The 55,841-nt window shown below is 73.2% G+C and carries 54 protein-coding genes and 5 tRNA genes (2 of these 59 running past the window's edge); 33 read left to right on the top strand and 26 right to left on the bottom strand.

What is annotated here, in order from left to right:
- From ACIP64_RS13620 to ACIP64_RS13635, 4 genes are all read right to left on the bottom strand, one after another.
- Positions 1-4: the start of an ABC transporter ATP-binding protein gene (locus ACIP64_RS13620; protein ID WP_401585219.1), read on the bottom strand. 830 nt of this gene lie to the left of the window's left edge; only the first 4 of its 834 coding nucleotides appear in the window; the start codon lies at positions 2-4; its stop codon lies beyond the left edge, outside the window.
- Positions 5-463: 459 nt separating this feature from the next.
- A complete protein-coding gene (locus ACIP64_RS13625; protein ID WP_401585221.1) occupies positions 464-2,965 on the bottom strand; it encodes a SpoIIE family protein phosphatase in 2,502 nt (833 codons plus the stop codon).
- 53 nt (positions 2,966-3,018) lie between these two features.
- Positions 3,019-3,834, bottom strand: coding sequence for a tyrosine-protein phosphatase (locus tag ACIP64_RS13630; RefSeq protein ID WP_401585223.1), 816 nt, complete (start codon positions 3,832-3,834; stop codon positions 3,019-3,021).
- A 36-nt stretch (positions 3,835-3,870) separates the two neighbouring features.
- Positions 3,871-4,881: a polysaccharide deacetylase family protein gene (locus ACIP64_RS13635; protein WP_401585226.1), complete on the bottom strand. Its 1,011-nt coding sequence runs from the start codon at positions 4,879-4,881 to the stop codon at positions 3,871-3,873.
- 416 nt (positions 4,882-5,297) lie between these two features.
- Here ACIP64_RS13635 and lpdA point away from each other — a divergent pair, with 416 nt between their 5' ends.
- Positions 5,298-6,701, top strand: coding sequence for a dihydrolipoyl dehydrogenase (gene lpdA, locus ACIP64_RS13640; RefSeq protein ID WP_401585231.1), 1,404 nt, complete (start codon positions 5,298-5,300; stop codon positions 6,699-6,701).
- 18 nt (positions 6,702-6,719) lie between these two features.
- Here lpdA and ACIP64_RS13645 read toward each other — a convergent pair whose 3' ends face one another.
- Positions 6,720-7,844, bottom strand: a complete 1,125-nt coding sequence (locus tag ACIP64_RS13645) for an XdhC family protein (protein ID WP_401585234.1) — start codon at positions 7,842-7,844, stop codon at positions 6,720-6,722.
- Between the two features lie 692 nt (positions 7,845-8,536).
- Between ACIP64_RS13645 and ACIP64_RS13650 the strand changes: the two genes are divergently transcribed.
- Positions 8,537-9,265: a hypothetical protein gene (locus ACIP64_RS13650; RefSeq protein ID WP_401585236.1), complete on the top strand. Its 729-nt coding sequence runs from the start codon at positions 8,537-8,539 to the stop codon at positions 9,263-9,265.
- The gene (locus tag ACIP64_RS13655; RefSeq protein ID WP_401585239.1) at positions 9,262-9,768 is read left to right on the top strand and encodes a SixA phosphatase family protein; all 507 of its coding nucleotides are present in this window, start codon (positions 9,262-9,264) and stop codon (positions 9,766-9,768) included. The genes ACIP64_RS13650 and ACIP64_RS13655 overlap by 4 nt, the downstream gene beginning before the upstream one ends.
- Positions 9,769-9,783: 15 nt before the next feature.
- On the opposite strand, the gene ACIP64_RS13660 is transcribed toward ACIP64_RS13655, so the two are convergent.
- The gene (locus tag ACIP64_RS13660) at positions 9,784-10,401 is read right to left on the bottom strand and encodes a TetR/AcrR family transcriptional regulator (RefSeq protein ID WP_401585241.1); all 618 of its coding nucleotides are present in this window, start codon (positions 10,399-10,401) and stop codon (positions 9,784-9,786) included.
- Between the two features lie 161 nt (positions 10,402-10,562).
- Here ACIP64_RS13660 and ACIP64_RS13665 point away from each other — a divergent pair, with 161 nt between their 5' ends.
- The 4 genes from ACIP64_RS13665 (at position 10,563) to ACIP64_RS13680 (ending at position 14,030) form a co-directional block, all read left to right on the top strand.
- Entirely contained in the window at positions 10,563-11,468 is a 906-nt protein-coding gene (locus ACIP64_RS13665; RefSeq protein WP_401585634.1) for an ABC transporter permease, read from the top strand.
- Positions 11,461-12,234, top strand: coding sequence for an ABC transporter ATP-binding protein (locus ACIP64_RS13670; RefSeq protein WP_401585244.1), 774 nt, complete (start codon positions 11,461-11,463; stop codon positions 12,232-12,234). Before ACIP64_RS13665 ends, ACIP64_RS13670 begins: the two co-directional genes overlap by 8 nt.
- A gap of 92 nt (positions 12,235-12,326) precedes the next feature.
- Positions 12,327-13,112, top strand: coding sequence for a VOC family protein (locus ACIP64_RS13675; RefSeq protein WP_401585246.1), 786 nt, complete (start codon positions 12,327-12,329; stop codon positions 13,110-13,112).
- Positions 13,113-13,235: 123 nt separating this feature from the next.
- Positions 13,236-14,030, top strand: coding sequence for a VOC family protein (locus ACIP64_RS13680; RefSeq protein WP_401585249.1), 795 nt, complete (start codon positions 13,236-13,238; stop codon positions 14,028-14,030).
- A 13-nt stretch (positions 14,031-14,043) separates the two neighbouring features.
- Here ACIP64_RS13680 and ACIP64_RS13685 read toward each other — a convergent pair whose 3' ends face one another.
- Both ACIP64_RS13685 and ACIP64_RS13690 read right to left on the bottom strand, forming a co-directional pair.
- Positions 14,044-14,958, bottom strand: a complete 915-nt coding sequence (locus ACIP64_RS13685; RefSeq protein ID WP_401585251.1) for a YceI family protein — start codon at positions 14,956-14,958, stop codon at positions 14,044-14,046.
- Positions 14,959-15,023: 65 nt separating this feature from the next.
- Entirely contained in the window at positions 15,024-15,680 is a 657-nt protein-coding gene (locus tag ACIP64_RS13690) for a TetR family transcriptional regulator (protein ID WP_401585254.1), read from the bottom strand.
- Between the two features lie 163 nt (positions 15,681-15,843).
- Here ACIP64_RS13690 and ACIP64_RS13695 point away from each other — a divergent pair, with 163 nt between their 5' ends.
- Positions 15,844-15,999, top strand: a complete 156-nt coding sequence (locus ACIP64_RS13695; protein WP_401585256.1) for a hypothetical protein — start codon at positions 15,844-15,846, stop codon at positions 15,997-15,999.
- Positions 16,000-16,028: 29 nt separating this feature from the next.
- Positions 16,029-16,313: a DUF4190 domain-containing protein gene (locus ACIP64_RS13700; RefSeq protein ID WP_401585259.1), complete on the top strand. Its 285-nt coding sequence runs from the start codon at positions 16,029-16,031 to the stop codon at positions 16,311-16,313.
- 587 nt (positions 16,314-16,900) lie between these two features.
- Here the strand turns inward: ACIP64_RS13700 and ACIP64_RS13705 are convergent.
- Entirely contained in the window at positions 16,901-18,247 is a 1,347-nt protein-coding gene (locus ACIP64_RS13705; RefSeq protein ID WP_401585262.1) for a helix-turn-helix domain-containing protein, read from the bottom strand.
- Between the two features lie 219 nt (positions 18,248-18,466).
- Between ACIP64_RS13705 and ACIP64_RS13710 the strand changes: the two genes are divergently transcribed.
- The 4 genes from ACIP64_RS13710 (at position 18,467) to ACIP64_RS13725 (ending at position 21,347) form a co-directional block, all read left to right on the top strand.
- Entirely contained in the window at positions 18,467-19,081 is a 615-nt protein-coding gene (locus ACIP64_RS13710; RefSeq protein ID WP_401585265.1) for a hypothetical protein, read from the top strand.
- Positions 19,082-19,381: 300 nt separating this feature from the next.
- The gene (locus ACIP64_RS13715) at positions 19,382-20,767 is read left to right on the top strand and encodes an FtsK/SpoIIIE domain-containing protein (RefSeq protein WP_401585268.1); all 1,386 of its coding nucleotides are present in this window, start codon (positions 19,382-19,384) and stop codon (positions 20,765-20,767) included.
- Between the two features lie 72 nt (positions 20,768-20,839).
- Positions 20,840-21,193, top strand: a complete 354-nt coding sequence (locus ACIP64_RS13720) for a VOC family protein (RefSeq protein WP_401585270.1) — start codon at positions 20,840-20,842, stop codon at positions 21,191-21,193.
- Between the two features lie 80 nt (positions 21,194-21,273).
- Positions 21,274-21,347, top strand: a tRNA-Met gene (locus tag ACIP64_RS13725).
- A 73-nt stretch (positions 21,348-21,420) separates the two neighbouring features.
- On the opposite strand, the gene ACIP64_RS13730 is transcribed toward ACIP64_RS13725, so the two are convergent.
- Entirely contained in the window at positions 21,421-21,690 is a 270-nt protein-coding gene (locus ACIP64_RS13730) for a DUF6343 family protein (protein WP_401585273.1), read from the bottom strand.
- Positions 21,691-21,836: 146 nt separating this feature from the next.
- Between ACIP64_RS13730 and ACIP64_RS13735 the strand changes: the two genes are divergently transcribed.
- From ACIP64_RS13735 to ACIP64_RS13760, 6 genes are all read left to right on the top strand, one after another.
- On the top strand, positions 21,837-22,928 hold the full coding sequence (locus ACIP64_RS13735) for an MFS transporter (RefSeq protein ID WP_401585276.1): 1,092 nt from the start codon (positions 21,837-21,839) through the stop codon (positions 22,926-22,928).
- 43 nt (positions 22,929-22,971) lie between these two features.
- Positions 22,972-23,493: a SigE family RNA polymerase sigma factor gene (locus ACIP64_RS13740; RefSeq protein ID WP_401585279.1), complete on the top strand. Its 522-nt coding sequence runs from the start codon at positions 22,972-22,974 to the stop codon at positions 23,491-23,493.
- Between the two features lie 50 nt (positions 23,494-23,543).
- Positions 23,544-24,347, top strand: coding sequence for a hypothetical protein (locus ACIP64_RS13745; RefSeq protein WP_401585282.1), 804 nt, complete (start codon positions 23,544-23,546; stop codon positions 24,345-24,347).
- 241 nt (positions 24,348-24,588) lie between these two features.
- Positions 24,589-25,065 carry an SRPBCC family protein gene (locus tag ACIP64_RS13750; RefSeq protein ID WP_401585284.1) on the top strand — a complete coding sequence of 159 codons (477 nt, stop codon included), beginning with the start codon at positions 24,589-24,591 and terminating at the stop codon, positions 25,063-25,065.
- Complete coding sequence (locus tag ACIP64_RS13755; protein ID WP_401585287.1) at positions 25,062-25,409, top strand: ArsR/SmtB family transcription factor; 348 nt, start codon at positions 25,062-25,064, stop codon at positions 25,407-25,409. The genes ACIP64_RS13750 and ACIP64_RS13755 overlap by 4 nt, the downstream gene beginning before the upstream one ends.
- Before the next feature lie 10 nt (positions 25,410-25,419).
- Positions 25,420-25,974, top strand: coding sequence for a hypothetical protein (locus ACIP64_RS13760; RefSeq protein WP_401585290.1), 555 nt, complete (start codon positions 25,420-25,422; stop codon positions 25,972-25,974).
- A gap of 3 nt (positions 25,975-25,977) precedes the next feature.
- Here the strand turns inward: ACIP64_RS13760 and ACIP64_RS13765 are convergent, their stop codons facing one another.
- Both ACIP64_RS13765 and ACIP64_RS13770 read right to left on the bottom strand, forming a co-directional pair.
- Positions 25,978-26,226, bottom strand: coding sequence for a hypothetical protein (locus tag ACIP64_RS13765; protein WP_401585293.1), 249 nt, complete (start codon positions 26,224-26,226; stop codon positions 25,978-25,980).
- A 17-nt stretch (positions 26,227-26,243) separates the two neighbouring features.
- Positions 26,244-27,383 carry an anion permease gene (locus tag ACIP64_RS13770; protein WP_401585295.1) on the bottom strand — a complete coding sequence of 380 codons (1,140 nt, stop codon included), beginning with the start codon at positions 27,381-27,383 and terminating at the stop codon, positions 26,244-26,246.
- Positions 27,384-27,573: 190 nt separating this feature from the next.
- Here ACIP64_RS13770 and ACIP64_RS13775 point away from each other — a divergent pair, with 190 nt between their 5' ends.
- Both ACIP64_RS13775 and ACIP64_RS13780 read left to right on the top strand, forming a co-directional pair.
- Positions 27,574-28,713: a hypothetical protein gene (locus ACIP64_RS13775; protein ID WP_401585298.1), complete on the top strand. Its 1,140-nt coding sequence runs from the start codon at positions 27,574-27,576 to the stop codon at positions 28,711-28,713.
- Between the two features lie 230 nt (positions 28,714-28,943).
- Positions 28,944-29,561, top strand: a complete 618-nt coding sequence (locus ACIP64_RS13780; RefSeq protein WP_401585301.1) for a DUF4291 domain-containing protein — start codon at positions 28,944-28,946, stop codon at positions 29,559-29,561.
- A gap of 1 nt (position 29,562) precedes the next feature.
- Here the strand turns inward: ACIP64_RS13780 and ACIP64_RS13785 are convergent, their stop codons facing one another.
- Positions 29,563-29,940 carry an MmcQ/YjbR family DNA-binding protein gene (locus ACIP64_RS13785; protein ID WP_401585304.1) on the bottom strand — a complete coding sequence of 126 codons (378 nt, stop codon included), beginning with the start codon at positions 29,938-29,940 and terminating at the stop codon, positions 29,563-29,565.
- Positions 29,941-30,021: 81 nt separating this feature from the next.
- On the opposite strand from ACIP64_RS13785, the gene ACIP64_RS13790 reads away from it, so the two are divergent.
- The 6 genes from ACIP64_RS13790 (at position 30,022) to ACIP64_RS13815 (ending at position 32,931) form a co-directional block, all read left to right on the top strand.
- Positions 30,022-30,093 (top strand) — tRNA-Trp (locus ACIP64_RS13790).
- A gap of 10 nt (positions 30,094-30,103) precedes the next feature.
- Positions 30,104-30,175 (top strand) — tRNA-Ser (locus ACIP64_RS13795).
- A 21-nt stretch (positions 30,176-30,196) separates the two neighbouring features.
- Positions 30,197-30,268, top strand: a tRNA-Asp gene (locus tag ACIP64_RS13800).
- A gap of 10 nt (positions 30,269-30,278) precedes the next feature.
- Positions 30,279-30,351: transfer RNA gene (locus ACIP64_RS13805), tRNA-Glu, on the top strand.
- A gap of 29 nt (positions 30,352-30,380) precedes the next feature.
- Entirely contained in the window at positions 30,381-31,751 is a 1,371-nt protein-coding gene (locus ACIP64_RS13810) for an SDR family NAD(P)-dependent oxidoreductase (protein WP_401585306.1), read from the top strand.
- Position 31,752: 1 nt separating this feature from the next.
- A complete protein-coding gene (locus ACIP64_RS13815) occupies positions 31,753-32,931 on the top strand; it encodes a ribonuclease inhibitor (RefSeq protein WP_401585308.1) in 1,179 nt (392 codons plus the stop codon).
- Between the two features lie 18 nt (positions 32,932-32,949).
- Here the strand turns inward: ACIP64_RS13815 and ACIP64_RS13820 are convergent, their stop codons facing one another.
- The 12 genes from ACIP64_RS13820 to ddaH form a co-directional block, all read right to left on the bottom strand.
- Positions 32,950-34,809 (bottom strand): AAA family ATPase, encoded by a 1,860-nt coding sequence (locus ACIP64_RS13820; protein ID WP_401585311.1) that lies wholly within the window; start codon positions 34,807-34,809, stop codon positions 32,950-32,952.
- A complete protein-coding gene (locus ACIP64_RS13825; RefSeq protein ID WP_401585313.1) occupies positions 34,806-36,215 on the bottom strand; it encodes a hypothetical protein in 1,410 nt (469 codons plus the stop codon). Before ACIP64_RS13825 ends, ACIP64_RS13820 begins: the two co-directional genes overlap by 4 nt.
- A 90-nt stretch (positions 36,216-36,305) precedes the next feature.
- Positions 36,306-37,160, bottom strand: coding sequence for a hypothetical protein (locus ACIP64_RS13830; RefSeq protein WP_401585316.1), 855 nt, complete (start codon positions 37,158-37,160; stop codon positions 36,306-36,308).
- Between the two features lie 37 nt (positions 37,161-37,197).
- The gene (locus tag ACIP64_RS13835; protein ID WP_401585319.1) at positions 37,198-37,791 is read right to left on the bottom strand and encodes a TetR/AcrR family transcriptional regulator; all 594 of its coding nucleotides are present in this window, start codon (positions 37,789-37,791) and stop codon (positions 37,198-37,200) included.
- 8 nt (positions 37,792-37,799) lie between these two features.
- Entirely contained in the window at positions 37,800-38,546 is a 747-nt protein-coding gene (locus ACIP64_RS13840) for an enoyl-CoA hydratase family protein (RefSeq protein WP_401585321.1), read from the bottom strand.
- On the bottom strand, positions 38,546-40,132 hold the full coding sequence (locus tag ACIP64_RS13845) for a 4-coumarate--CoA ligase family protein (RefSeq protein ID WP_401585324.1): 1,587 nt from the start codon (positions 40,130-40,132) through the stop codon (positions 38,546-38,548). Before ACIP64_RS13845 ends, ACIP64_RS13840 begins: the two co-directional genes overlap by 1 nt.
- A 29-nt stretch (positions 40,133-40,161) precedes the next feature.
- Positions 40,162-41,364 carry an acyl-CoA dehydrogenase family protein gene (locus tag ACIP64_RS13850; protein WP_401585327.1) on the bottom strand — a complete coding sequence of 401 codons (1,203 nt, stop codon included), beginning with the start codon at positions 41,362-41,364 and terminating at the stop codon, positions 40,162-40,164.
- Entirely contained in the window at positions 41,361-43,253 is a 1,893-nt protein-coding gene (locus ACIP64_RS13855; RefSeq protein WP_401585330.1) for a biotin carboxylase N-terminal domain-containing protein, read from the bottom strand. Before ACIP64_RS13855 ends, ACIP64_RS13850 begins: the two co-directional genes overlap by 4 nt.
- 23 nt (positions 43,254-43,276) lie before the next feature.
- Positions 43,277-44,839: an acyl-CoA carboxylase subunit beta gene (locus ACIP64_RS13860; protein ID WP_401585332.1), complete on the bottom strand. Its 1,563-nt coding sequence runs from the start codon at positions 44,837-44,839 to the stop codon at positions 43,277-43,279.
- Complete coding sequence (locus ACIP64_RS13865) at positions 44,836-45,642, bottom strand: TIGR03084 family metal-binding protein (protein ID WP_401585335.1); 807 nt, start codon at positions 45,640-45,642, stop codon at positions 44,836-44,838. The genes ACIP64_RS13860 and ACIP64_RS13865 overlap by 4 nt, the downstream gene beginning before the upstream one ends.
- Positions 45,643-45,811: 169 nt before the next feature.
- Complete coding sequence (locus ACIP64_RS13870) at positions 45,812-46,777, bottom strand: acyl-ACP desaturase (RefSeq protein WP_360899312.1); 966 nt, start codon at positions 46,775-46,777, stop codon at positions 45,812-45,814.
- Positions 46,778-46,865: 88 nt separating this feature from the next.
- On the bottom strand, positions 46,866-47,642 hold the full coding sequence (ddaH, locus tag ACIP64_RS13875; RefSeq protein WP_401585338.1) for a dimethylargininase: 777 nt from the start codon (positions 47,640-47,642) through the stop codon (positions 46,866-46,868).
- Between the two features lie 159 nt (positions 47,643-47,801).
- On the opposite strand from ddaH, the gene ACIP64_RS13880 reads away from it, so the two are divergent.
- The 5 genes from ACIP64_RS13880 (at position 47,802) to ACIP64_RS13900 (ending at position 52,704) form a co-directional block, all read left to right on the top strand.
- Positions 47,802-49,439, top strand: a complete 1,638-nt coding sequence (locus tag ACIP64_RS13880) for an ABC-F family ATP-binding cassette domain-containing protein (RefSeq protein ID WP_401585341.1) — start codon at positions 47,802-47,804, stop codon at positions 49,437-49,439.
- 116 nt (positions 49,440-49,555) lie between these two features.
- Positions 49,556-50,044: a glutathione peroxidase gene (locus ACIP64_RS13885; RefSeq protein WP_401585344.1), complete on the top strand. Its 489-nt coding sequence runs from the start codon at positions 49,556-49,558 to the stop codon at positions 50,042-50,044.
- On the top strand, positions 50,044-50,799 hold the full coding sequence (locus ACIP64_RS13890) for a L,D-transpeptidase (RefSeq protein ID WP_401585636.1): 756 nt from the start codon (positions 50,044-50,046) through the stop codon (positions 50,797-50,799). Before ACIP64_RS13885 ends, ACIP64_RS13890 begins: the two co-directional genes overlap by 1 nt.
- A 106-nt stretch (positions 50,800-50,905) precedes the next feature.
- Entirely contained in the window at positions 50,906-51,508 is a 603-nt protein-coding gene (locus tag ACIP64_RS13895; protein ID WP_401585347.1) for a TetR/AcrR family transcriptional regulator, read from the top strand.
- Positions 51,505-52,704 (top strand): GDSL-type esterase/lipase family protein, encoded by a 1,200-nt coding sequence (locus ACIP64_RS13900; RefSeq protein ID WP_401585349.1) that lies wholly within the window; start codon positions 51,505-51,507, stop codon positions 52,702-52,704. Before ACIP64_RS13895 ends, ACIP64_RS13900 begins: the two co-directional genes overlap by 4 nt.
- Before the next feature lie 38 nt (positions 52,705-52,742).
- On the opposite strand, the gene ACIP64_RS13905 is transcribed toward ACIP64_RS13900, so the two are convergent.
- Entirely contained in the window at positions 52,743-53,945 is a 1,203-nt protein-coding gene (locus ACIP64_RS13905; RefSeq protein WP_401585352.1) for an RNA-guided endonuclease InsQ/TnpB family protein, read from the bottom strand.
- A gap of 92 nt (positions 53,946-54,037) precedes the next feature.
- Between ACIP64_RS13905 and ACIP64_RS13910 the strand changes: the two genes are divergently transcribed.
- A protein-coding gene (locus ACIP64_RS13910; protein ID WP_401585355.1) for an FUSC family protein crosses the window boundary here: on the top strand, positions 54,038-55,841 show its 5' portion. 251 nt of this gene lie beyond the right edge of the window; the window shows 1,804 of its 2,055 coding nt (coding positions 1-1,804); it begins with the start codon at positions 54,038-54,040; its stop codon lies beyond the right edge, outside the window.

A 55,841-nucleotide genomic window follows, 5' to 3' on the forward strand; every position in this document is an offset into this window, starting at 1 on the left:
CCACCAGTCACCCTTCCTAGGGGAGTTCGGCGGGGCGGGAGAAACGGGAGAAACAGCAGAAGGGGGGACAGGAGACGGGGCCGCCACCGGAACCAGAACCAGAACCAGAATCGGATTCGGTCGTGTTCAGGCGTCGCCGTGGACCGGCGGGGCCCACGGCACGTGATCCGGTCAGGCGGGCCGGGGCGCCGCGGTCCCCGGCCGCCGGCCGGGCACGGCGCGGCGGGGTGCGGACGGGTGGTGCCGGGTGTCGCCGAAGTACGTCATCACGTGGTCTCCAAGCGGGCAGGGCCGGTACGTCCCGGGGCGCTCCGGGGTGGCCGCACGATACCGACTGGTCGGCATGTCGGGAAGAGGTGCTGCAGGTCACGGTTTTGAAGCGGTTCCGGTTCAACTGCCGTGGCACGGCGCTCAGTCGGTGGTCACCGGTGATCAGGCGGGCTCAACCGTGTCCGGGGGAGGCTCAGACGGACCGCGGCGGCACCGTCAGCTCGCTCCACACCTGCTTGCCGCCGCTGAGCGGCACCGTGCCCCAGGTCGTCGACACCGCCTCGACGAGGAGGATGCCGCGCCCGCCCGTGTCCTGCCAGCTGACGACGGCGGGCTTGACGGGAGTGCGCGGAGAGGAGTCGCCGACCGCGATGCGCAGCCGGTCGCCGATGAGGGTGAGGTCGAGCCGGACCTGCCCGTCGGTGTGGACCAGGGCGTTGGTGACGAGTTCGGAGACGACCAGCAGCGCGGTGTCCACCTCGTCGCGGGGTAGCCCCCACGCACGCAGGGTGCGGCCGGTGAAACGCCGGGCGTGCGAGGCGGCATCGGGCAGCCGCCACACCGTCCAGCTCTCGCGGACGGGCCGGACCGCCATGCCGTCGTAGCGCATGAGCAGCAGGGCGATGTCGTCGCCGCGGGTGGCGCCGTCCAGCAGCGCGTCGGCCATCAGCCCCAGATGGCCCGGGTCGGTGGCGGAGAGCGACGCGGCCAGCCGCCGCATGCCGTCGTCGTAGTGCAGTTCGGCGGACTCCACCAGCCCGTCGGTGGTCATCGCCAGGACGGTGCCCGGGCGCAGGCGCAGCGGGATCAGCGGGAACTCGGCGTGCGCGCTGACACCGAGCGGCGGCCCGCCGTCGCCCTCCACCGTCTGCGTCGTGCCGTCGGGCAGCCGCAGGACCGGGGGCAGGTGCCCGGCGCGGACGCACCATCCGCTGCCCGCCTCCATGTCGACGGACACGTAGCAGCACGTGGCGAACAGGTCGGTCTCCATGCCCATGAGCAGCCGGTTGGCATGCGAGACGACGACGTCGGGAGGGTGCCCCTCCACCGCGTACGCGCGGATCGCCGTGCGCATCTGGCCCATGAGCGTGGCCGCGCCCGCGTTGTGCCCCTGCACGTCGCCGATGACCAGGGCGACGTGGTGGTCCTGAAGGTGGATCACGTCGTACCAGTCGCCGCCGACCTCCAGGCCGCCGGTGGTCGGCAGGTAGCGGGCGACGGCGGTTCCGCCGGGCAGTTCGGGCAGGCGGCGGGGGAGCAGGGTGCGCTGGAGGGTGGCGACGAGTTCGTGCTCGGCGTCGAAGGCCCGCACCCGGACCAGCGCCTGGCCCGCCAGGCCGGCCGCGGCGGTCAGCACGGCCCGTTCGTCGGGGGCGAATTCGTGCGGGGAGTCCCAGCCGATCAGGCAGCAGCCGACCACCCGCCCCGCGGCCGGCAGCGGCAGCACGGCCAGCCCCCCGGTGCCCACCCCGGCCAGCGCGGGTTCCAGGGGCGTCCCCGGCGGGCAGAAGGCGATCCTGCCCTCGCGCAGCGCGGTCGCCAGGGTCGGCGTCGAGCGGGTCGGCGCGTCCGGCCACTCGGTGCGCCACTCGCTGCGCCACACGTCGGGCCAGGCGCTCTGGTCGGCCGGGTCGAGCACGGTCACCACCAGCCGGTCGGTCTCCACCTCGGCCAGCGCGATCCGGTCCGCGTTGAGCGGCCCGCGCAGAGCCGTGGCCACGACCTGGCTGACCTCCTGGACCGTCGAGGCGTTCGACAGGTCGGTCGCCAGTTGCTGGATCCGGCCCACGTCGTTGACGCCGGTGCGCAGCCGGGAGGTGTCGCCGACGGTGCCCACCAGCCGCGCGGGACGCCCGTCCTGCGCGAACACCACGTGCCCGCGCAGCCGCAGCCAGCGCAGTTCGCCCGAGGGCCGGCGGATACGGAACTCCAACTCGCGCTCACCGGTCGCCATGTGACCGGGTTCGACCACGGACATGACCGTCGGCAGGTCCTCCGGCACCGTCAGTGCCAGCAGCGTGTCCACCCGCCCGTCGAAATCCGCCGGCGCCAGGCCGAACAGTGCCAGCACTTCGTCGTTCACCCGGATCCGCCCGGTGTCCATGGCGAGGTCGAAGTCGTGGGCCGGTCCGCCGGGCTGGGCTTCCGACGTTTCCGGCGGTCCGGGCGGGGGCGCTTCCCGCGGGGAGCAGGCGGCGGCCGCGGCGTACAGCTGCAGGCACTGCCGGTCCTCGGCGTCGAAGCCCGCCGGGTCGTCGGTGACGGCGACCAGGCAGCCCGCGCCGCGCTCCTCGGCCCGCACCGGCAGCGCGATCAGCGGCACGTCGAACGGGGCGGCGCCGTCGGGTGGTTCGCCCTCGGCCGCGGTGCCGTACGGGTCGGGGGTGCCCGAGGTGGCGACGACCGGCCGGCCGCGCCGGACCGCGGTCGCCACGGGCGAAGGCCCGTCCGCGGGATAATCGTCCAGCAGGCCGTACAGCGTACGAGGAACGCCGGCCGACGCCACCAGGCGCAGCTCCTCGCCGCCCTCGGCGGGAAAGTAGACGGCGACCAGCGTCGCGCCCGTGAAGACCAGGGCCTGCTCGACGACGGATCTCAGGCGTCCCGCCTGGTCAGGACCGGATCGGAGCGTCTTGAGCGCGAGCTCGGCCGACAGCGTCCGAACTCTGCGTCCCTTCGCGCCGTCCCTGACCACCTCGTCATTACACCGTCTCCGGGGCGCCCGCGCAGCCCGTGTGCGCGGAATCGTCACGCCCGGGAGCCGGGGGCGACCAGTCCGTCCCGCAGCCGCTCCACGGCGGCATCGGGCAGTCTCAGGCCGTGCCGCACATAGCCGGTGACATCCCCCCAGTCCTCGGCCACCGTGCGCAGCGCCGCCTCCAGGTAGCGCGGGCGCACCTCGACGACGGCCTCCGCGATCTCCGGGTCGCCGCCGGCCGCCACGAAACGCCGCAGCCCGGGGCCGAAGGCCTCGCGCACCGCGGGATTGACCGACAGGAACTCCCGCTCCACGACGGCGGGATCCGCGCCGAGCAGGGTCAGCAGGACCGTGCTCGCCCACCCGGTGCGGTCCTTGCCCGCCGTGCAGTGGAAGAGCACCGGACGCGCCTCGGGGTCCGCCGCGGTCTCCAGCAGCGCGCAGTACGCGGAGCACGCCCGCGGCGACCGCACCATACGCTCGTACGCCCGTGCCATCAGCTCCTCGGCCCGGCCCCCGCCGAGCTCCCGGTGCGCCCCCGCGGGGTCGTCGAGCAGAGCCGGCAGCCGCGCGGCGGGCAGGTCGGGGCTGTCGCCGAAAACGTCGGCGACGAACAGCCGGGCGCCCTCGGGAAGGACGTCGGGGGCGCCGGCCCGCTCGTCGTGGGTGCGCAGGTCGACCACCGTACGGATACCGAGACCCGCGACGTCCGGGTCCGCCCCGGCGTCGTAGCGGTCGAGCGGGCCGGAGCGCAGCACCACACCGGGGCGCACGACCCGGCCCGGGCCCGCGCCGGCCAGCGGGATCCCGCCGAGATCCCGCATGTTGACCACGGTCCCGGCGTCGATGGCGCTCCCGGTAGCCATGTGCTCATGGTGCGCCGGGCGCGCCGCCCGCGCGATTCAGCGCCCGGGGAAGGTGTAGGTGTAGCCGGCCGCGTCCAGGCGGTCGAGCAGGGTTTCGAGGGCCTGGACGGTCTGCGACCGGTCGCCGCCGCCGTCGTGCATCAGGATGATCCCGCCGGGCTTGAGCTCGCTGTTCACGTTCTTGAGGATGGAGTCGACACCGGGCCGGCGCCAGTCCTCGGAGTCGACGGTCCAGCCGAGCGGGCGCAGGCCGTGGCCGGCGGCTATCGCGCGGATCGCGGGCGAGAAGTCGCCGCCCGGGGCGCGGTAGTACCAGACCCGGTCGCCGTGGCCCGCGGCGCGCGATATCTCCTGCTGCGCGTCGAGGATCTCGTGGCGGTTGTAGGCGGCGGACTTGCCGCTCTGGGCCTCGTCGTGGTGGACGGAGTGGTCGCACAGGCGGTGGCCGGCCGCGCTGATCCTCTTGACCAGGTCCGGGTGCGCGGCGGCGTTGGGGCCTATCTCGCAGAAGGTGGCCTTGGCGTGGTGCGCGGCGAGGACTTGGAGGACCTTCGGGGTCCACGTGGGGTCCGGGCCGTCGTCGAAGGTCAGCGCGACCGACTTCCCGCCGCCCTCCGCGCCGTGCTGGATGGACTGGTCGACCCGGCCGGCGCCCGGTGCGTGGGCCGGGGTGCCGGCGGTCGTGCGGTGCGCGGCCGGCGGGGTGGCGGGCCGGGCGGGGGCGGGCGCGGTGTGCGGGTGCGACGGGTGTGCCCGATGGGCCGGAGCGGTCGCGCGGTGGTGCGTGGGCTTGGCGGGGGCCGCGGTGCGGGGAGTGCCGGCGGTGGGCGCGGGCGCCTTGGCGGCCGGGGAGTGCGGGACCGACGGGGCGGACGGTGCGGACGGGGTCGCCGGGGAAGGCGTGGCGGTCGCGGTGGGTGCCGCCTTGGCGGGCGCCGCGGCCGCCGTCTGGGACATGTGCTGGGTGCCGCAGGCCATCACCGAGGCTCCGGCGATCGTCACCGCCAGGACGCCGAGCGTCCGGTTCGCGCGAGTCGTCAGTGCCACGGGGATACCTCCTGGTGCCGTTCGGACGCATGCGCCGCATGCGTGGATCAGCACTCCACCGTAGGGGGCGCATCCGTCGCTGACCTCGGACTTTGGTCCGTCCTGAAGTCCTTTGCGGAAAGGACGTAGGTCCCTGCCGCCACGGGCGCCCGCAACCGGTCGCCTCCTGGCGGAAGTGATCAGTCGTGCGCCCGGAGCGCGCATTCCCGGTCACCCGGGCCGCCGTCCCGGGCTCGGCCGGAACCTTTGGCCACGGATGCCGGAGGCGTGCCGGCTCATCCGCCGTGGGACGACGCAGATGTGACGGGCCGGACACCGCGCACATGTTGCGCGGCCGAACCGCGCGGGTGATCGTTGCACACGGGGAAGTCCGGCCTGCACGAGCATCCGTCAGTGGTCCAGACAGGGGTTGCCGCATGACCAGTTCACACTTCGACGTCGTCGTCCTGGGCGCGGGCCCCGGCGGGTACGTCGCGGCCATCAGGGCCGCCCAGCTGGGGCTGCGGACCGCGATCGTCGAGGAGCGCTACTGGGGCGGCGTGTGCCTCAACGTCGGCTGCATCCCGTCGAAGGCGCTGCTGCGCAACGCCGAACTGGCCCAGATCTTCACCCAGGAGGCCAAGACCTTCGGCATCCGGGTGAACGGCGAGGTCACCCTCGACTACGGCGCGGCCTTCGAGCGCAGCCGCAAGGTCGCGGACGGCCGGGTCAGGGGCGTCCACTACCTGATGAAGAAGAACGACATCACCAAGTTCGACGGCCGCGGCACCTTCACCGACGACCACACCCTCCAGGTGGCCCTCAACGAGGGCGGTTCGCAGACCGTCACCTTCGACCACTGCATCATCGCCGCCGGGGCCACCACCCGGCTGCTGCCCGGTACGTCGCTCAGCGAGCGGGTCGTGACGTACGAGGAGCAGATCATGACGGACACGCTCCCGCGCAGTGTCCTGATCGCGGGGGCGGGCGCCATCGGCGTCGAATTCGCCTACGTCCTGCACAACTTCGGGGTCAAGGTGACCCTCGTGGAGTTCCTGGACCGCGTGGTGCCGCTGGAGGACGAGGAGGTCTCGGCGGAACTGGCGCGCCGCTACAAGCGGATGGGCATCGACGTGCTGACCTCCACCCGGGTCGAGGCGATCAACGACTCCGGCGACACGGTCAAGGTCATGGTCACCACGGGCGGCCAGCGGCAGACCCTCCAGGCCGACAAGGTGCTCCAGGCCATCGGCTTCCAGCCGCGCGTCTCGGGCTACGGACTGGAGCAGACCGGGGTCCGGCTGACCGAGCGCGGTGCCATCGACATCGACGAGTACTGCCGTACGAACGTCCCGCACATCTTCGCCATCGGCGACGTCACCGCCAAGCTGATGCTCGCGCACGCCGCCGAGGCCATGGGCATCGTCGCCGCGGAGACCATCGGCGACGCGGAGACCATGCCGCTGGACTACGTGATGATCCCGCGCGTGACCTTCTGCCAGCCGCAGATCGCCAGTTTCGGCTGGACCGAGGCGCAGGCCCGCGAGCGCGGCTTCGACGTCCGCGTCGCCAAGTTCCCGTTCTCCGCCAACGCCAAGGCGCACGGTCTCGGGGACTCGGGCGGCTTCGTCAAGCTCGTCGCCGACGCCACCCACGGCGAACTCCTGGGCGGCCACCTCGTCGGCCCCGAAGTCACCGAGCTCCTGCCGGAGTTGACGCTCGCCCAGAAATGGGACCTGACGGCGGCGGAGCTGGCCCGCAACGTCCACGGGCACCCCACCCTCGGCGAGGCGGTCCAGGAGGCGCTGCACGGCCTCGCGGGCCACATGATCAACCTGTGAGCCCGCGGGCGACCGCCGTCAGCCGGACGCCCCCACCCGGCTGAGCACCGGCGGGTGGATGGCTCCCGCGGTAGCGGAGAGCGGCATCCCGGTACCGCCCCAGCGCAGGGCGACGATCTCGGCCGCGATGGACACCGCGACCTCCTCGGGCGTACGCGCGCCGAGGTCGAGCCCGATGGGGGAGCGCAAGCGGGCCAGCGCCTCGGCGGGGACCGGCGTGTCGCGCAGGCGCTTGAGGCGGTCCTCATGGGTGCGGCGGCTGCCCATCACGCCGATGTACGCGGCGGGACGCGTCAGCGCCTCCTCCAGCAGCGGCACGTCGAACTTGGGGTCGTGGGTCAGGACGCAGATGACCGTGCGATCGTCCGTCTCGGTGCCGCCGAGATAGCGGTGCGGCCAGTCGACCACGACCTCCACGCCCTCCGGGAAGCGCCGGGGCGTCGCGAACACCTTCCGCGCGTCGCACACCGTCACGCGGTAGCCAAGGAACAGCCCCATCCGCGCCACCGCGGCGGCGAAGTCGATCGCGCCGAAGACGAGCATGCGCGGGGGCGGGGCGAAGCTGTGGAGGAAGACGCGGACGGCGTCCTCGCGCCGCTCGCCGCGCGGGCCGTAGTGCCGCAGCCCGGTGACGCCCTGGGCCAGCCCGCCGCGGGCGTCGTCGGTGACCGCCGCGTCCAGGCCCTCGGTGCCGAGGGTGCCGGCGACCGCGTCGGGCCACACGGCGAGCGAGGCCCCGCGCGGGGCGGGTCCGTCGAGCACGGTCGCGGTCACCACCGGCCGGTGCGCCGCGACGGACGCGGCCACCGCACCGAAGGCCGGATCGGTGGCGGGGGACACCGGCCGGACGAGCAGGGTCAGCTCGCCGCCGCAGGTCAGCCCCACCTCGAAGGCGTCCGCGTCGCTGTAGCCGAAGGTCTGCACCTGGGCCTCGCCGGACTCCACGACCTCCTTGGCGAGTTCAAAGACGGCGCCCTCCACGCAACCGCCGGACACGCTGCCTACGACCTCGTCGCCCGGCCCGACGGCCATGGCCGCGCCCGGACCGCGCGGCGCGCTGCGGCTGACGTCGACGACGGTCGCCAGGCCGAAGGGGGTCCCGGAGGCGTACCAGCGGCTCAGCGCCGGGAGGATCTCACGCACTGACGGCTCCTCTCGCTGGGCTGTGCAGGTTGTCCGTCCGTTGTGCCCGATATGCGCAACTGTAGGTCGGGCCCCGAGGGGGTGCACAGCGCCGGGGCGGCGCGCCGCCGAGTGCGTGAGTCCCCCGCCCTCCCTCCCGTGTGCCCCGTGAAGTCACGCGCCCCGACGCAAGTCGTTGGGGGGCCGGGTGCGGGGCCTCCGGGGCTGCCATTCTGGACAGCACATTTAGGTGCCTCAGGTACCCGCCTTGAGCACTCCGGGTCACGCACCCAAATATGCTCCAGTGTCCAGAACGCCACCCCTCCAACCCCGCCCCCTCCGTGAGCTCTCGCGCCTGATCCCCGGTGGGTGGTCTGAAGCGGCACCGTGCTCGGGCACGCGTTGGCGCCGCGCCAACGACCTGCTCCGCCGTCACCGCCCACGGCACCCCCACCGGCCGTAAGTCGCCCCAACGACCCCGGGAGGGGGTGCGCCGGGGTCCGCCCGCAGGGGACGAGCGGCGACCGCGGCACACGATGTACGGGGGTAAACCGCGAGCCCCGAGGACGGACTCCGGAGCGGCGCCGACCCCCCACAGCACACGTGCGGGGCCCGCACTTACCGTGCCGGGCACTCGGGAGGGAGGGTGGGGAAAGAGCCAAGCGGCACCGTGCTCGGGCCGCAAGGCCCGCACGCGGCGTAGATTCGGAGGCGTGTTGCGCATCGAGGACGGCCGGACGGGCGGGACCGTGGAGTTGGAGCCGGGACGCCGGGCTCCACTGAGGGTCGTGGCCTGCGTGCCCCGCGGCAGCGGTGCCCAGGCCGCGCGGGTGATCGTGACCACCGACGTGCTCGTGCGGACGGTCGAGGCCACAGGGGGGCAGGTGCTGCTCGCCGTGGTCGGGGCGGAGGACGCCGGCTTCAGCGGGGCGCTCGGAGCCGCCCCCGCGGCGATCCGGGTGGCGACCGTGTCCGAGGCCCAGGAGGGCCTGGCGGGCCGGGTGGCGGTGCGGGTCGTGGCCGTGGGCGACACGGACGACCCCGGCGACGAGGGTGAGGGCGTGCGCATGGATGTCGGCCCCGTCTCCGGGGGCATGTCCCCGGGGCTGGACCTCCGGCTGGCGCTGATGGGCCGGGACCGCCGGGTGCCCCTGGAACTCGCGCCGCCGGCGCTCGGCACGGCCGCCGCGCGGCTCGCCCGCTGGCGCCGGGATGTCGCCCTGTGGGCCGAGGAGCCCTCCAGGCCGATGTGCGCGCAGCACGTCGAGCGCATGCGGGCGGCGCTCTCCCGCGACCTGGACACCCCGGCCGTGCTGGAAGCCCTCGACTTCGTCGGGGCGCAGACGGAACTGCCGCCCGGTTCGCGGTTCGAGACCTTCGCGCACATGGACCGCTTCCTGGGCCTGGAGCTCACCCGTGAGATCGGCGGGGTGCGGCCGTGACCCGGCATCTCGTCCTGCTGCGGCACGCCAAGTCCGCCTGGCCCCCGGACGTCCCCGACCACGACCGTCCGCTCGGCGCCCGCGGTCGCCGTGACGCGCCTGCCGTGGGGCGCTGGCTGCGTGAGAACAAGCACATCCCGGATCTCGTGGTGTGCTCCACCGCCGTGCGTACCCGGGAGACCTGGGAGCTGGCCGCCGACGCCCTCGGCGGCCGCGCAGAGCCGCGGGTCGCGTACGACGAGCGGCTCTACGCGGCCACCGCCCGAGCCCTGCTCGACGTCCTGCGCGAGACGCCCGACGGCGTCCGTACCGTCCTGCTCGTCGGGCACAACCCCGGCGTCCAGGACCTCGCTCTCCGGCTCGCGGGCGGCGGCGCGTCGGAGGCCCTGCTGCGGGCCGCCGACAAGTTCCCCACGTCGGCTCTCGCGGTCCTCACCGCCGCCGGTCCCTGGCCGGCCCTGGACCAGGCCCACCTCGACGACTTCGCGATCCCTCGCGGCTGACGGATGTGCGTATGATCACATCGCGGCTGTCGCCGCGAGCGCCGCGGTCGTGGCGGCGGAGAGACGGTCGAGGTAGCGCGGCGAGAGGGGTGCGCGGAGGACGGCGAGGCGCCAGTAGAGGGGGCCCGCGATGAGGTCCAGGGCGAGCTCGGCGTCGGTGCCCTGCGGCAGCTCGCCGCGGGCGATCGCGCTGTCGATGATGCCGGAGGCGATGCCTCGCTGGGTGTCCCTGAGCGCTGTCTGGAGGGCTTCGGCGATCTCGGGGTTGCGGGAGGCCTCGGCGAGCAGATCGGGGATGATCTGGGAGGCGACGGGGTGCCGCAGTGCCCGTGCGGTGACCTCCAGCAGCACGCGGATGTCGGTCAGGAGCGAACCCGTCGCGGGGGCGGGGACGCCGAGTGCGGCGACCGCGGACACGACGTCGAGGACGAGCGGTAGCTTGGAACGCCAGCGGCGGTAGACGGCGGCCTTGCCCACACCGGCGCGGCGGGCGATGCCCTCGATCGACATCCGGCCGTAGCCGACCGCCGCCAGCTCCGCGAAGACCGCAGCACGGATCGCCTCCGTGACGTCGTCACGGAGCACGGCGGCCCCGGCGGGGGCGCGGCGGGATGGGGCGGTGTCCGATGCCATGGGCGGCAGCCTACGCGACGTCGCGACGGAACGGTTGCGTTCCAGCGCTCGGGTGGTCTAACGTCTCGATCACGACGGTACGGTGTCGTTCCGGTTTAGCGTTAACCCCCCACCCCGCACCCCCTCCCTCGAAAGAAAGCGCCGCCCCCGTGAGCCTTGACATCGAGTCCTCCTCCGCGGCCACCGCGCCGCCAGGCACGCTGACGCTCCCCCCCGGCGAACTGGCGGCCAAGTACGGCCTCTCGGTGAGCGGAGCCAGGCCAAGCCTGATCCAGTACGTACGGCAGCTTTGGGGGCGCCGTCACTTCATCATTTCGTACGCCACGGCCCGTGTGTCGGCGCAGTACACCCAGGCCCGCCTCGGCCAGCTGTGGCAGGTGCTGACGCCGCTGCTCAACGCGGCCGTCTACTACCTGATCTTCGGCCTGCTGCTCGGCACCGACCGGGGCGTGGACAACTTCATCGCGTTCCTCGTCACCGGCGTCTTCGTCTACACCTTCACCCAGTCCTCGGTGATGGCCGGCGTCCGCGCGATCGCCGGCAACCTGGGCCTGGTGCGCGCCCTGCACTTCCCGCGCGCGAGCCTGCCGATCGCCCAGACGCTCATGCAGCTGCAGCAGCTCATGATGTCGATGCTCGTGCTGTTCGCCATCGTGCTGATGACCGGCGAGGTGCCGCGGCCGTCGTGGCTGCTGGCGGTGCCGGCGCTGCTGCTCCAGTCGGTGTTCAACGCGGGCCTCGCGATGGTCGTGGCGCGCATCGGCAGCAAGATGACGGACCTCGCGCAGCTGATGCCGTTCATCCTGCGCACGTGGATGTACATGTCCGGTGTGATGTACAGCATCAGCCACGTCGCGGCGCACGCCCCTTACGTGGTCAAGGTGCTGCTGGGTATCAACCCGGCCGCCGTCTACATCGACCTGATGCGTTTCGCGCTGATCGACAGCTTCACCGCGGACCAGCTGCCGCCGCACGTCTGGCCGGTCGCGCTGGGCTGGGCCGTCGTGATGGGCGTCGGCGGCTTTGTGTACTTCTGGAAGGCAGAGGAGCGGTACGGCCGTGGCTGACGAGCGCATTCCCACCGTGATCGTGGACGACCTGCACATCGTCTACCGGGTGCACGGCGCCGGCGCGGCGCGGGGCAGCGCCGTGAACGCGCTGTCGCGCATCATCCGGCGCAAGGGCAACCCGAACGTGCGCACGGTGCACGCCGTGCGCGGTGTGAGCTTCACCGCGTACCGCGGCGAGTCGATCGGACTGATCGGCTCCAACGGCTCGGGCAAGTCCACCCTCCTCAAGGCGGTGGCCGGCCTGCTGCCCGCGGAGAGCGGCAAGGTCTACACGCAGGGCCAGCCGTCGCTGCTCGGCGTCAACGCCGCGCTGATGAACGACCTGTCCGGCGAGCGCAATGTCCTGCTCGGCGGCCTGGCCATGGGCATGACCCAGGACGAGGTCAGGCAGCGCTACGACGAGATCGTCGAGTTCTCCGGCATCAACGAGAAGGGGGACTTCATCTCCCTGCCGATGCGGACGTACTCCTCCGGCATGGCGGCCCGGCTCCGGTTCTCCATCGCGGCGGCCAAGACGCACGACGTGCTGATGATCGACGAGGCGCTGGCCACCGGTGACAACAGCTTCCGCAAGCGCTCCGAGGCCCGGATCCGCGAGCTGCGCGAGGAAGCCGGAACGGTTTTCCTCGTCAGCCACAACAACAACACGATCCGGGACACCTGCACGCGCGCCATCTGGCTCGAGCACGGCACCCTCCGCATGGACGGTTCGACCTCGGACGTGCTGAAGGCGTACGACGAGTTCACCAAGGCCAAGAAGTGACGCCGCCCGGCGGGAGCCGGGCGGCGGTGCCAGACTGAGGGCGGAAGCGGGAGGACGGCACAGGGCAGCACGCCGTAGCGAAGGAGCCCGTCATGCTCACGACTCACTACGCCCACGGGGCCCCGAGCTGGCTCGACCTCGGATGCAGCCATCCCGGCGCGTCCGCCGCGTTCTACAGCGGGCTCTTCGACTGGGACATGCGGCCCCTGGGGCCGGAAGCGGGCGGCTACGGGTTCTTCCAATTGGACGGGAGAACCGTGGCCGCCCTCAGTCCGTCCGCCGACGAGAGCTCGCCCCCGGCCTGGATGCTGTTCTTCCAGGCGGACGACGCCGACGCCACCGCCAAGGCCGTCGAGCAGGCGGGCGGCACGGTCCGCTTCGGGCCCTTCGACGTGTTCACCAACGGGCGGACGGCGGGCTTCACCGATCCCGGCGGCGCGGACTTCTCCGTCTGGCAACCGGGCGAGACCCGGGGCCTGGACCTGGTCACCGAACCCGGCAGCCTGTGCTGGGCGGAGCTGTTCGTGCCCGACCCCGCCGCGGCGATCGCCTTCTACGGTTCCGTCCTGGACTGGCAGGCGCAGGAGGTCCCCTTCGGCGACTCCGGCTACACGGTGCTGTCCACCTCGGACGGGAGCACCACCCTCGGCGCCGTCGTGCGGATCACCGACGAGATGGGAGCGGCGGGCGTCGTCCCGCGCTGGCTGCCGTACTTCGAGGTCACCGACTGCGACGCGGTGGTGCGCTCGGCGGACCGGCTCGGCGGCTCGGTGGTCATGGCCCCGCAGCACACCGAGGGCGTCGGCCGCTTCGCGCACCTGGCGGATCCGGGGGGCGCGGTATTCGCCGTCATCGCCAGCCAGCCGCCGCGCTCCTGACGGTCCGTCGGGCGGTGTGACCGGGGCGCCCGCGGAGCTGTTCCCGCTGGTCGGGGGCGTTGTCAGTACCCCCTGCAAGACTGTGCGCGACCAGGGAAACACCCTCCGTCGAAGGAGCACCCCATGCTCAGCACAGACTTCCTCCCCGGCGCGCCCAACTGGCTCGACCTGGGAGCGCCGGACAGCAAGGCCGCCGCCGCGTTCTACGGCGAGGTGTTCGGCTGGGAGTACGTCTCGGCCGGACCGGACGCGGGCGGCTACGGCATGTTCAAGATCGGCGAGCGGACCGTCGCCGGGATCGGCCCGGGCGACCCGGACGCCGGCTCGGCGGCCTGGGAGCCGTTCTTCCGGACCCAGGACGCCGAGGCCACGGCCAAGGCGGTGGAGCAGGCCGGCGGCACGGTCCGCGCCCCGGCCATGGACGTCTTCGACCAGGGCCGCATGGCGGTCTTCGCCGACCCGGCCGGGGCGCACTTCTGCGTCTGGCAGCCCGGGGCGAACCAGGGCATCGACGTCGTCAACGAGCCCGGCAGCCTGTACTGGACCGAGCTGTACACCGCCGACGTGCCCGCGGCGCTCGACTTCTACCGGAGCGTCTTCGGCTGGAAGACCGACGACATGAGCAACCCCGGATTCACGTACGTGGTGGTCTCCCCGGGCGCCGGCGACGACAACGCGGGCCACGGCGGCGTGGGGCTGCTGGAGGAGGCGCAGCTCGCCGCGGGCACGACCGCGCACTGGCTGCCGTACTTCACGGCGGCCGACGTCGACGCGACCGTGGCCAAGGCCGTGGCGGCGGGCGGCACCCTCCGCGTGCCCGCGACGGACATGCCGGGTGTCGGCCGCTTCGCCCAGATCACCGACCCGCAGGGCGCGGTGTTCGCGGTCATCACGCCCGCGGCCGACAGCGCGTTCTGAGGCCCGGGCCCGGCTACTCCGGAGGCGTCGGGGTGTCGTGCGCGGAGAACATGGCCTGGATGTCGAGCTCCAGCTTGATGGTCGGGCCGACCACCGCGATACCCCGCGCCAGCATGTTCTGCCAGTTCAAGGTGTAGTCCTCACGGTGGAGTTCGGCGCTCGCGAGGGCCGCGCAGCGCAGTTCCTCGCCGTAGCCGCCGGTCGCCAGGCCCAGGTAGTTGGTGTCGAGGGAGACCGAGCGGCTGGTGCCGTGCATCGTCAGATGGCCCTGGACGGTCCACTTGTTGCCGGTGCGGTGCAGGAAGCGGTCACTGGCGAAGTGGATGAAGGGGTAGGCGGCGACGTCCAGGAAGTCCGCCGAGCGCAGATGGTTGTCCCGGGTGCGGTTGCCGGTGTTGATGCTCGCGGCGTCGATGCTGATCTCGACCTGCGAGTCCTCCATGCGCTCGGCGACCCGGATGCCGCCCTCGAAGCGGTCGAAGCGGCCGTGCACATGCGCCATGCCCACGTGCTTGGCGATGAAGCGGATCGCGGTGTGCGGGGGGTCGAAGAGCCAGGTGCCGGGGGGCGGCAGCTCCAGCCCGGGGGAGGGGGCCAACTGGATGCTGCCGATGGGCGATTGCAGCCCCTCGGCTATCTCCACCGTCCCGCGGTAGGGCTGCAGGCTGTCCGCGGAGACGACGACGGTGTACTGCCCGGGCGGCAGCGTCGCGAGGAAGGTGCCGTAGGGGTCGCTGGTCGCCTTCACCCGCACGCGTCCGCTGCCCAGTTCGGTCACCACGATCTCGGCGCCGTTCATCGGCTGCCCGAGGGGGTCCAGCACTTGGCAGCTGATCAGTCCCGCGCCTCTGGCGATCGGCGGTGCCAGCACCGCCGCTTCTGTACCATTGCGTGCCGAACGATTGCGCCGAAAGAGTGCGATGGCCATGGCTTCACCTTAGATGGCCGATCTCCGCAAGTGCGAATCGCCATTCCGGATCGTGGCACGCTCCCTCAGCCCCGGGGCGCGCTGCCGTCCTCCTGGGCGGCGAGCCAGTGCCGGCGGCCCAGATGGATGAGGAACAGCTCCTTGCGGGCGGTGCGTTCGATGCGTTCCGCGGCCGCGGGGTCGTCCGCCGGCGCCTCCATGAAGGCGATCGCGGTCATCAGCATGCGGTCGACGTAGAGTTCGGCCAGCATGCGCACGTCCTCGGTGCGCCAGCCCGCCGAAATCGGCTGCGCCGCAAGGGCGGTGGCCACCTCCTCGGCGAACTGCGCCATCTCGGCCGCTATGGCCTCACGGACCGCGGTGACGCCGCCGTGGCGCTCGCGCGCGATGAACCGGAAGTGCGGCCGGTGCTCGTGCACATGCCGTGCCATCAGGCGCACGGAGCGGGCGATGACCTCCCCGGCGTCGTCCTGCTCGGCCAGGATCGCCTGGATCATCGCGTGCAGGCTGCTCAGCGACTCGCCGACCAGCGCCACCCCGAGGTCGCTCATGTCCCGGAAGTGGCGGTAGAACCCCGCGGGTGCGACGCCCACTTCGCGCGTGACGGCGCGCAGTCCCAGGCTGCTCAGGCTCTGGTTCTCCAGCAGGCGCAGGCCCGCGTCGAGAAGGGCCTGCCGGGTCTGCTGCTTCTGGGCCTCGCGGACCCCGAGGGTGTGACTCATGTCATCCAGTAAACAGCTGTTCGCTGAGTTTGGCGACACTAGACTACGGATTCAGTGAACAACTGTTATTCCAACTGTTCACTCAAGCGCCACCTCGCCCCGCTCCGCCCGTCCGCGGCACGTACCGCCGCGGCATCGCAGTCATCGAGAAAGGCAGCGCCTCGTGACGTTCCTCGTCGCCCTGGTCGCCTTGGGGATCCTCCTGGGCACCGTCTCCTGCACCTCGTTCCCCGTGTTCCTCACCGCCGCCGGCGCGATCGCCGCCTGGCTGCTCGTCTTCTCGGTCCGCGAACGCCTCTCCCACCACCGCCACCGCTGACTCCACGTCTCCCAGGGGGGATTCGACCCATGGACTCCTACGCACCCACTCGCCGCGACGTACGCCCCAAGGACGGCTCGGACGGCGCCGACGGCATGGCCGTCGCCTCGTTCGTCCTCGGACTGGTCGGCCTGCTCGCCTTCAACATCGTGCTCGGCCCCTTCGCCCTGGTGCTCGGCGGCGTCGCCCTGGTGCGCGGCACCAAGCGTCCCGTGCGGGCCATCATCGGGCTCGTCCTCGGCGCGGCCGACCTGATGGTGCTGGTCGTACTGCTCACCATGAACAAGGGGCTGCTGCTGCCGTTCGGCTCCTGACACCCCGTCGGCCCGCGCCCGCGATCCCGCGGGCGACGGCCGGCAGCACGCCGGCGTCGCCGGACGCCGGCACGGCGCCGTTCCCCGCGCCGGTCCGTGCGGCGCCTCGGTCGTTCCGTCGTCGACGCGGAACTCGCGCACCGCGCGGAAGCCCACCGCCGCCCCGGGGTCGAAGCGGGCGGCCCCGCCCAGGTGGAACGTCTCGGCGGGGGCGCGGTCGGCCCATCGCCCCCGTCAGGTACCACGTCGCCAACTCCGAGATCTCCGAGCCGAGTTCCTACCCGGCGGCCGCCCGCCCGACGGACATCCCGATCGGGGACCGCGGCACTCCGAGGAACCGGGCAGGGCGGCGCCGGCGTGGGCCGTGAGCAGCCTTTCGTGATCGCGTACGCCGCGTGCTTCGGGACGGCGGTCACCCTGCTCGGGCACGCCGGGATCGACTCCTGATCTCCCTCGCCCCGGCCGGCGGCGGCCCGTTCCCGCTGGGAGTCGCGTTGCGGATCGCCCTGCCCCGGGTTGTGAAGCCGCAGGCCCGCAAGCCGGCAGGCCCGCAGGCCCGCAGGCCCGCAAGCCGGCAGCCCCCAGCCTCAGCCGCGGGTCCAGCCCGTCTCCGGCCAGTAGCCGTACTGGGGGCGGCCCTTGACGCCGCTGGTGCGGAAGGGCCGGCCCCCGTCGTCGATACGGACCGTGCCCGTGCGCCCGCCCGAGGTCCAGTCGGCCTCCAGGTACCAGTCGCAGTCGCAGCCCTGCGTCCGGGCGTCCACCCGCAGCACCAGCGGATCCCGGCCGGAGACCTGGTACGGCAGACGGACCGCGGGGACGGTCCGCTCGCCGTCGAAGCCGTCCTGGGGACGGGCGAGGGGGCGCGCGATGTCGAGGTCGACGGCGTACACGGCCGGGGTGAGGGCACCTCCGCAGCCGTTGTCCATCGCGTACGAGGACCAGCGCAGCGGGACGCGCCGCTCCACCACCCGCACGTGCAGCGCCTGCACCACCACCGGCGCCGCGCCCCTGCCGCGCAGCGTGGTCTCGACGATGGTGGTGCCCCCGTGCACGGCGTCGAGGGCGGTCGCCCAGGCCCGGGCATCCTGTGCGACGGGCGGCGGCGGGACGTCGGCGGGGGGACGGTCGATCAGATAGCGGTGGTCGCAGCCGTTCTCCCACACGTGCGACCGCACACTCCACGTCAGCGGCCCGGCCGGTACGTCCGGGCCGGCAGGCGTGGAGCCCCTGGGCGTTCCCGACGGTGAGGGCCGGCGGGACGGCCCGCCCGACGACGGAGCGACCGAAGGAGCGGAACGGGTCCCGGTCGCCGAGGGCGTCGGCGACGGGCGGCCGCTGGGCACCCCTTCCGTCACGGGGGCCGAGGCGCGGGCACTGCCGCTGCCGCCGGTCGCGGAAGGCGCCGTGCGGGCCGCAAGGGGACGGCCGTCTCCCGCGGCGTCGGTCATCGCCAGCGCGGCGCCGGTGAGCACGAGCGCGGCCGCGGACACCACGACCGCCGGGCGGGACAGCCGGCGGCGCCACGAACCGCGCCACGAACCGCGGCGCGGAGGCTCCCCGGAGACGGGCACCGGGCCCTCCACCGCGGCCTCCTCGGGCCCATCGGGTACATCGGGCTCATCAGGCGCTTCCTGCGGCATGTCCGCGGGCTCCGCACCGCCGCCCCGGTTGCCGGTCCGCCGCGCCGCGTCCGCCATCACCCACCGGCGGTGCAGCTCGACCAGTTCCTCCGGCCCCGCCCCGCACAGCCGCGCCAGGCGCTCCACGACCGCGTAGTCCGCCGGAACGGCGTCGCCGTGGCAATAGCGGTGCAGGGTCGACGTGCTGACGTGCAGTCGGCCCGCCAGCTGCCCGTAGCTCAGCCCCGAGGCTTCCTTGAGGGCGCGCAGACGTTCCGCGAACTGCCCGCTGCCCGCCGCCGTACCGGCCATCCCCGTGCCCCCGCCGTCGTCCCGCGTTCCCGGCACCCGTTCCAGGGCGCTCCCCTCTCCCCAGGCCAGGGTACGCGGAACCGTTCCGGCGTCCCGGATGACGCGGCATCCGTTGCCGGGCCGCGACCGTCCCGCGCAGCCTGGTGCACATCGCCGCCGTCGCTCCGGCGCCGGCGGCACCACGACCGAGAACCACACCACAGACAACGGGGACGCATCGTGTACCAGCACTCACTGACCCGCCGCGCCGTCGTGGCGGCCGTCGCCGCCACCGCACTGCTCGGCCTCGGGGCGGCCGAGGCGGAGGCCGCCGCGCCGGCGCCGAAATTCCTGGCGCCCAAGGAACTGCCGCCGCACCCCTCTTCCCCCTGGTACGGGGGCCGGGTCACCCAGGGCCTGCCCGACTACCCGGTCTTCTGCCTGGAGCGCGTCCTGCCGTCCCGCGGCGCCGCGTACCGGGAGTTCGGCACCGAGTTCGACACCGGTGCCGTCCAGCTCACCTTCACGGCGAAGAACACCGCGGCCGCCCGCGACCTGGCCACCCGGCTCCGTACGTCCGTCCGCGGCTGCGCCGCCCGCTTCGAGCGCCAGAACCCGCAGGGCGAGGCCGACTGGAAGGACTACGGCCCGCTCGGCGTGGCGAACGGTGCGCACGTCTACGGCGTGCACACCGCGCCCCCCGAGTCCGAGCACGGTGTCGCGCTCTACGGCATCGGGCGCGACGGCCGGACCGTGACCGTCGTGAAGTGGAGCCAGATGGGCACGCTCAAGCAGGCCCCCGTCAAGGCCTTCAAGAAGACCACCACGAGGGCCGTCGCCAAGCTCTACGGCTGACCCGGCCGGCCGAGCGGCACGACGGCACGCGGAACGCGGCGGCGGGGCACCGGGGGGAGCCCCGCCGCCGTCGCGTCCGCGCACCGGCGCCCGACGGCCCGTCAGCGGCCATCCGCAGTAGCGGCGTCACCGATCCGGGCTGCGTACGGCGCCCTTCTGCGCCGGTTCCCGGGACGGGGGTCCGGGAACTGCGACCATCCGTTCAACCGCCGTACCCGGCACGGGATCCCTCCCGGTCCGCGCCGCGGCGGCCATCGCACGGGTCCGGGCCGCCGCGTCGAATGGCAGGGGCTGATCACCATGAGGGTCGTCGTGCTCCTGGGCCTGGTGCTCACACTGGCCGGCGGCCTGGACTACGTTCGGCGCCGGTACCCGGTGGCCTTCTGGCTGCTGGTCGGCCTGCCGCTGACCTGGGGCCGGTTCCTGGCCACGTACGGTTCCACGATGGTCGCCTGCGGGCTGGCCCTGCCCCCGTCCCGGCTGCGGGCGTTCGCGGTGTGGGCCGCCGGCCGCGGGCAGGCCCGGCCGGTGCCGCCGAGGATCCGCCGGGTCAGCGGCTCCCTCATCGGACTGCGGGTCCGGCTGCGGCTCCCGCCGGGGCTGGAACCGGCCGACGTGGCCGCCGCCGCCGGCCGGCTGCGGCACGCCTGGGGTGTGCACGCCCTCAGCGTGGTCCCGGTCAGGCCCGGGGTGGTGGAACTGCGCATGACCGGCTACGACGTGCTGCGCGAGGTGCGCATGCCGCGCCGTCTCCCGTCCGGCCCGATGGTGGTCCCGGTCGCGCTGCGCGAGGACGGGACGACCTTCGTGCGCGACTACCGGCAGATCCCGCACACGCTGACCCTGGGCGCCAACCAGTCGGGCAAGACGGTGTATCAGCGCAACCTGATCATGAATCTGGCCAAGCTGCCGGTGGCGCTGGTCGGCATCGACTGCAAGCGCGGCGTGGAGCAGGCCCCCTACGCGGCCCGCCTGTCGGCCCTGGCCACCGACCGCGAGCAGGCGTCGAAGCTGCTGGAGGCCCTGGTGGTGGAGATGGAGGATCGTTTCGACCTGCTCAAGGACCAGCAGGGGGCGGCGCTCACGGAGCCCGAGGAGGAGGTCGCGTCTGACATCTGGGGGCTTCCCGCCTACGTCCGGCCCTTCCCGGTCGTCGTCCTGGTCGACGACATCGCCGAGCTGTTCCCGAACGCCACGACGGTCGACGAGGAGACCCGGGACCGCATGGTCGCCAACCTCATCCGGCTGGCGCAGCGGGCCCGTCCGGTCGGCATCTACCTGGAGATCTGCGGGCAGCGGTTCGGGCCCGAGCTCGGCAAGGGCGCGGGGCTGCTCCGTGCCCAGCTCACCGGCCGGGTGGTGCACCGGGTGAGCCGGCAGACCGCCGAGATCGGCCTGGCCGACTTCGCGCCCGAGGCCATGGCGGCCGCGACATCGATCGCCCGGGACCGGGCCGGCGTGGCGGTGGCCGGGGACGCCTCCGGCGGCTGGTCCCACATCCGCACCCCGCTGGTGTCGATCGCCGAGACCGCCGCCGTCTGCCGCGCCTACGCCCATCTGGTGCCCGACCTGCCGGCCCTGGACCCCTTCCGGCCGTACGCCCCGGATGCCGATGGGGACCCGGGGTACCCGGAGGGGCCGGACGACCCGCCGACGCTGCCCAGGCCCCGGCCGGGACCGGAGTAGCGGCCGCGCTCCGGGCGTGGCGACCGGGCATCCGAACCGCCGCCGTACACCAGTTCCGGCAGGATGGGCGGCATGGAACATGTACTGGGAATCGGCGGATACTTCCTGCGGGCCGACGACCCGGAGGCACTGAGCGCGTGGTACCGCGACTGCCTGGGTCTGGACACCGACCAGCACGGCCTGTGGCGCCAGGAGGCCGGGGCGACGGTGTTCGCTGCCTTCGAGTCCGGGACCGACTACTTCGGGTCGCGCACGCAGCAGACCATGCTCAACTTCCGGGTCCGCGACCTGGACGCGATGCTCGCGCAGTTGCGCGCCAAGGGGGCCGACGTGGCCCAGGAGACCCAGTCCATGGACGGCATCGGCCGGTTCGGCTGGGTCACCGATCCCGAGGGCAACCGCATCGAGCTGTGGCAGCCGGCCTGAGCCCGCACGGGCCCCTCGGCGCGGCCGCGGGAAATGGATTTGGTCCTGGGGCCGACACCCCGTAGGGTGGTGTTCACCGACGCGGGGTGGAGCAGCTCGGTAGCTCGCTGGGCTCATAACCCAGAGGTCGCAGGTTCAAATCCTGTCCCCGCTACTGAAACGGAAGGCCCGGTGCGCAAGTACCGGGCCTTCCGCGTTTTCGCGCTTCACCACGGGTGCGCGCGGCGTCACCTCCTGCTCACGGGGTGGTACGGCGGTACGTCACGCCCCGGCTGGTAGTGCGGGCCCTGCCGGATGTGGCGGACGACCACCACCAGGTCGGTCGCGGCGGCCAGCGCCAGCACACCGAAGAAGATCGCCCAGCCCATCTGCCCGAGGATCGAGAAGATCACCGTCCCGGCGATCGCCCAGACCAGTCCGAAGACGGCCAGCCCCAGTCTCATCCGCAGCGCGCTGCGGGCTTGCAGGGGCTCGCTTCCGGTACGTCCCAGATGCATGGAAACCACTCCTCACCGGAGACGTACCCGCGTACGCTCGTGTCATGACATGGCGACATTGATCGACAGGGAAGTCCCCGGAGTCCTTCCTCGCGCGCAGGCTGTACGCCTACGCCCTGTTCGAGGACCTCATCCCGCTCTACCCGGTGTACGCGGTGCTCTTCGCCGACTCCGGGCTCTCCGAGGCCGGGATCTCCTCGCTCTTCGCCCTCTGGTCCTTCACGGCGTTCGCGCTGGAAGTGCCGTCCGGGGTGTGGGCGGACCGCTTCTCGCGTCGCACCCTGCTCTTCGTCGCGCCGCTGCTGACCGGAGCCGGCTTCGCCCTGTGGACATTCCTGCCCGGCTACACCTCGTTCGCGGCCGGATTCGTGCTGTGGGGCGCCGGTAGCGCGTTGCGTTCGGGGGCGTTGCAGGCACTGGTCCACGAGGGGCTGAGCGGGGTCGGCGCGGCCGGTGCGTACGCGCGGCTCATCGGCCGCTCACAGGCGATCGGCACCACGGCCGCGCTGGCGGCGACGGCCGCGGCCGGACCGCTGCTGGCGGCGGGCGGGTACCTCGCGGTGGGGGTGACCAGCATCGCCGTGACGGTGCTCACCGCGCTCGCCGCTCTCCGGCTGCCCGAGCGGCGCCGGGAGGCGTCGCACGACGAGGCGGCCTACGGCGCCCTGCTGCGCGACGCGCTCACCGAGGCCCGGCAGGAGCCCGGGGTCGCACGGATGCTCGCCGTGGTGTCGCTGCTGGCGGGCGCGGCCGCGCTGGACGAGTACGTACCGCTGCTGGCGCGGGCCACCGGCGTGGACGCGCCCCTGGTGCCGCTGCTCGTACTGCTGGTCACCGCGGGGGCCACCGCGGGCGGCTGGCTCGCCGGACGCGGCATGCGCTGGGCCCCGGCGGCCCCGGCGGCGGCCGGGCTGTGCCTGGCCGTGGGCGCGGGGACGTCGGGCGTCCATCCGGTGGGCCTGGTCGCCGTGGCGATGGCGTTCGGGGCCTTCGACTGGGCGGCTGCCGCCGCCGACGCCCGCCTCCAGGAGCTGCTCGGCGACCGCACCCGGGCCACCGTGACCTCCCTGGCCGGACTGGGCTCGGAGGCCGCCGCCCTGCTGCTGTTCGGCCTCTGGGCGCTCGGCTCGCGCTGGGCGGGGCCGGGGCCGCTGTTCGCCGTGGCCGGACTGCCGTTCCTGGCCGGGGCCCTGCTGCTGTGGCGGTGCAACATTTCCAATGGTCCACCGCGTCAGTGAAGTGAAGGCGCGCCGGAAGACGATCACGACCACGGGACGGTACATGCACGACGAACGCACGGAGGACTACCTGGAGTTCGCCGCCACCCGCGCGGCGCACCTCTTCCGTTCGGCCTGCCTGCTCACCGGCGGCGACACGCACCTGGCCGAGGACCTCGTCCAGGAGACCCTCGGCAAGATGTACCTCACCTGGCGGCGCATCGCCCGCATCGGCAATCCCGCCGCCTACGCCCAGACCGTGCTCGTCCGTACGTTCCTCACCCATCAGCGGCGGCGCAGCAACCGCGAGTCGCCCATAGGCGATGTGCCCGACATCCCCGCGGGCACCTCGCCGGACGGCGACACGACGCTGCTGCGGCTGACCCTCCTCGACGCCCTGGCCCGGCTGTCCCCCAAGGACCGCGCGGTGCTGGTGCTGCGCTACTGGGAGGACCGGAGCATCGAGGAGACCGCGGAAGCCCTGCGGCTCACCTCCGGCACCGTGCGCACGCGCTCGTTCCGCGCGCTCGCGCGGTTGCGCGAACTGCTCGGCGACAGTCTCGCGGACCTCGCGTCCGCCCGCTGATCCCCCACCGGTTCACGACTTCCCGCTCTCCCACGGACGGTGACATCCCCATGCCCTTCGAAGACGACCTCGGTGCCGCACTGCGCAGCACCGGCGACAGCTTCAGCACCGACAACCGCTCCCTCGTCGCCGGGGGCCTCGCGCGCGGCCGGACCCTCCGGCGCCGCCGCGCCGCCGTGAGCGGTGCCGTCGTCGCGGTGGCGGCGGTGGGCGTCGCCGTCGCGCTGGTCGTGCCGGGCGGCGACTCCCGGCAGGCCGTCCCGGCGACGCGGACACCGGCGAAGGCATCGGCCACGGCGGAAGTGCCGACGCCGGCGCCGACCGCCAGTCCCCGGGCCCCGGAGGTCTCCGACCAGGAGATGGTGGACCTGCTCAAGGCCCTGCTGCCGCCGGGGAGCGTGACGGGCGAACGGGCAAGGGGCACCCATGCCTTCGAGGGGGGCGATCCCGCCCCGTACGCGGAGGTCGTCTTCGACGACGGCAAGGGCGCCTCCACCGTCTCCGTCGACCTGAGCTGGGTCATGGGCAACCAGCAGCAGGACAACGAGTGCCCGGACACGTCCTTTATGAAGAAGGGCACCAAGTGCACCCGCACCGAACTGGGGGACGGGCTGGTGCTGACGGTCCTGCAGGGCTGGGAGTACCCGGACGAGCGCGAGGGGCCGAAGAACTGGCGTGCCGTCCTGACCACGCCCAGGGGCGGGCAGATCGGGGCGAGCGAATGGAACGCGGCCGCGGAGAAGGGCTCCCCGCAGACCCGGCCCGATCCGCCGCTGACCCCGGCGCAGTTGGGCGCACTCGTGCGCTCGCCCCGTTGGGACAAGGTCTTCGACGCCTTCCCTCCACCGTCCTGAAGGCCGCGCCGGGGCGGTGCGGTCCCAACTGGCTGCCTGTGGTGCCGCGTTGCGGGGGGCCTGCCCACCGCGGCCGCCCACGACGTCGGGCACGGCGCGCACCGCGGGCCCACTTGGGCCTGCCGCCCCCGCGGTGGCCGGACTCTCGGGGCAACCATGTGCAACCCCGAGGTTGCGTATCGGGTCGATGTCGTGCAACCATGGAGTTGCACGTAAGGTTGTCGTCGATGGAGGTACGGCCATGAGCACGCAGACCCAGGACCGGATCGAACGCGAGATCAGCATCGGAGCGCCCGTCGAGCGGGTGTGGGAGGTGCTGACCCGTCCGGAGCACATCGGCCGCTGGTTCGGCCAGGACGCGGGCGGCAGTGGCGAGCCTCGGTCCATGGACCTGCGCCCGGGCGGCATCATGCGCCTGGACCACGGCGGGGACATCTATCCGACGCGGATCGTGAGCGTCGAGCCGCCGCGCTACTTCGCCTACCGCTGGGCCAGCGCCTTCCCGGGCGTGGAGGCGGCGGAGGACAACTCCACGCTCGTCGAGTTCACCCTCACCCCCGAGAGCGAGGGGACGCTGCTGCGGGTGGTCGAGAGCGGCTTCGCGACCCTCGACATCCCCGAGGACCGCGTCGCGCAGGCCGGGTACGAGAGTCACTCGGAGGGGTGGACGCAGGTCCTGGCCGGATTCGCCGCGTACACGGAGAAGCTGCCCGTATGACGGAACGTCAGGCGGGCGGCGAGGAGGACGTCTTCGCCGCGCTGGCCGATCCGATGCGACGGCGCATCCTGGACGCCATTGCCGGGCACGGTGACACGACCGCCACCGTGCTCGCCGCCGAACTCCCCGTCACACGCCAGGCGATCGTTAAGCACCTGGCCGTCCTGGACCAGGCGGGGCTGGTCGCCGGACGCCGCGCGGGGCGCGAAATGCGGTACGCCGTGCGGCCGGAGCGGCTGATCGCGGCGGCGCGGTGGATGGACCGCGTCGCCGCCCAGTGGGACGCGCGGCTCGGCGCCATCAAACGCCTGGCCGAGGAACCCGGCGCCGGACCCCCGGTGTAGCCTGTGCGCCGTGAACGGGGAGAGACCGCCTGACGTGTTCTCCGGCCGCATCGGCGACGGCCGGATCAACTGGCGAGTGGGCTCGCTGCTCGTCGTGGTGAACGTGACGCTGCTCGCGCTGGGCGTGGGCTCCACCTTCTGGTTCTTCGGCCAGGACATCGGCATCGCGGGGCTGTCCGTGGCGCTGCCCGCGATGAGCCTGTGCACCTTCCTGGTGCTGTTCACTGACTCGCGCGATGTCCGCACGGCCGTGATGTCCGCCTTCACCGTGCTCTACTTCGGCTTTGTCGCGGCCTCGTTCAACAGCGAGGTCGCGCGGGCGATGGCGGACAAGACGGGCTTCCTGGACGACGTCTACGACAGCTTCAACACCTTCATGATCGTGATGGTGGGCTTCTACTTCGGCGGCAAGGCCGCGGAGAAGGTCGTGGAGAAGAAGGTCGCCGCCGCCCTCCCGCTGCCCGGACAGCCTCCCGCGCCGGGCAAGGGCGACCCCGGCACCGGCACCGGTACCGTCACCCCGCTCCAGGCGCCCCCGGCGGCGTTGGACGGCACGCGGCTCTGAGCGTCACCCCGGGATGATCAGGTCGATGCCGTAGGCCGCGACCGCCAGGCACGCGGCGAAGCACAGCGCCGCCGCGCCGAGGGCGACCTTGCGGTGGACGTCACGCGTTCCTTCCGGCGGGGGCGTTCCCCCCGATCCGTCGCCGGCGCGGCCCCAGGCGGCGATGCCGAGCGAGAACATCACGACCACCAGGATCGTGATGCCCAGGCCGGCCCCGAACACCGAGGCGAGATTGCCCCACTTGATGTCCACGCGTCGCTCCTCGCCGCTCAGACGGCCGACCGCTGCGCGGCCTCCGGCACCCTCGGGCGCTCCTCGTTCACGTTGTCGGGGGTGACCGGCCGCCGGCGGGACAGGACGTAGAAGCCGGTGGCGGCGGCCAGCGCGGTGCCCGCGACGAGCGCGACCCCCACGTTCCCGTGGCCGGCGACCCAGGCGGCGACACCGCCCACGGCGGCCGCCGCGGGCAGCGTCAGCACCCAGGAGACGGCGATGCGCCCGGCCACGCCCCAGCGCACCTCGGCGAGTCTTCGGCCCAGTCCCGCGCCCAGGATGCTGCCCGTGCAGACCTGGGTGGTCGACAGCGCGAAACCCATGTGCGACGACGCGAGGATGACGGACGTCGCGCTGGTCTCGGCCGCGAAACCCTGCGGGGCCTGGATGTCGGTCAGCCCCTTGCCCATCGTCCTGATGATGCGCCAGCCGCCCACGTACGTCCCCAGCGCGATCGCCAGCCCCGCGCTCAGCACCACCCACCACGGCGGTCCCGCGCCGTGCGCGAGCACCCCGGCGGAGATCAGCGTCAGGGTGATGACGCCCATCGTCTTCTGGGCGTCGTTGGTGCCGTGGGCCAGCGCTACGAGCGAGGCCGAGCCGATCTGGCCCGCGCGGAAGCCGCGGCCGACCTCGCGGTTCGACGTCCGCCGCGTGATCACGTAGGCGAGGTAGGTGGCCAGCAGGGACACCGCGCCGGCCACGACCGGTGAGGCCACGGCCGGGATGACGATCTTCTCCAGGACCTCGCCGACGCGGACGGCGGAGCCCCCGGCGCCGACCCAGACCGCCCCGATCAGCCCGCCGAACAGGGCGTGCGAGGAACTGGACGGCAGCCCCACGAGCCATGTGAGCAGATTCCACAGGATCGCCCCCACGAGCCCCGCGAAGATCATCACCGATGACACCTTGCTGTCGTCGACGATGCCGTTGGAGATGGTCTTCGCGACCTCCGTGGACAGGAAGGCGCCGAGCAGGTTCAGCGCCCCGGCGATGGAGACGGCGACCCGGGGGGTGAGCGCGCCCGTGGCGATCGAGGTCGCCATGGAGTTGGCGGTGTCGTGGAATCCGTTGGTGAAGTCGAATGCGAGAGCCGTGACGATGACCACCACGAGCAGGAACGTGACAGAGCCCACTGGGGACCTCCCGCCCGGCTGCCGCGCGGCGGCCCGGGCCCTTCGTGCAGATGTCGCGTCGGGATTCCACGCTAAGCCGCGGGCCCTCGGGGCGCACCGCCCGCGCGGCCATACGGGGACCGCGCCCACGTCCCGGTGCCCGGGTGCGGGGCCGGGTGGGATGTCAGTGGCTGCTCCTACGCTTCCGGTCATGAGCAGATGGATGGGGAACACCCAGGTCCTGGCAGAACAGGCGGCTCACTTCGAGGTCCTCGCCGGGCGCGGCGATCTGCCGGAGCTGTCGCGCGCCGTCATGCGGGCGGCCTGCAACAACGGCTCCATGACCGGTGTCGGCTCCCGGAACATGGAGCTCCTGCGGGCGCTGGCCGACAGGGACCGGCTGGAACTCGGCGGCATGTGGGCCCGTTGGTACGGCCACGTGGAAGAGGACTGGTCGGCCGAGGAGTTCAGGCGGGATCGGGAGTACCTCCGCGCGGAGCTGCTCACGGTCGCCTCCGGAGTCGTCCGCGACCTCGACGGTGGCCTGCTGGCCGCTGAACGTCAGCGAGAACTCGGCCGGTTGAGGGACCAGTGGCTCGTCTGGTCGGGCCACCGGATCTGGGAACTGGCCGAGGCGGAACTCGCGGCCGGGCGTACTCCCGACACCGCCGTCCTGGCCGCCTTCCGGCGTACCGGCGCGGCGGCGAACGTGCCCGCTCTCCGGCGCGCCGGTGCGGCGGCCAACGGCTCGGAACCCGGACTGCGGAACCTGCTGAACCACTTCCCCGGCCCGGCGCTCAATCCGGGTGAACCGTGGGCCGACGCGGCCCTCAGCGAAGCCGCCGCCGGAGGAGAGCCGTGGCAGCGGCTGCTGGAGCACGCGGCCCCCGCGACGGCGGGCGCGCCGTCGGTGAAGTGGCGGCGGGCCGGATCGGCCCTGCTGGACGCCGTGGGCCCGGAGGAGGCGCGACGGGCGATGCACCGGTGGTTGGAACTGGCTCACCGGGACCGGACCGTCCCGCTGCTCGGCCATCCGCACCTCCCGTTCGACGTGAACACGTCTTTCGACCCCCACAACTCGCACGTGCTGCGTGGACTGGCCTGGATGCTCTCCTTCCTGCCCCCGCGGCCGGACACCGCCCGCGCGCTCGCCGGCCTCGTCGAGACCTCCTTGGACCACCGGTCGGGCAACGCGCCCCGAGCGCTCCACGTGGCCGAGGCGGGCGTCGTGGCGCTGGGCCTGCTCGGGGACAGTGCGGCGCGGCGCGAGTTGGAGACGCTGAGCGAATGGGTCACGCACGAGGGCGCGTCCCGCCGATTGGGCAAGGCGCTCGCGACGTCCAGCGGGTAGGCCACGGCGAGGAGGGCGCGCATCGCCACGACGCGCGGGCCCGGGCGTGCGCCGCGGCGTGACGTCGACCGGCCGGCGTCGATGGCCACGCAGTCGTCCCGGCCGAGCACCAGCGGTGCCGACGCGCCGCCGCGACCGAACGGGTGGCTGCCACCGAGCCTGGGCGGAGCGGCGGTTCCGCGAAAAACCGATGGCGGCCGCCGGAGCCGCGAGGGCACCATGCCCGCATCATGGACACCACCCCGACCACCCCGGCCCCGCACCGCCGGATCAGAGCCGCCCACACCGAGGACACCGTGACGGTGTATCAGGCGTACCGTCCCGAGATCGGCGACTATGCCGCACGGCACGGCCGCTTCCCCGAGAGCTGGAGCCGGTCGCGCATGACGTGGATCAAGCCGTCGTTCCTGTGGATGATGTACCGCAGCGGATGGGGCGGCAAGGACGGCCAGGAACGCGTCCTTGCACTCGACATCAGCCGCGAGGGCTTCGAGTCCGCGCTCCGGGGTGCCTGCCTGTCCCACTACGACCGCAGGGCCTACTCCGACCGCCAGGCCTGGGCCGAGCGGCTGCGCGCCACCTCGGTCCGCGTCCAGTGGGACCCCGAACGCGACCTCGCGCTGCGCCCGCTGCCGTACCGGTCCCTGCAACTCGGCCTCACCGGGCGGGCGACGAGGGACTACGCCGACCACTGGCTCCGCGCGGTCCGGGACGTCACCGGCCTCGCGCACGCTGTCCGCGACCTGGTCCGCTCGGGCGACACGGCGGGCGCGACCGCCCTGCTGCCGGACGAGCCGGCGTACCCGCTCGACGCGGCGACCGCCGCGGTGATCGGCGCGACACCGTAGGTCAGCGCGCGTCCAGCTCCGCGATGAGCCGCTTCGGCGCGATGACGCGGTAGCTCTCCTCCACCCACTCGCAGAGCACGTCCGCTGCGGGTGCGCCCCCGGCGAGCGGGACGGAGACCCAGCCCGCCCTGCCGAGGCCGTAGCCGCTGGGCTCGGCGCCGGGCCCGGACAGCGCGTGCTCGTGGACCTCGGGGTCCTTGAGCTTCACACCGATCCGGGGCGGATGGCTGCCGTCACCGACGCCGAGGAAGACGAAGACCTTCTTGGCGGCCTTCACCACGCTCTCGCCCCAGGGGAACTCCTCCCCGGCCCCCGGCAGGGCGAGGGCGGACGCGCGCACCTCCTCCCGAACGGCGAGCGGATCGCGGGCGGCGGTCACGGGGCCTCCTCCGGGCGGTCGGGCGGCGTCAGCCCGATCGTAGGCCCGGGGGCGCGGTGCCGTTAGGATCACCGGCAATGCCCGGACGTAGCGCAGAGGCAGGCGCACCTTCTCCAAAAAGGAATCACGCCGGTTCGATTCCGGCCGTCCGGGCAGTCCGCGCGGGTCTGTAGCGCAGAGGCAGGCGCACCGCCTTGCTCAGGCGAACACGCCGGTTCGATTCCGGCCGGACCCCCGATAGGATCATCGGCAATGCCCGGACGTAGCGCAGAGGCAGGCGCGCCGCCCTGTCAAGGCGGAGACGCCGGTTCGATTCCGGCCGTCCGGGCAGTCCGCACGGGTCCGTAGCGCAGAGGCAGGCGCACCGCCCCCTCAAGGGCGGAGACGCCGGTTCGAATCCGGCCGGATCCATCTCAGGGAAACACGAACGGGCGGGCGCAGTGGGGGAGACCGGCGGGGACGGGGCCGTCATCGGCGAGGCCGAACTCGCCGCGTTCGACGCGGTGGTGGGCAGACTGCGCGCGCTGCCGGTCGACGACCCGGTACGGCTGCGCGCCGAGCAGGTCGCCGCCTCGTTCACGCGGGACGGGCGGCTGCGCCGCCGCAGGACCCGGCGCGAGGAACGGAGCGCCGCGGACGCCGAGGTCGTCGCGGCCACCGCCACCGGAGCCCTGGCCCGGCGCGAGGACGCGCCCCTGGACACGGACGACGCCGGCCCCGCGGGGGAGTTCACCCGGCCGCGCCGCTGCTACGTGTGCAAGGCGCACTACCGGCAGGCGGACGCCTTCTACCACCTGCTGTGTCCGGACTGCGCCGCCGACAACTCCGCCCACCGCCGGGCGCGCACGGACCTCACCGGGTGCCGGGCGCTGCTCACCGGCGGACGGGTCAAGATCGGCTTCCAGCTGGCCCTGATGATGCTGCGCGACGGTGCCGAACTCCTGGTCACCAGCCGCTTCCCGCAGGACACCGCCCGCCGGTTCGGCGCCGCCCCCGGCAGTGCGGACTGGCTGCACCGCCTGACCGTCGTCGCCGTCGACCTGCGCGACCCGCGCCAGGTCGTCGGCCTGTGCGAACGGCTGCGGGAGACCGGCGAGCCGCTGGACATCCTGGTCAACAACGCGGCGCAGACCGTGCGCAGACCGCCCGCCGCCTACGCCGCCCTCACCGCGGGGGAGTGGCTGCCGCTGCCGGCCGGGCCGCGGCCCCGAGCGGTGCTGACCGCCCCCGGATTCGGCGCGGCCCCCGCCCTGCCCGCCGCGAGCGGCCCGGTGGCCGAACTGGTGCTGGCCGAGACCGACGAGGCCGGTCTGCTGCCCGACACCGCGCCGCGCAACTCCTGGTCGGCCGAGCTCGGCGGGCTCGACCCGGCCGAGCTCCTGGAGACCCAGCTCGTCAACGCCGTCGCCCCCGCGCTGCTGTGCGACCGGCTGCTGCCGCTGCTGCTCGCCTCGCCCCGGCCGCGCCGCTACGTCGTCAACGTCACCGCTGTTGAGGGCCGCTTCGCGGTCCGCAACAAGACGGCCGGCCACCCGCACACCAACATGGCCAAGGCCGCCCTCAACATGCTCACCCGCACCAGCGGTCCGGCCCTGGCCGGGCACGGGGTCCACATGTGCAGCGTCGACACCGGCTGGATCACCGACGAGAATCCGCATCCGAAGAAGCACCGGCTCGCCGGCGCCGGCTTCCGTACCCCGCTGGACATCGTGGACGGCGCGGCACGCGTCTACGACCCGATCGTGCGCGGCGAGGCCGGGCACCCGGTGTCCGGCGTGTTCCTCAAGGACTACCGGGAAGCCGAGTGGTGACATGACGGACGACCAGCAGCCGCACGCGGGCGTCCCTGAGGTCGTGCCGCGTCCGCGCACCGACCTGGAACCCCTGCTGGGCTGGCTGCGCGGCGGCGAAGCCGTGGCGCGGCGAACCGACTTCGAGGCCGGGACCGCCCTGCCCGACGGCCGGCTCGACCTGTGCAAACAGGCACTCGGCGCCGAAGGTGCCGCGGCCGTCGCCGAGGCGCTGCGCCAGGCCCCGGCCACCGGCGCCGTCCGCCACTTGCTGCTCGGCACCGACGGGCTCGGCGACGCGGGCGCCGCCGCCGTCGCCGAACGCACCGCGGGCACCGGCGTGGAGACGCTCTACCTCGGCTGCAACGGGATCACCGCGGGCGGCGCCTGCACCATCGCCGACAGCCTGCGGGCCTCGCCGCAGGCGGTCACCGGGGTGTGGCTCAAGCGCAATCCGCTCGGGCCGGGCGGCGGGCCGGCAGCGGCCGGACTCGTGGAGGCGGCGCGCTCGCTGCGCACCCTGGACCTGGTGCAGACCGGTCTGGACGTCGCGGGGCTGGCGGTCCTGGTGGACGCGTTGCTCGTCGCCGCCGGGGGCGGGCGGGGCATGGAGCGGCTCTTCGTCGGCGGCAACACGCTGGGGCCGGCAGGGGCGGCCGTGCTCGCCGACCTGATCACCCGGGGCGTGATCGGCGAACTGTACGTCTCCGCGGCGCGCCTGGGCGACGAGGGCGGCCTGATCCTCGCCGAGGCGTTGCGCCGGGCACCCCACGGCAGGCTCACCCGGCTGTCCGCGGCGAGCAACGGCATCGGCCCGCGGGGCACCGCGGCGCTGGTCGCCGCCGCGGCCGCCGCCGGCGTTGAACTGCTGGACCTGGGCCGGGTGCGCGCCGCCGCCGTCCTCGGTGCCGCGGACAACCGCGTCGACACCGGGGCCGCCGAGGCCATCGCCGCCGCCCTGGCCGCCGCGCCGCACCGGCTCGGCCACCTCGTCCTGGCCAACACCGGCATGCGCAGCCGCGAGGCGCACCGCCTGCTCGACGCGGCGCCCGGCGCGGCCACTCCCACCCGCTACGTGCTCGGCAAGGGTGTCGCGACCAGCGTCCGGCAGCGTCTCGACGCGCTCAGCGCCCACCTGCCCCACCCCGCCGTTCCCGACGCCGTGGCCGCCGTCCGCAGCGTCCACCGCACGCCCCGCTGAGCCCCGCCTGCCGGCACGTCAGCGGGGTATGCGGGCGAACGTCTCGATCCAGAAGCGCTGCGCGTCCTCCGGGGCACCGACGAGATAGGTCGAGCGCAGCTTCGGCGGCAGCAGGGCCACCAGCCGGGTCACGACCTTGCGGTAGCGCTTGAGCTGCGACAACTCGGCGTTGGCGATGACCTGGTGGACGAGGTCGCTGTCGTTGTTGCCCTCGCCGGACTCCTCGCGGGCACCGCGCAGCCGCGCCTCCCAGCCCTCGACGTCCTCCGCCAGTTCGCGCAGCCCGGTCACCTGACGCCACGCCAGCCGGTCCACCAGCGCGGTGAGCGGCACCGGCGCGTACTCCCCGTCGCCGAGGTAGACCGTCGCCATCTCCAGCGGCAGACCGCGCTGATGGAGCTTGATCAGCCGCTCGATGGTGCGCTTGGTGATCCACGCGCGCCCGTCCTCGTCGATGTCGTGCTTCCACCACTCCAGCACGGTCTCCGCGACCGCGCCGTAGCGGGAGATCAGCCACTCGTTGGCGGGGATGTCGCCCGGCTCGACCGTCAGGGACGCGGTGAACCGGGTGGCCTGGGCGATGTTGTTCCGCGACACGAGCAGCTTGCGGCCCAGGTGGTAGGGCGGGTTCTGCACGGCGATCTGCGCCCGCAGGTTCTGGATCGGGCGACCGGCCAGCGACCACTCCTGCGTGATCTCCATCAGTTTGGCGAAGGCCGCCTTGTCCTTCGGCCGGTTGTACTCGTCCCAGACGACGGCCTTCGGCTCGGCCCCGGTGAAGACCGCCGCCAGCAGGTTCTCCAGCGACCCGTCCCGGCCCGGGATGGGCGCGCACAGGTCCTCGACGTTGGTGACCGGCAGCGAGAAGTAGAGCGGGTCGCGGCCAAGCCCCTCGCGCAGCGTCTCGCGCACCAGCTCGGTCTTGCCGCAGCCGGGCGGCCCCTGGAGCAGCACCGTCCACCGGTTGCGCAGCGCCGCGCGCACCACGGAGCGCACCGGGTCCGGGACCGTCGCCGGGTTGGGGACGCCGAGCGCCTTGGCGATCCGGTTCAGGATCTCGGCCGTCCGGTCGGGTCCGGGAGTGCCGTCGGCCCGCGGCTCGGCCAGCCGCAGCCGCTCCCCGTTGAGCAGCGGCAGCCCCCAGCGCAACGGGAACCCCTCGCGCGCGTTGGCCAGGATGTGGTCGAGGGTGCGCGGGGACAGCAGCTCGCGGACCGCGGGGCCCAGGGACGCCCACACACCGAAGACCCCGGACAGGTCGCGGTCCCGGTACTTCGCGGCCAGCTTCGTCCGCCAGGACGTGTCGTTGGCGGTGACGCGGACGGTGACCATGCGGTCCAGCAGCGCCAGGTCGCCGCGCCGGCTCGCGGTCTCCGCCAGCGACTCGTTGTCGCTGAGGAACACCCCGATGCAGCCGAGCGCCCGCAGGTCGTACTCACCGAGCGTCCAGTTGCAGGCGATCTGCATCAGCTGCGACTGGATCGTCTCGCCCGCCTGCAGCGAGTCGTCGATGAGCAGCACGAACGGCCGCCCCGGCTTCAGCTGGCTCATCACCAGCTGACGCAGCACCAGGTCGCCGGTCTCCTGGTCGCGGACGGGCGCGTTCGCCAGCAGGTCGTCCGGGGTGAGGTTGGCGGCGGGGACGAAGACCAGCTCGGTGTCGGGGTACGCCTCGGCGATGTGGGAGAAGAACGTCGAGGTCTTGCCGATGCCGTGCTCGCCGAAGACCTGACCGGTCTGCCGCATGTCGATCATCGCGTCGATGAAGGACTCCAGGCGCGACCGGCCGGTCCAGCCCTCGGGCGGCCCGGGATACGTGGCATTGGCCCGCCACGGCCGGGGGCCGGCCGTGGCGGTCGCCGCGGTGGTGGTGGTCATGTCGCTCCTGTCGTGACGCGGTGGCAGGCCATGGGCGGGGTGTGGCCGTCTGGCCAGTCGTCGCCGCCCTGGGTGATCAGCCAGATCCATTTGTCCGGTTCGGCCGGCGTGATGTGCGGGGCGAAGCCGTCGGTCAGCACGATCACGGCGTCCGGACGCTCCTCGAAGCGGCGGCCCCGCACTTCCGTGCGTCCCTCCACGTAGTCGGCGACGGCCTGGAAGCTTGTGCCCCCGCCGCCGTAGACCCGCTCGCCCGGCGCGAAGGGCATCACGACGCCGTCGAAGGACAGCCAGTGCGCCTCCACACCCTCGATGCGGCCCACGAGTTCGGTCAGCCACGCCACGACGGAGGCCGGCATGGACCCCGAGGTGTCGTAGGCCACGACGAGCACCTTGTCGCGCACCGGACCGCGCCGCGACAGCATCGGGTCGTGCCCGAGCGCGGCCAGCAGGGCGCCGCGCTTCTTCGGGTACACCAGCCGCTCGCCCTCGCGCAGCTTCGAGGCGACCACGTCGACCAGCCACCGCTGCCACCAGTCGACCTGCCGCGTCCGCACGGTCTCGCCGCGCAGCGCGCCGGCCCCCAGGTTCCCCCACAGCCGCGAGGTGCGCTCCGAAGCGTCCTGGGTGCGGTCCATGAGGTCGAGCAGTTCGCGCTCCGCGCCGGTGTGGCCGCGGCGTGCCGCCAGCAGGGAGTTGAGCAGGGCCGAGGACACCATCCCGTCGACGGTCTCCTGGTCCGCCGGCACTCCGGGCCCGTCCATGTGCACACACCACGCCGCGACCGCCGGCACCGGCGGGCGGGCCATCCGCTTGAGCTCGGTGTAGACGCTCATGTCGGTCGCGGTGAACTCCTCGTAGGGCAGCGGCGTCAGCCCTTGCTCCCGCAGGTCGCCCTCGTACGCGGCGTGGACGGCGCGGGGGTCGACGCCGGTCGGCTCGCCGTCGAGCAGCGGCAGCGTGTCGCGCTCCAGCCGGACCATCGCGACGTGGTTGATGGACACCTCGGCGGCCAGGGCGAAGACCGGGTCGTCCCGCAGCTCCTGCTCGGTGAACAGATGCCGCTGCACTACGTGCCGCGACTCGTGGAAGAGGACGAACTTCACCCCCTCCAGGCCGAGCCCCACGAAGAAGTCCGGGTTGAACAGCAGCAGGATCGTGCCGTCCCCGGAGGCGACCACGGCCGCCGTGTCCACCGCCGTCGTAGGGATCTGGTGCCGGCACTTGGCGTACAGCCAGGACGCGACCGCGGACTGCGTCAGGCCGAAGTCCAGCAGCGCCGCCTCCTTCAGCCGCCGGGCCTCCGCCACGACCTCCGGATCCGCCGGACGCCAGCGCTCCAGCGCCCGCCGGTCGTCGAGCCCGACGGTGAGCCGTCGCGCGGCTGTGCCTGCCCCGTACGCCATGACCGCCCCCCGTGCACGACCTCGGCACCCCCCCCGGATGCCCCTGTGATCAGTGGTACCAGAGCCCACCGACAACGGGCCATCGACTTCTCACGCGGCGTCGCCCGCGATCGCCCGCGCCGTCGTCACCAGCTCCGGCACCGTCCCCGTGAACGTCGGCAGCAACTGTGCGAGCACGGCCCAGGCCTCGGTGTTGCCGCCCAGCTCCGCCCGGACGAGGGGCCGCAGCGCCGCGTGAGCCTCGGCGAGGCGGCCGGGGAACGCCCAGCGGCCCATCGCCAGGACCGACAGGGCCTGCGGCGCCGGCCGCGTCGTCGTCGCGTACGCCGCCGGGCCGTCCACGATGCCCGCGGTCCTGAGCCGATGCGTGAACTTGCGGTGCGTGCCGAACCGCGCGCGCACCTCCGGCGGGCAGTCGGGCCGGACGGACAGCGCCCAGCGGGCGTAGCCGGGCAGCGGCCGGACGGCGTCCGCGGCGGCCACCACCGGCCAGTCCTCGCGCCCCACCATGCGCGCGGCGACGCGCCCCTGCCCCATCGACCCCACCTCGCGCAGTACGGCCGTCAGTTCCTCGGGACCGGACGCCAGGCGAACCTCCGGCGGAGCGAACCGTGACAGGGCCCTGTCGACCTTGACAGGCCGGGTGCGGCCGGGGCCTTGAGGGACGCCGCGGAGGATGTCGTGCCGTACCCGGTCGTCGATCCGGGCATGCTCGTAGACCAGCACATTGACGTCCGGATCGTCCTGCTGGAGCATCCACCACACCACCGAGGAAGGCAGGTCCCGCAGGCCGTACTGCCATCCGTAGCCCTTCGGGGGCCGGCCGCCCGCCGAAGGGTCCTCCTCCGGGAGGCCCGTGCGCAGACGTATCCGCGCCGCCTGCTCCCGGTCCACCAACGCCAGCAGGAAGCCCAGTCCGCCGGTCTGATCCACCTCGATCGCCATGCCGGGATCGTCCCACCGGCCACCGACAGCGGGCGAGTCAAAAACCGCCGCGCAACGCCCCGTCCAGGACCGTCGACCACTGGCGGACGATGCCCGCGCGGCGGGCGCTGTCGTCGCTGAGCAGATGGGCCAGTCCCAGGCCGCGGGCCATGTCCAAAGTGGCCTGGACGGTCTCGCGCACACCCGGCACGGACTCGTCGGCGCCCAGCATCTCCACCGCCAGACGGTGCGCCTCACGGCCGATCCGGGCCTCCAGGGCCCCGACGCGCGGCCGCAGTTGCTCCTCGTTGGCCGCCGCGACCCACAGGTGCAGCGCGGCACGGAAGATCGGGCCGGTGTAGAGGTCGACGACCAGCTCGACCACGGCGCGCGTGCGCGGGACGCCCTGGTCCGGCAGTTCGAGCGCCCGCTCGCGCAGCGCCGTCAGCCACTGCTCGGAGACGAACCCGATCGCCCCGGTGAACAGGTCCTCCCGGGTGGGGAAGTGGTGCTGCGCCGCGCCCCGGGAGACCCCGGCGTGCTCGGCGACGACGGCGACCGTGCTGCCCGCCCAGCCGCGATCGGCCAGGCAGGCGACGGCCGCCTCCAGCAGCCGCTGCCGGGTGGCGCGGCTGCGGTCCTGCTTGGGCACCCGGGCGCTCACAACGCCCACGGCGCCGCCCGCCGTTCGAGAAGGGCCCGCATCCCTTCGGCGGCCTCGGGGGAGCCGAACAGCCGTGCCGAGCGCTCTGCCAGTGCGTCCGCGTCCCGGTCGAAGGCCCGCAGCACCTCCGCCGAGGTCAGCGCCTTGGACTCCGCCAGCCCTTGGGGCGAGCCGGCGCGCAGGCCCGCGAGGATGCCGTCCAGCGCCTCCTCGGGCGCCGTGACCAGGCCGATGCGTACGGCCTCCGCCGCGTCGAAGACCTCTCCGGTGAGGTAGTAGCGGGCCGCGGCCCTCGCGTCGAGGCGCGGCAGCACCGTCAGCGAGATCACGGCGGGCGCGAGGCCGAGCCGCGCCTCGGTGAAGGCGAAACCGGCCCCCGGGCCCGCCACCGACAGGTCGCACGCCGCGAGCAGCCCGAGGCCGCCCGCGCGCACATGGCCGGTCACCTTGGCCACGACCGGCTTGGGCAGCTCCACGACCGACCGCAGCAGCGCGACCATCCGGCGCGGGCCCTCCGGGGACGTCGCCCCCTTCAGGTCCGCCCCGGCGCAGAAGGTGCCGCCGGTGTGCGTCAGCAGCACCGCGCGGGTCGCCGGGTCCTTGCCGGCCCGCGCGAGCGCGTCGGACAGTTCGTCCACCATGCGCGCGGAGAGCGCGTTGCGGTTGGCGGGGGAGTCCAGGGTGAGCGTGGTGATCCCCCGCTCGTACGCGGCGCGCACCACGGGTGCCGTTTCGCCGGCCATCAACTGCCGCCCCTTTCGCGGGCGCGGAGTTCGCGCCGCAGGATCTTTCCGCTCGCGGCACGCGGTATCGCGTCGGTGAACTCCACCCGCCGCACCTTCTTGTACGGGGCGACCTGTGCCGCCACGTGCGCCATCACGTCGTCCTCGGTGAGGGGGCCGCCCTGCTGCGGGACGACGTACGCCTTGGGGATCTCGTTGCCGTCCTCGTCCAGGACGCCGATGACGGCCGCGTCGGCGACCCGGGGATCGGTGAGCAGCACCGCCTCCAGCTCGGCCGGCGGCACCTGGTAGCCCTTGTACTTGATCAGTTCCTTGACCCGGTCGACCACATGGAGCCAGCCGCCCTCGTCGACCCGTCCGACGTCGCCGGTGTGCAGCCAGCCGTCCTCGTCGACGATCGCGGCCGTCTCGTCGGGCCGCCCCAGGTAGCCCTTCATCACCTGGGGGCCGCGGATGTGGATCTCCCCGGTGCCGTCCGCCCCGGTGCCCGCCTCGCCGTCCAGCGGGACGATGCGCATCTCGGTGCTGGGGACGAGCCTGCCGACCGTCCCCGCGGGCGCGTCCCGCACGTCCAGCGGCACCACATGGGTGCCCGGCGACAGCTCCGTCATCCCGTACGCCTGGAGGAGGGGCGGCAGCCCGAGCCGCTCCGAGCAGGCCCGCGCCAAATCGGCGTCCAAGGGCGCGGCCGAGCACAGCACGTACTCCAGGGAGCTCAGATCGTGCCCCGCCACCGCCGGGTGCTTGGCAAGAGCCAGCACAATGGGCGGGGCCACGTACAGGCCCTGCACCTGGTGCGTCTCGATGGCGGTGAGGAACTGCTCCAGGTCGAAGCGCGGCAGCACGACGACGGTCGAGCCCTTGCGCAGGGGGACGTTCATCAGCGCGGTCAGGCCGTAGATGTGGAAGAACGGCAGCACCGCGAGGATGCGGTGGCCGGGCTCGGAGGCCAGCATCGGGTCGAGCTGGGCCAGGTTCGTCGCGATGTTGCGGTGGGTCAGCATCACGCCCTTGGGGACGCCGGTCGTGCCCGAGGAGTACGGGAGCGCCGCCAGGTCCTCGGCCGGGTCGAAGGAGACCTGGGGCTCGGGCGCGGTGGAGGCGAGGAACTCCAGCACCGAGCGGTGCCCTTCGGCGGTGTCGCAGACGAAGATCTCCCGGGCGCCGCCCGCCTGTTCCGCCGCCTTGCGGGCGGTCTCCAGCAGCGGCGAGACGGTCACGATCCACGCGGCGCCGCTGTCGCGCAGCTGCCGCGCGAACTCCTCGGCAGTGGCGAGCGGATGCACCGTGGTGACGGCCGCCCCGGCGCGCGTGGCCCCGTAGAAGACCGGCGGATAGGCGACGGTGTTGGGGCTGTGCAGCGCCAGGACGTCACCTTTGCGCAGCCCGGCCTCCGCCAGGGCGGCGGCGATGCGCCGTGTGAAGGCGTCGAGCTGCGCATAGGTGAGGGTCGTGCCGTCCACGCCGTCGATCAGCGCGGGCCGTTCGCCGAACTCGGCGGCCCGGCCGAGCACGGCCTCGTGGATCGGCAGGTCGACGGCGGGAACCGCGGGGTACTCGCTGTGGAACACGGCCGGCTGTGCCATGACCGCTCCCCCTCCTCGGTAGGACGTGCTCAGTAGGACTTGGGCAGGCCCAGCGTGTGGTGCGAGACGTAGTTGAGGATCATCTCCCGGCTGACGGGCGCGATGCGGCCCACACGCGACGCCGTGAGCATCGACGCCAGACCGTACTCGGTGGTGAGGCCGTTGCCCCCCAGCGTGTGCACGGCCTGGTCCACCGCCCTCGCGCCCGCCTCTGCGGCGGCGTACTTCGCCATGTTGGCGGCCTCGCCCGCGGCCGCGTCGTCCCCGGCGTCGTAGAGGAAGGCGGCCTTCTGCATCATCAGGCGGGCCAGTTCGAGTTCGATGTGCGCCTGCGCCAGAGGGTGGGCGATCGCCTGATGCGCTCCGATGGGCGCCTGCCACACCTGCCGTGTGCGGGCGTAGTCGACAGCCTTCTCCAGCGCGTGCCGGCCCATGCCGATCGAGAAGGCGGCGGTCATCACGCGTTCGGGGTTGAGCCCCGCGAAGAGCTGGAGCAGGCCCGCGTCCTCGTCGCCCACCAGGGACTCGGCCGGCAGCCGCACATCGTCCAGGAAGAGCTGGAACTGCTTCTCCGGGGCCGTCAGTTCCATCTCGATCTGCCGGAACTCGAAGCCCGGGGTATCGCGCGGGACGACGAACAGGCAGGGCTTCAGCCGGCCCGTGCGGGCGTCCTCGGTGCGGCCCACGACGAGCGTGGCGTCCGCGATGTCGACGCCGGACACGAAGACCTTGCGCCCGGTGAGCAGCCAGTCCGAGCCGTCGCGGCGCGCGGTGGTGGTCAGCCGGTGCGAGTTGGAGCCCGCGTCGGGCTCGGTGATGCCGAAGGCCATGCGGACGGACCCGTCGGCCAGCCCCGGCAGCCACTGCCGCTTCTGCTCCTCGGTGCCGAAGCGCGCGATCACCGTGCCGCAGATCGCGGGGGAGACGATGAGCAGCAGCAGCGGGCAGCCCGCAGCGCCCAGCTCCTCCAGGACGATGGCCAGTTCGGCCAGCCCGCCGCCCCCGCCGCCGTACTCCTCCGGCAGGTTGACGCCGAGGTAGCCGAGGGCGGCCGCCTCCTGCCACAGCTCGTCGGTGTGCTTGCCCTCGCGGGCGGCGGCGGCGAAGTAGCCGCGCCCATAGCGGCGCCCGAGATCGGAGACCGCCTTGCGCAGGGCGCGCCGTTCCTCGCTCTCCACCAGGGCGTTGTCAAAGGTGCCTGCCGGTCCGCTCGCAGCGGTGATCCCGCTCATGCCGAGCCCTCCTCCTGAACGACGGCGAGTACGGTCCCGACGTCGACCTGGCGGCCGACCTCGGCGTGCAGTGCGGTGAGCACGCCGTCCGCCGGGGCGGCGACGCGGTGCTCCATCTTCATGGCCTCCAGCCACAGCAGCTGCTGACCGGCCGCCACCTTGTCGCCGACCGCCACCTCGGCGATCCGGACGACCGTGCCCGGCATCGGCGCCAGCAGTGAGCCCGGCGCGATCCTGTCCACGGGATCGGGGAAGCGCGGCAGCGCGGTCAAGCGGTGCCCTCCCGTGGGACTGTCGACGTGCACCTCGGCCCCGTACGCGGTGACCTCGAAGGCCCGGCGGATGCCGGAGACCTCCAGGACGACCTCGTGCGCGGCCGCGGACAGCAGCCGCACGTCCGGGTGGCCCTCGGCGGTCAGGCCGCCGCGTCCGAGGCGGTAGCGGACCTCGTGCTCCGTCCCGTCGGGCTCGGCGCGGTACGTCTTGCGCTGCGGTGCCGACGGCACATTGCGCCAGCCGCCCAAGGCGTGCCGTCCGGACGCGTCGGCCAGCGCGGCGGCCAGCGCGGCAAGACGCACCGTGCCGGGGTCGGCGGGGGCGGCCGGGCCGAGCCGTCCGAGGAACGCCGTGGACAGCCGCCCGGCCGCGAAGTCCGGGTCGCGCAGCACCCGCACGAGCAGGTCGCGGTTGGTGACCAGGCCGTGCACGCGGGCCCGTTCCAGGGCGCCGGCGAGCTGCCGCAGGGCCCGTTCGCGGGTGGGGGCGTGGACGATCACCTTGGCGAGCATCGCGTCGTAGTGCACGCCGACGCGGTCCCCGTCCGTGAAGCCGGCGTCCACGCGCAGCCCGGGCATCGCGGGCAGCGCGAACCGGTGCAGGACGCCGGTCTGCGGCTGCCAGTCGCGCGCCGGGTCCTCCGCGTACAGGCGGGCCTCCACGGCGTGCCCCGTAGGGCGCGGGGGAGTGGCCGGCAACCGGCCGCCCTCGGCGATGTCCAGTTGCAGGGCGACGAGGTCGACCCCGAAGACGCACTCGGTCACGGGGTGCTCCACCTGGAGGCGGGTGTTCATCTCCAGGAAGTACGGGCGGCCGTCCGCGGAGACCAGGAACTCCACCGTCCCCGCGCCGGTGTAGTCGATGGCCCGCGTCGCCGCCTCGGCGGCCTCGTGCAGGGTGCGGCGCAGCCCGTCGCCGATGCCGGGGGCCGGGGTCTCCTCGACCACCTTCTGGTGGCGGCGCTGCACCGAGCAGTCGCGCTCGCCCAGCGTCCACACGGTGCCGTGCGCGTCCGCCAGCACCTGGACCTCGATGTGGCGGCCGTCCTCGACGTACGGCTCCAGGAAGACCTCGTCGTCGCCGAACGCGGACAGCGCCTCGGCGCGGGCGGCGGCCATCTCCGCTTCTAGGGCGGCGGCTTCGCGTACGACGCGCATGCCGCGTCCGCCGCCGCCGGCGGCCGCCTTGACCAGGAGCGGCAGGTCGTCGGGACCGGCCTCCAGCACCGGGACACCGGCGGCGGCCATCAGGCGCTTGGCGCGGGTCTTCGAGCCCATCGCCTCGATGGCCTCCGGGGCCGGGCCGATCCAGGTGAGGCCCGCGGCGATCACGGCCCGGGCGAACTCGGCGTTCTCCGACAGGAATCCGTAACCAGGGTGCACGGCGTCGGCACCGGCCGCCAGGGCGGCCTTCACGATCAGGTCGCCGCGCAGATAGGTGTCGGCCGGGGCATCGCCCGGCAGGCGCACGGCGGCGTCGGCCTCCCGTACGTGCGCCGCCCCCGCGTCCGCGTCCGAGTGCACGGCGACCGTGGCGATGCCCAGGTCGCGGCAGGTGCGGAAGACGCGGCGGGCGATCTCGCCGCGATTGGCCACCAGCACTGATGCGATCACGGTCACGCTGCCCCTCACATCACTCACATCCGGAAGACGCCGAAGCCGCCGCGCGCGCCCTCGACGGGTGCGCTGTGGATCGCCGACAGGCACATGCCGAGCACCGTGCGCGTGTCGCGCGGGTCGATCACCCCGTCGTCGTACAGCCGCCCCGACAGGAACATCGGCAGGGACTCGGACTCGATCTGCTGCTCCACCATGGCGCGCAGGCCCGCGTCGGCCTCCTCGTCGAAGGGCAGGCCCCTGGCCGCCGCCGACTGCCGTGCCACGATCGACAGCACGCCCGCGAGCTGCTGCGGACCCATGACGGCCGACTTCGCGCTCGGCCAGGCGAACAGGAAGCGCGGGTCGTAGGCGCGGCCGCACATGCCGTAGTGCCCGGCGCCGTAACTGGCGCCCATGAGCACGGAGATGTGCGGGACCCGCGAATTGGACACCGCGTTGATCATCATCGCGCCGTGCTTGATGATGCCGCCCTGCTCGTACTCGCGGCCCACCATGTAGCCGGTGGTGTTGTGCAGGAACAGCAGCGGGATGTCGCGCTGATTGGCGAGCTGGATGAACTGCGCCGCCTTCTGCGACTCCGCGCTGAACAGCACCCCTTGTGCGTTGGCGAGGATGCCGACGCGATAGCCGTGCACCTGGGCCCAGCCGGTGACCAGGCTCGTCCCGTACAGCGGCTTGAACTCGTCGAACAGGGAACCGTCGACGACGCGGGCGACGACCTCGCGGGGGTCGAAGGGGGTCTTGAGGTCACCGGGGACGATGTCCAGCAGTTCGTCCTCGTCGTGCAGCGGCGGGTCGTAGGCGGCCTCCGGCGCCGGGCCCTGCTTGCGCCAGCCCAGCCGGGCCACGACCCGGCGGGCGGTGCGCAGCGCGTCCGGCTCGTCCAGGGCGAAGTAGTCGGCCAGCCCGGAGACCCGGGCGTGCATGTCGGCGCCGCCCAGCGACTCGTCGTCGCTCTCCTCGCCGGTCGCCATCCTCACCAGCGGCGGGCCGCCGAGGAACACCTTGGAGCGCTCCTTGACCATGACGACGTGGTCGGACATGCCGGGCACATAGGCGCCGCCCGCGGTCGAGTTGCCGAACACGACGGCCACGGTGGGGATGCCGGCCGCCGACAGCCGCGTGAGGTCGCGGAAGAGCGCGCCGCCCGGAATGAAGATCTCCTTCTGGCTGGGCAGGTCCGCCCCGCCCGACTCCACCAGGTTGACCAGGGGCAGCCGGTTGGCGAGCGCGATCTCATTGGCGCGCAGCGCCTTCTTGAGCGTCCACGGGTTGCTCGCGCCGCCGCGCACCGTCGGGTCGTTGGCGGTGATCACGCACTCGGTGCCCTCGACGACGCCGATGCCGGTGACCAGCGAGGCGCCGACGGGGTAGTCGCTGCCCCACGCCGCCAGCGGCGACAGCTCCAGGAACGGCGTGTCCGGGTCGAGGAGCAGCTCCACCCGCTCGCGGGCGGTCAGCTTGCCCCGGCCGCGGTGCCGTTCCACGTACTTGGGGCCGCCGCCGGCGAGCGCCTTCTCGTGCTCGGCCTCGACCCCGGCGAGGCGCTCCAGCATGATCGCCCGATTGTCCCCGGTCATTTCGTCGCCCCCTGCCGCGGATCGCGCGGCTTGCGTCCTTCGCCGGGCGGCCCGGCGAAGGCCTGCGCGATGTCCAGCCAGCGGTCGGCATCGGCGCCTTCCGCCCGCAGCGCCAGGTCGTCGCGGTGCCGGCGCCGGGTGGCCAGCAGGCACAGGTCGAGGGCGGGGCCGCTCACGCGCTGGACGGCGTCCTCGGGCCCGAACGTCCACAAGGTGCCGTCCGGGGCGGTCAGTTCCACCCGGAACTCCTCGGCGGGCGGCGTGAGCCCGTTGACGGCGTGGGCGTAGTCCCTGGCCCGTACCGCGATCCGTGCCACGTGCCGCAGCCGCGCCGTGGGCTTCCGGCGCACCCCGAGGGCGTCCGCGACGTCCTCGCCGTGCGCCCAGCTCTCCATCAGCCGGGCCGAGGCCATCGAGGCCACCCCCATGGGCGGCCCGAACCAGGGGAGGCGCGCGCCGGGCGGCTGTGCCCGCAGGGCTTCCTGGAGGGCGCTCCGGCCGGCGCGCCAGCGCTCCAGCAGCTCGGCGGGCGGCAGCGCCGCGCCCTCCTCCGCGCCTTCGTCGACGAAGGTGTCGATCGCGGACGCGGCCTTGCCGACCTCGGCCCCGAAGCCGGCCGGATCGGTCGCGGCGAGCAGCGCCTGCCGGTCCGTCCAGGCCAGGTGCGCGATCTGATGGGCGACGGTCCAGCCGGGAGCGGGTGTGGGCGTGGCCCAGGCGGACGCCTCCAGCGGGGCCACGAGGGCGTCCAGACCCTCGCTCTCGTCCCGCAGGTCGTCCAGTACGGGTGTGGGGTCGGACACGGGTCCCCCTGGTTGACGCGGCGTCAGCGAAGCCGTGGTGCGTCACAGGCTGGCACCGTCCGCAGAAACAATCAAGCGTGCTTGCATGATTTTCTGACGGGGGCAGCCGGAAAGGGAACGGGGCCGCCCCGCACGACGGCGGGACGGCCCCGGGGAGCGGGACGCGGGGCTAGGCGCGGGCGGCCCGCCGCGCCAGGAGGGCGTCACGGCGCTCCTCGAACTTGCGGGCCTGGCAGTCCAGCTCGCCCATGAAGAAGCCCAGTTCCTCCTGCGCCTTCAGGCCCTCCGGGCCCAGCCCCGCGACCTCCAGCACCTTCAGGTGCCGCAGCACGGGCTGCAGGACGTCGTCGTGGTGGATGCGCAGGTTGTAGACACCGCCGATCGCGATCCGCGCCGCCGACCGCTCGAAGCCGGGCATGCCGTGGCCCGGCATGCGGAAGCCGACCACCACGTCGCGGATCGCCCGCATCGCCTGGTCCGGCGCCAACTGCAGGGCGGCCGCGAGCAGGTTGCGGTAGAAGACCATGTGCAGGTTCTCGTCGGTCGCGATGCGCGCCAGCATGCGTTCGCACATCGGGTCACCGGACTCCCGGCCGGTGTTGCGGTGCGAGATGCGCGTGGCCAGCTCCTGGAAGGCCACGTACGCGACCGAGTGCAGCATGCTGTGCGCGTTGTCGGACTCGAAGCCCTCCGACATGTGCTGCATGCGCAGCCGCTCCAGTTGCACCGGGTCCACGGCACGGGTCGTCAGCAGGTAGTCCCGCATGACGATCGCGTGCCGGCCCTCCTCGGCGGTCCAGCGGTGCACCCAGGTGCCCCAGGCGCCCTCGCGGCCGAAGAGCGTGGCGATCTCGTGGTGGTAGCTCGGCAGGTTGTCCTCGGTCAGCAGATTGACCACCAGCGATATCCGGCCGATCTCGGTGACCTTCGACTGCTGCGGCTCCCAGGCCTCGCCGCCCATGACCCCGTCGTAGTCCCGGCCCTGACTCCACGGCACGTACTCGTGGGGCATCCATTCCTTGGCCGCCTTCAGATGCCGGTTCAGCTCGGTCTCGACGACCTCTTCGAGGGCGTAGAGCAGCCGGGTGTCACTCCACACGTCCGATCCGGTGTTCTGGGGCGGGGCAATGGTCACGCTGCGCTCCTGGCGGTTTGCTGAGGGTACCTACGGAATCGTAAGTTACGAAACCGTAGGTTACGCGCCGCCCACATGGCAACCCGCCCTACGTGTCCACTCCCCGAACCCGCACCGAGAGGCAGGTCACGCAGCCCTCGAGCTTTTCGAACTCCCCTATGTCGACAAGTACGGGCGTATAGCCCATTGCGGCGAAAATCTCCGCGCTGCGCGGCGCGCTCGCCGCCATCAGCAGCTTCCCGTCTCCCAGAAGCACCACATGGGAGCCCGATTCCTCCGGGACCGGAAGGAAGTGCGGGAACACCTCGGGCGCGTCCACCAGCGGCGGATGGCCCACGACCGTGCCGTCCGGGAGCGCGGTGACGGCCGACTTCAGATGCAGCACCTTGGTGACGGGTACCGCCACCACCCTTGCCCCCAGCGGCTCGAACGCGGCGCGCAGTTGGCGCACGCCTTCCGCGTTCGTCCGGCCCCCGGTACCCACGTAGACCGTGTCCCCCGTCTTGAGGACGTCGCCCCCCTCCAGGGTGCCCGGCGCCCGCACCTTGGTGACGGACATTCCGAGCCCCGCCACGACCTCCTCGGCCCCCGGCGTCTCCGGGCGGCGCGGCAGCGCGCCCGGCCGCGCGATGAGCGCCGCGTCGCGGAACAGCACCATGGTGTCCTCCACGAACACCGCGTCCGGGCACGCGTCCGCCGGCGGGACCTCCACGGTCTCCCACCCGTGCGCCCGCAGCGCCGCCCCGTACGCCTCCCACTGGCGCAGGGCCCGTTCCCCGTCCACCGGCGACCGTTCCACGTGCGTCACGATCCCCTCCGCCAGACGCGGACCCGGACGCCGTACAAGTGCCCTGCGGTGCGGCATGGTGAGTCTCCCCTCGCGGTGGCAGCGGCTTACCGAAGGTGATGCTCCCTCACCCGGCGTCGCCCGCCCAGGGCGGGCGGACGGGTCGCGCCGGCGGATCCGCCGCCCCGGACGCGGCCGGCCGGGACGGACACGGGGGGCGATAGCATCGGCGGTCTGATGAGTGCCACTCTTGTCGTCAAAGACCTCGCCGCAGGCCACGGGGACCGCGTCCTCTTCTCGGGCCTGGACCTCGTCGTCGCGCCCGGCGACGTGATCGGGCTCGTCGGTGCCAACGGCGCCGGCAAGTCGACGCTGCTGCGTCTGCTGGCGGGCCTGAGCGCGCCCGAGGACGGGCAGTTGCGGCTGAACCCGCCCACCGCCACCGTGGGCCATCTGCCGCAGGAGCCCGAACGGCGGGCCGACGAGACGGTACGGGACTTCCTGGGGCGCCGCACCGGGGTCGCCGCCGCACAGGCCGCCCTGGACGCCGCGACCCAGGCGCTGATGGACGAGGCACCGGGCTCCGACGACGCCTACGCCGACGGCCTGGAGCGCTGGCTGGCCCTCGGCGGGGCGGACCTGGACGAGCGGGCCGAGGAAGTGGCCGCCTCACTGGGCCTGACCGTCGGCCTCGACCTGCCGATGACGGCACTGTCCGGCGGCCAGGCCGCCCGCGCGGGCCTCGCGTCGCTCCTGCTGAGCCGCTACGACGTCTTCCTCCTCGACGAGCCGACCAACGACCTCGACCTGGACGGCCTGGAGCGCCTGGAGGCGTTCGTCACGGGCCTGAAAGCCGGCACCGTCGTGGTCAGCCACGACCGCGAGTTCCTCGCCCGCACCGTCAACCGGGTCGTGGAACTCGACCTCGCGCAGCAGCAGGTCAACACCTATGGCGGCGGCTATGCCTCCTACCTGGAGGAACGGGAGACCGCCCGCCGGCACGCCCGCGAGGAGTACGAGGAGTACGCCGACACCAAGGCGAGCCTGGAGGCTCGCGGGCGCATGCAGCGCAACTGGATGGAGCACGGCGTCCGCAACGCCCGGCGCAAGGCGACCGACAACGACAAGATCAGCCGCAAGCTGCGTACGGAGTCCACGGAGAAGCAGGCCGCCAAGGCGCGGCAGACCCAGCGCATGATCGAGCGCCTGGACGTGGTCGAGGAGCCCCGCAAGGAGTGGGAGCTGCGCATGGAGATCGCCGCCGCCCCGCGCGCCGGCGCGGTCGTGGCGACGCTGCGCGGCGCCGAGGTGCGCCGCGGGGACTTCACCCTCGGTCCCGTCGACCTCCAGATCGACTGGGCGGACCGGGTCGCCATCACCGGTGCCAACGGCTCCGGCAAGTCGACGCTGCTCGCCGCGCTCCTCGGACGCCTGCCACTGGACGCGGGGGCGGCCTCCCTCGGCCCCGGAGTCGTCGTCGGCGAGGTCGACCAGGCGCGCAAGCTCTTCTACGGCGACCAGGCCCTGCTGGACGCCTTCGGCGCCGAGGTGCCCGACATGCCGCCCGCCGATGTGCGCACGCTGCTGGCGAAGTTCGGCCTGAAGGCCGCCCATGTGATGCGTTCCGCCGCCACCCTCTCCCCGGGCGAGCGCACCCGGGCCGCGCTGGCCCTGCTCCAGGGCCGCGGCGTCAACCTGCTCGTCCTGGACGAGCCGACCAACCACCTCGACCTGCCCGCCATCGAGCAGCTGGAGTCGGCGCTCGCCTCGTACAACGGCACCCTGCTGCTGGTCACCCACGACCGCCGCATGCTGGAGGCCGTGCACACCACGCGCCGCATCCAGGTGGGGGCCGGACGGATCACGGAGAACTGACACCCCGCGTCGCTGCCCCGTTCCGAGGACCCTCCCGTGGGAAGATCACCGGAGCGGACGGGGTTGAATGGGCGGTCTGTGATCCCTTACCCGTCCCCCGACGAGGAGTTCGAATCGTGAGCATCTACGACATTCCGCTGCGCACGCTCTCCGGTGAGTCCGCGTCTCTCGCCGACCACGAGGGCAAGGCGCTGCTGATCGTCAACGTGGCCTCCAAGTGCGGGATGACTCCGCAGTACGAGGGCCTCGAGCGCCTGCAGAAGCGTTACGCCGACCGCGGCTTCACCGTGCTGGGCTTCCCCAGCAACCAGTTCGGCGGTCAGGAGCCGGGCACCGCCGAGGAGATCGCGACGTTCTGCTCCGCGACGTACGGCGTGAGCTTCCCGCTCTTCGAGAAGACGGACGTCAACGGCGAGGACCGGCACCCGCTCTACGCGACGCTGACCGAGACCGCCGACGCCCAGGGCGCGGCCGGCGACATCCAGTGGAACTTCGAGAAGTTCCTGATCAGTGCGGACGGCCAGGTCGTCGGCCGGTTCCGTTCGCGTACCGAGCCCGAGGCCGACGAGGTCGTGGGCGCGATCGAGGAGCACCTTCCGCGTTGATCCGAGACCGCTTCGTACGACTCGTCGTGGCGGGTTCCGCCGTGCTGGCCGCTGCGGCCGGCACGGCGGGCGCGGGCACGACCGCGCCCACGGCCATGGCCACGACCGCGGCCGAGCAGCCGCGTGTGCTCACGCTCCCCGACGACATGGTGGACACCGGCGGCGGCAGCCAGCTCATCACCGCCGTGGCACCGGACACCGGGTCGACCAGGGGCACCGTGACCTGGTGGGACCTGCGGGACGGCGTCTGGCACGCCGCGGGTTCCGCGCCCGCCCGCTTCGGTGCGGGCGGTCTCGTCGAGGGCGAGGAACGCGCCCAGAGCACCTGGACCACCCCCACCGGCCTGTACGACCTGCCGTACGCGTTCGGCATCAAGCCCGCGCCGAAGGGCACCCGGATGCCCTACCGCCCCGTCACCCGGGACTCCTACTGGTGCCAGGACAACGCTTCCTGGTCCTACAACCGGTGGGTCGAGCCGCTGCCGCCGGACTGCGCCGCCTCCGAGTCCGAGCACCTGATCAGGTACCGCAAGCCGTACGTCCACGCCTTCGTCATCGGCTTCAACTACGACGAGCCGGAACAGGAGCGCGGCGCCGGCATCTTCCTGCACGCCAACGGCCCCGGGCCCACCGCGGGCTGCGTCTCCGTGCCCGTCGAGGCCATGCGCCGCCTGCTCGTGTGGGCCGATCCGGACCGCTACCCGCACATCGCGATCGGCACGGAGTCGGGCGAGACCGCGATCACCACGTACTGACGACCGGGAACGGCCGGTGAAGCCGTTCCCCTGCTCTCCTCTGCCGACATTTGCCTAAAGGGTTTAGGTGAATGCATACTCGTTGCAGGCAGAGGAGGGTAATGTCATGGCACCACGCGCAGGACTCAGCGCCGCACGCCTGGTCCGGGCGGGAGCGGAACTGGCCGACGAGGCCGGCTTCGAGCAGGTGACGCTCTCGGCGCTCGCCAGGCGGTTCGACGTCAAGGTCGCCAGCCTGTACGCGCACCTGAAGAACTCCCACGACCTCAAGACCGGGATCGCGCTGCTCGCGCTCGAGGAGCTCGCCGACCGGGCCGCCGACGCCCTGGCGGGACGGTCCGGCAAGGAGGCGCTCGCCGCCTTCGCGGACGTCTACCGCGACTACGCCCGCGAGCACCCCGGGCGCTGGGCGGCGGCCCAGTACCGGCTCGACCCGCAGACGGCCGCCGCCAGTGCGGGCGTCCGGCACGCCCAGATGACCCGCGCCCTCCTGCGCGGCTACGACCTGGCGGAACCGGACCGGACGCACGCCGTCCGGCTGCTCGGCAGCGTCTTCAACGGCTACGTCGGCCTGGAGGCGGGCGGCGCGTTCAGTCACAGCGCCCCCGACACGCAGGAGACCTGGACGCGTGTCGTGGACGCCCTCGACGCCCTGCTGCGCAACTGGCCCGCACCCGAGAACGACCAGCCCGACAGGCAGAGGACATGAACACCGAGAACCAGTGGATCACCACCCCCGTCACCGCGGACCTCCTGCGCGGCGCCCTCGAACTGGAGCGCACCGAGCGCGGCATACTCCCGCACCGGCTGCCCGCCCGGGCCCGCGCCCAGAACACCGACCCGCAACTCGCCATGGCCGAGGCCCAGCCCGCCGGGGTCCGGCTGGTCCTGCGCACCCGGGCCACCCGCATCGAACTCGACACCGTGCCCACCAAGCGGGTCTACGCGGGCGTTCCCCCGCGCCCGGACGGCGTCTACGACCTGCTGGTCGACGGCCGTCTCACCGGCCGGGAGAGCGTCACCGGCGGCAACACCCTGACCATCGACATGACCACCGGTGCGTTCGACCACCGGACCGGCCCCGCAGGCACCCTCCGCTTCAGCGGTCTGCCCGAGGGCGACAAGGACGTCGAGATCTGGCTGCCGCACAACGAGACCACCGAACTGGTGGCGCTGCGCACCGACGCCCCCGTCGCGCCCGTACCGGACCGGGGCCGCAGGGTGTGGCTGCACCACGGCAGTTCGATCAGCCACGGCTCCGACGCCGCGGGCCCCACCGCCACCTGGCCCGCGCACGCCGCCGCCCTCGGTGGCGCGGAACTGATCAACCTCGGCTTCGGCGGCAGCGCGCTGCTCGACCCGTTCACCGCCCGCGCCCTGCGCGACACCCCCGCGGGCCTGCTCAGCGTCAAGATCGGCATCAATGTCGTCAACACCGACCTGATGCGCCTCCGCGCCTTCGGCCCCGCCGTCCACGGCTTCCTCGACACCGTCCGCGAAGGCCACCCCACCGCACCGCTCCTGGTGGTCTCGCCCGTCCTGTGCCCCATCCACGAGGACACCCCCGGCCCCACCGCCCTCGACCCCGCCTCCCTTGCCACGGGACAGCCGCGCTTCCGGGCCACCGGCGACCCGGCGGAGCGTGCGAACGGCAAGCTGACGCTCAACGCGGTCCGCGAGGAACTGGCCAGGATCGTCCGGCAGCGGTCGGCGGAGGACCCGAACCTGTACTACCTCGACGGCCGCGCGCTCTACGGCGCCGACGACTACGCCGAGCTGCCGCTCCCCGACGAACTCCACCCGGACGCCGCCGCGCACCTGCGCATCGGCGAGCGCTTCGCGGCCCACACCTTCGCCGCCGGCGGTCCCTTCGCCCTCCCCGAGGGCGCGCCGGACCAGGCATGACGCCATTGACCGGGCCGCCGGGCCGCAATCACGGACAGCTACGCTGAAGAGGGTCGAAGAAGGACGAAGCGCTCATTGACATCCTCCCCGCCCTGAGGGGTGGGGATTCCTGGCTCACGTGGGCTGGGGACCTGCGGTCCGTCAGCTCTTGCACGATCGGCACCAGCCGGGTTGAGACCAGCCCGGACCAGCATCACGCGGGCGGAGTTCTTGTCCCTGGGCGAGACGGCTCCGCACGGGGTGCAGGTGTAGGTACGTTCCGAAAGAGGAAGTGCGTGCTTGGTTCTCGCTCCGCACGATGCGCAGTCCATGGTGGTGTGCGCGGGATGCACCAGGCGGACGTCCCGCCCGTGCTTGCGGCCCATCTCGACCAGCGCCGCCTTCGTGGCCCCGATCGCCGCGTCCGCCGCCTTACGGGCCATCGTGGTCCGGCTGAGGAACTTGGGCCGGAAGTCCTCGACCGCAATCGCGTCATGGTCACGGACGACCTGCTTGGCCCACTTACGACCCGTGTCCTGCCGTTGCCGGGCGATCTTCTTCGACACCTTCGCCGCGGCGGTCCTGCCGTGCTGGGCGTGGGGCAGGTCGTGAACGTCGCTGGTCGTCGTCGCGGTCTCGGCAACGCCCCAGTCGATACCGATCACCGCTCCCGTCGGAGGCAGCGGCTCAAGGGCAGTGGTCACGACGAAGCTGGCGTACCAGTGGCCGAGGCTGTCCCGGTGGACGTGCACCGACGTCGGGGCGGCGGGCAGGTCGCGGGACCACACCACCGTCAGCACGATGCCGCCCGCCAGGTGCAGGCGCCCGTCCTTGAGCCGGAAACCCCGGGTGGTGTAGTTCAGCGTCGGGGCAGCCTCGCGTTTGCGCTTGACGCGGGGCATCCCGGCCCGCTGTCGCATCGGCAGCCGCGCCGTGATGTCCTTCAGGGCCTTGGCGCGGGCCTTGCCGAAGTCCGGGATCGTCTGCTGCTGCGCAACGGAACTGCCGTCGCGCAGCCACGCCATCGACCGCCGGGCCTCGGTCAGCATTTTGTCGAGCTGCGCCGGGCCGCACGTGGTTTTCTGCTCGGAGGTCCGGTTCAGGGCGTGGATCTTGCGGGACACGGCCACGCACTCGTTCCACACCCACCGGCACCGCGCCCACTCCGCCTCCAGACCGGCACGCGCGGTGGACGACACCCGCAGCCGGAAGGTGTACCAGGCATGCCCGGACCCCTCCTCGACCGTCACTGTCGCCGTCATGCCACGGAACGTAACAGTCCCCACTGACAACGAAAGAGAGTGCAGGTCAGAACAGATGCGCAGCCAACTCCGCCGCTTCGCGGCTCTGGCCCATGACCCCATTCCTCTCCGGCCTGAAGGCCGGGACCTCCTGGGAGAAATCAGGTGAGGATGCCGTGCTGGTGAGTGGCCCCGGCCGCCGCGTCGTCCTGCCCTCGTGGCTGGCCCACCCGCTGCGCTTCCAGCGCGGGCCCGTCCCGTGGCCGGCGGTGCTGCGCGGGGCCCTGTCCGCGGGACCCGTGATGGCGATCGGGGTGGCCCAGGGGTGGATCGAGTTCGCGGTGCTGGCCGGGTTCGGGACGCTGTTCGCGGGCTTCAACGACCTGCCGGGGACGCGCCGGACCGGCGCCGTCTACATCGGTCTTCCCGTGCTCGTCGGGGCGCTCGGGCTGCTGATCGGGGCGGCGACCGCCGACGCCGTCCCCAGCGGCTGGTGGGTGCTGCCCCTGCTGTTCGCCGTCGGACTGGCTTCGGGTGCCGTGAGCACCGTGGGCCCGGTCTGCTCACGGACCGGGATGCAGACCCTGTGCCTCATGGTGATCGGGACCGGAGTCCCGCTGCCCGGCACGCCCTGGCTGAAAGCGCTGTTCTTCCTCGTGGGCGCGGTCTGGCTGCTCCTGCTGCGGCTCGTGCTGCGGACCCCGCGGCCGGTCGGCGGCGGTCTGGCCGGTGAACAGGCCGCGCTGGCCGGAGTCTTCGACGCTCTCGTCGGCGCCCTGGAAGCCGTGGGCGGGCCCGGGGCCGAGGCCGCACGGCGCCGGCTGACCGCGGCGATGGACCGCGGCGACGAAGCCCTGCGCCTGCGCCGCCTGTTCCGCCGGCTGGCGCACCGTTCCACGCGCCCCGGCGAACTACTCCTGGCCGAACGGTTCGCGGCCGCCACGGCACTGTGCGAGGCGAGCACCGCCCTGCTGTGGGAGGCGCACCCACTGCCGCCGAACGTCGCGGAGGGCCCCCGTCGCCTCGCGGCCGCACTGCGCGCCGGCGAACCGCCGGGGCCGCTCCCCGCCCCCGGAGGGGACACCCCGGCCCGCGCCGCGTTCGACCACGCGCTCCAGTACGCCGCCGCGGTCTTCGCCCGTACGGTCCCCGGCGTGACCAGCGCCGAGGAGGTGGCACCGCTCCCCGCCCCGGGAACCGTCCCCACCATGCGGCGCCGCGTCCTCGGGCCGGCGGGGCGCGAGTACGGGCTGCGCGTCGCGGTGTGCGTGACGGCGAGTGCCGCCGTGGCCCTCGCCATGCGGGCGGACCACTGGTACTGGCTGCCGCTCACCGCCGTCTTCCTGGTGAAGCCCGACATCGGCCCGCTGTTCTCCCGCGTCGTCAACCGCTTCGTCGGGACCGCGGTCGGAGTCGTCGTCTTCGGCGGCCTGGCCGCGATCTGGGGCGGCGGAGGCGTGTGGTGGACGGTGGTCTGCGCCGCCGTCGCGGGCGCGCTCCTGCCCGTCTCCTTCCGGCACTTCGGCCTGCAGACCTCGGTGGTCACTCTGATGGTGCTGCCCTTCGTCTGGGTGGGCGGCGACACCCAGGCGGCCGGCGACCGCCTGCTGGACACCGCGACGGCCTGCGCGATCGTGCTCGTCGTCGGCCACCTGCCGGGGTTCACCGATCCCACCGCGCGGGTGGCCCACCTGATGGCCGAGGCGCTGCGGCGTACCCGGGAGTACCTGGCCCACGTCCTCACCACCCCCGCCGGCGGGCGCCCCGGGGACCGCATGGTGCTGCGCCGCGCCGCCTACAGCTCCCTGGCCGAGGCGCGGTCCGCCGCCGAGACCGTCGCCGCGGAACTGCCCTGGGGCCGCGGTCCCCACACCGACTGGTTCCGCGTCGTCGCCGCCTCCGAGCGGATCGTGGACG

It is taken from the genome of Streptomyces sp. NPDC088733, from assembly GCF_044751185.1.
Classification (GTDB): domain Bacteria; phylum Actinomycetota; class Actinomycetes; order Streptomycetales; family Streptomycetaceae; genus Actinacidiphila.

What these genes read in the sequence shown, in the direction of transcription:
- ACIP64_RS13630 (WP_401585223.1), bottom strand. Translation starts at nt 3,834, where the DNA reads ATGGCTACCGGGAGCGCCATCGACGCCGGGACCGTGGTCAACATGCGG.
- lpdA (WP_401585231.1), top strand. Translation starts at nt 5,298, where the DNA reads ATGACCAGTTCACACTTCGACGTCGTCGTCCTGGGCGCGGGCCCCGGC.
- ACIP64_RS13660 (WP_401585241.1), bottom strand. Translation starts at nt 10,401, where the DNA reads ATGGCATCGGACACCGCCCCATCCCGCCGCGCCCCCGCCGGGGCCGCC.
- ACIP64_RS13675 (WP_401585246.1), top strand. Translation starts at nt 12,327, where the DNA reads ATGCTCACGACTCACTACGCCCACGGGGCCCCGAGCTGGCTCGACCTC.
- ACIP64_RS13680 (WP_401585249.1), top strand. Translation starts at nt 13,236, where the DNA reads ATGCTCAGCACAGACTTCCTCCCCGGCGCGCCCAACTGGCTCGACCTG.
- ACIP64_RS13685 (WP_401585251.1), bottom strand. Translation starts at nt 14,958, where the DNA reads ATGGCCATCGCACTCTTTCGGCGCAATCGTTCGGCACGCAATGGTACA.
- ACIP64_RS13690 (WP_401585254.1), bottom strand. Translation starts at nt 15,680, where the DNA reads ATGAGTCACACCCTCGGGGTCCGCGAGGCCCAGAAGCAGCAGACCCGG.
- ACIP64_RS13700 (WP_401585259.1), top strand. Translation starts at nt 16,029, where the DNA reads ATGGACTCCTACGCACCCACTCGCCGCGACGTACGCCCCAAGGACGGC.
- ACIP64_RS13705 (WP_401585262.1), bottom strand. Translation starts at nt 18,247, where the DNA reads ATGGCCGGTACGGCGGCGGGCAGCGGGCAGTTCGCGGAACGTCTGCGC.
- ACIP64_RS13715 (WP_401585268.1), top strand. Translation starts at nt 19,382, where the DNA reads ATGAGGGTCGTCGTGCTCCTGGGCCTGGTGCTCACACTGGCCGGCGGC.
- ACIP64_RS13720 (WP_401585270.1), top strand. Translation starts at nt 20,840, where the DNA reads ATGGAACATGTACTGGGAATCGGCGGATACTTCCTGCGGGCCGACGAC.
- ACIP64_RS13730 (WP_401585273.1), bottom strand. Translation starts at nt 21,690, where the DNA reads ATGCATCTGGGACGTACCGGAAGCGAGCCCCTGCAAGCCCGCAGCGCG.
- ACIP64_RS13740 (WP_401585279.1), top strand. Translation starts at nt 22,972, where the DNA reads ATGCACGACGAACGCACGGAGGACTACCTGGAGTTCGCCGCCACCCGC.
- ACIP64_RS13745 (WP_401585282.1), top strand. Translation starts at nt 23,544, where the DNA reads ATGCCCTTCGAAGACGACCTCGGTGCCGCACTGCGCAGCACCGGCGAC.
- ACIP64_RS13750 (WP_401585284.1), top strand. Translation starts at nt 24,589, where the DNA reads ATGAGCACGCAGACCCAGGACCGGATCGAACGCGAGATCAGCATCGGA.
- ACIP64_RS13755 (WP_401585287.1), top strand. Translation starts at nt 25,062, where the DNA reads ATGACGGAACGTCAGGCGGGCGGCGAGGAGGACGTCTTCGCCGCGCTG.
- ACIP64_RS13775 (WP_401585298.1), top strand. Translation starts at nt 27,574, where the DNA reads ATGAGCAGATGGATGGGGAACACCCAGGTCCTGGCAGAACAGGCGGCT.
- ACIP64_RS13780 (WP_401585301.1), top strand. Translation starts at nt 28,944, where the DNA reads ATGGACACCACCCCGACCACCCCGGCCCCGCACCGCCGGATCAGAGCC.
- ACIP64_RS13815 (WP_401585308.1), top strand. Translation starts at nt 31,753, where the DNA reads ATGACGGACGACCAGCAGCCGCACGCGGGCGTCCCTGAGGTCGTGCCG.
- ACIP64_RS13820 (WP_401585311.1), bottom strand. Translation starts at nt 34,809, where the DNA reads ATGACCACCACCACCGCGGCGACCGCCACGGCCGGCCCCCGGCCGTGG.
- ACIP64_RS13825 (WP_401585313.1), bottom strand. Translation starts at nt 36,215, where the DNA reads ATGGCGTACGGGGCAGGCACAGCCGCGCGACGGCTCACCGTCGGGCTC.
- ACIP64_RS13830 (WP_401585316.1), bottom strand. Translation starts at nt 37,160, where the DNA reads ATGGCGATCGAGGTGGATCAGACCGGCGGACTGGGCTTCCTGCTGGCG.
- ACIP64_RS13840 (WP_401585321.1), bottom strand. Translation starts at nt 38,546, where the DNA reads ATGGCCGGCGAAACGGCACCCGTGGTGCGCGCCGCGTACGAGCGGGGG.
- ACIP64_RS13845 (WP_401585324.1), bottom strand. Translation starts at nt 40,132, where the DNA reads ATGGCACAGCCGGCCGTGTTCCACAGCGAGTACCCCGCGGTTCCCGCC.
- ACIP64_RS13850 (WP_401585327.1), bottom strand. Translation starts at nt 41,364, where the DNA reads ATGAGCGGGATCACCGCTGCGAGCGGACCGGCAGGCACCTTTGACAAC.
- ACIP64_RS13860 (WP_401585332.1), bottom strand. Translation starts at nt 44,839, where the DNA reads ATGACCGGGGACAATCGGGCGATCATGCTGGAGCGCCTCGCCGGGGTC.
- ddaH (WP_401585338.1), bottom strand. Translation starts at nt 47,642, where the DNA reads ATGCCGCACCGCAGGGCACTTGTACGGCGTCCGGGTCCGCGTCTGGCG.
- ACIP64_RS13880 (WP_401585341.1), top strand. Translation starts at nt 47,802, where the DNA reads ATGAGTGCCACTCTTGTCGTCAAAGACCTCGCCGCAGGCCACGGGGAC.
- ACIP64_RS13895 (WP_401585347.1), top strand. Translation starts at nt 50,906, where the DNA reads ATGGCACCACGCGCAGGACTCAGCGCCGCACGCCTGGTCCGGGCGGGA.
- ACIP64_RS13900 (WP_401585349.1), top strand. Translation starts at nt 51,505, where the DNA reads ATGAACACCGAGAACCAGTGGATCACCACCCCCGTCACCGCGGACCTC.
- ACIP64_RS13905 (WP_401585352.1), bottom strand. Translation starts at nt 53,945, where the DNA reads ATGACGGCGACAGTGACGGTCGAGGAGGGGTCCGGGCATGCCTGGTAC.